Below are 57,671 nucleotides of genomic sequence, written 5' to 3'. Positions count from 1 at the left end.
TACGGATTGGAGCTGAGGGAAATGAACGGTATAAAAGATCGATTGAACCGGCCTTTGCAAGACTTGAGGATATCCGTGACAGATAAATGCAATTTCCGTTGTCAATATTGCATGCCGGCTGACATTTTTGGTCCGGATTTTAAATTTTTGCCAAAGACTGAAATATTGTCATTTGAAGAAATAGAGCGTCTAGCGTCCGCTTTTAGCAAATTGGGTGTGACAAAATTGAGAATCACCGGCGGCGAACCGTTATTGCGAAAAGATGTCGCCAGTTTAATAGGCAGGTTGAAAAAGATTCCTGGTATCAAAGATATCGGACTGACAACGAACGGCGTGCTGCTTCCGAAACTGGCGAAGGATCTTGTGGATGCAGGTCTTCATAGGGTGAATGTCAGCCTTGATGCGATAGATGATGACATTTTTAAAAAAATCAACGGCAGGGGTGTCGGTTCCGATGTTGTATTGAAGGGAATTGAAGCTGCCCTGGATGCCGGTCTTGGCGTGAAGGTAAATATGGTTGTTCAAAAAGGCGTAAATGAAAGCGAAGTCATTCCGATGGCCCGCCATTTTAAAAATATGGGAGTAACTCTCCGCTATATTGAATTTATGGATGTGGGCAATTCGAATGGCTGGGATTTCAGTAAAGTGGTGACAAAAAAGGAAATGTTCGCTATGTTGTCGGACCATTTTGAACTTGAACCTGTGGATCCGAATTATTTTGGGGAAGTGGCCAAGCGCTATAAACATAAGCATACGGAGACAGAAGTTGGTTTCATTACTTCGGTTTCAGAATCGTTTTGTTCCAGTTGTACAAGGGCGCGCATTTCCGCAGACGGGAAATTTTACACTTGCCTGTTCGCTTCAAAAGGCTATGACCTGCGTGAATTAGTCCGCACATATAAGGAAGAGGAACCTTTGATCAACGAGATCAGTTCCATTTGGAATCAGCGGAGGGACCGCTATTCCGATGAGCGGACAGAAGAAAGCGCCAAGGCCAAAGAAAAAATAGAAATGTCCTATATTGGCGGATAATTTTTGGAAGGAGCCTGATGAAGCAGTGGTAGAGAGAAGGAAGCCGATTTGGATCAAGGAAGCAACTGAAAAAGTGATGGAATATAAAAAAAGGGGGGAAGGGGAGACGGTATCCATACATGAGTGTGACGATCGATATCTCTATGCTCCGCTGATAGCAGATCATGACGTGCCGCCGTTTGATCGATCCCCTTATGATGGCTTTGCATTACGGGCGAAGGATACGGAAAATGCATCCCGTGAAAATCCGTTATTGTTTGAAGTCATTGATGAAATTGGAGCGGGACAGGTCAGTCTCCAGAAGGTTGGCCAACTGGAAGCAGTCCGGATCATGACTGGGGCCCAAATTCCTGTCGGAGCGGATTGTGTCATCATGCTTGAATTGGTTAAAGAACTCACGGAAGGCGGCAAAAAATACATTGAAGTAAAAAGAACCCTTCAGGAAGGGGATAATATTTCTTTTCAGGGAGAAGACACTCAGAAGGGCAGCCCGCTGATAGATAAAGGGGAGAGGATCAACCCCGGGATCAAGGCTTTGCTGGCCACATTCGGATATGGCAAAGTGAAAGTTGCCAAAAAGCCGATTGTAGGAATTATCGCAACGGGAAGTGAACTGCTCCGCCCGGAAGATGATCTTGAACCGGGGAAAATAAGAGACAGCAACGGCTATATGATTGAATCCCAAGTCCTCCGAACAGGCGGAATCTATAAAAAATATGACAATTGTGCGGATGATTTAGAAACTCTCTATCAGGCGATGAAGACAGCTTTAGAAGAATGCGACATTGTGATTACAACCGGCGGCGTGTCCGTAGGGGATTTCGATTATTTGCCAGAAATCTATCAAAGGCTCGGGGCAAAGCTTTTATTCAATAAAATTGCCATGCGTCCGGGAAGTGTAACAAGCTGCGCTGAAATTAACGGGCAGCTGTTATTTGGGCTTTCCGGGAATCCATCGGCGTGCTATGTGGGATTTGAATTATTTGTAAAGCCTTATTTACGATATTGGATGCATTCCGACCGTCCGTATACACGGTTCATCACAGGTGTACTGAAATCAGATTTCCCGAAGCCGAATCCATTCACCAGATTTGTGCGGGGAAAGCTAAGCTATGCAGGCGGCACGGTATATGCTGAACCGGTGGGATTGGATAAATCCGGGGTTGTGACCTCTATTGCCTGGGCTGATTGTTTAATTGTGCTGCCGGGAGGAACAAGAGGATATGGAGAAAAAGACGAAGTGGATTTAATCCTTCTTGAAGACCAACAGGGAAGCGAAGTGCCATGGCAGGAAAAAAAATTATCCAAATTGTAGGATTCCAGAACAGCGGAAAAACATCATTGATTGAAAAGCTGATCAAAGCATGCCAAAAGAAGGGCATTGCAGTAGGGACAATTAAACATCACGGCCATGGAGGAACGCCCGATCGCCCGTTTTTAAATAAGGACACCGATCGGCACCGGCAGGCCGGTGCAGCGGTCACGGCAGTTGAAGGAGCGGGTGCCTTACATATAGAGGCCATGAAGGATTATTGGGAATTGGAGGATATTATTCGGATTTACGGGCAGCTGCCTGTTGATATCATCCTTGTTGAGGGATATAAAAAAATGAACAACCCGAAAGTGGTGCTTCTGCGAAATCCACAAGATGAAATCCTATTGCAACAACTGACAAACATCATTGCAGTCATTTCCCATGATCATTTAAGCTGCACACCAGCTTTCCCTATTTTCGGAAGCGATGAGATGGACCGTTTCGTTCATTGGTTCATGAAAAAAATAAATGAGACTGAAGATTAACCTTGTCCTCAGTCTCATTTATTTAAGTTAAAGGTATAAATTTTTCCCGAATTTTCTCGTCAAACAAAGGTTACGTAATGTCCAGCTTCAGCGCCTATCGACGATAAACAGGCGCTTCCGCCTTCAGTCTTAATGCAGTTTTTGCTCTACTTTCTGGCAGACCTCTTCGGCAGAAAGGCCGCTTGCTTCGATGACAGGCACCTGAGTGCTCGTCGTTTCGATTCCCATAATGTTGGAATCCATGCCAGTGACCACGCAGCAGTCCACATTGTTCAAGTCTGAAGCGTTAGAAAGGGGAATAACCTGGTAGCCCTTTTCCATAAGTGCTTGTGAAACATTGGATAAATTTTCTTCTACTCCGATTCTCATTCCCGAAAACACCTCCTTGTCTTTCTTATAATTCCAATTTTAAGCTTTTTTAAACGGTCCATATAAGCATTTTATTGGAGACCCTGACGCCGGAAATGTATAATGTTAAGCGTATTTTAAATATTGGTATTTCGTAATTTTTTAAAGTGTGGAGGAAAAAACATGGTTCAAAACTGGGAAGTTATCGTTACGAAGGGTGAGAGCGAACCGTGGTGGTTTTTCCCTGAATGGAGAAATGACATCATTGAAATGTACACATATACGGATTCAACAGCAGCGACCCAAAAATATCTGTCCCTTTTTCAGCGGTTAAAAAAAGATTTTGAAAATGTTAAAGTCAAAAAAACATCTTTGGCTGCTTTTTGGAACAATGATGATGTCTCGTATTGTGAGCATTGTGATGACGATTTACAAATATATTATGGGCTGCTGATTTTAGCAGATGGAGAGCCTTATCAACTTCCGGAAAGCTCAGAAATGCCGGATATAAAGAAAAGAGAGATAAAATGAGGGCAACTGCGAAAATAAAATCCTCAACAGCACAGAACCAGACGCCGACGGTATATGGAATCCTTTTTGCGATCAGCGCAAGCCACCTTTTGAATGATTCGATTCAATCCGTCGTACCCGCAATGAACCCGATTTTTGAACAGACGCTGAACCTTTCGTTTGCGCAGATTGGATGGATTGCCTTCGTCCTGAATATGACAGCTTCCGTCATGCAGCCTGTTTTCGGGTATTTTGCAGATAAAAGGGCAACACCTTTTATGCTGCCGGTCGGAATGTTCATGAGTATGCTTGGCTTGATCGGCTTCGCCCTTTCTCCAAATTTTTATGTCATACTGATATCTGTCTTTTTTATAGGCATCGGATCGGCCGTCTTTCATCCGGAAGGCTCACGTGTTGCCTATATGGCGGCAGGAACAAAGCGCGGGCTGGCACAGTCCATTTACCAGGTTGGCGGAAACTTCGGGCAATCGCTGGCTCCGGTTTTTACTGCATTCATTTTTGTTTCTCTTGGACAAAAAGGAGCGCTCCTGTTTACGCTGGTGACCATCACAGGAATCATGATATTGCTGTACGTCTCAAAATGGTATAAAGGACAGATCCAGGACGGAATGAAGTTCAGCCGAAAAAACAGGGTGAAGTCCCAGCAGTCCGCCGCCCCCGTACACTCAAAAATAAAGATAGCGATGGGACTGCTCGTATTTCTCGTATTCGCAAGATCATTCTATGTGGCTGGCATCAATAATTTTTATCAGTTTTATTTAATGGAAGATTACGGACTGACTGTAAGGCACGCGCAATTATATGTATTTATTTTCATGTTTGCAGGCGTTCTGGGAACGTTTTTCGGAGGCCCGCTGGCCGACCGGTTTGGGAGAAGGAACATGATCTTTCTGTCAATGGCAGGCGCCGCCCCGCTTACAATCATTTTGCCGTTTGTTCCGCTTCCATTGATTATCCCTATTTTCTTCATCATTGGTTTTATTATTTTATCAAGTTTCAGTGTGGCAGTTGTATATGCACAGGAATTGCTGCCATCCAAAGTGGGCATGGTATCCGGCTTGATTGTCGGCCTTGCATTTGGCATGGGCGCGGTGGGGGCCGTGCTGCTGGGAACATTGGCAGATATGTACAGTATCCGCTTTGTTATGATATTATGCGGTCTATTGCCTCTTGTGGGCATTTTGACATGGCTGCTTCCAAGTGATGAAAAAGTCCGGGAATTGACATCTGCAGGTAAATAGGCACTCTATACCCCGGCTGCCCCGGGGTTTTTTCATTATAAACGGAGTTCTCTATACTATTATGAAGCCCGTTTTGCTTTTGATGCGGAAGGAATTAAATAGGAGTTTAGCGAATAAGGAATGGAAAGAGGATAAGATAGGGGGGAGTGGAGTGGCGGTTCAATCAGATCCCCGCCAGCAAATGAAGCGGCGGGACGTTTTATACATGGATGTAAACGATTTGTTGCAGGAGTTGTCCGAAGGCAATCTCACTTCAGTAGAAATAACAAAAATGTATATTGACCATCTGAAGCGCGTAAACCCAAAAGTGAATTGTCTTGTGGAAGACCGTTTTTCAGAAGCATTGAAGGAGGCGGAAGAAGCTGACAGCATAATCCAAAGCGGTAAAACGAAAGGAAAACTGACAGGGATACCGATCAGCATGAAAGAATCCTTCCATGTAAAAGGAATGAAGACAACTGGCGGATTAAAACATCGCGCTGACAAGACGGAAACAGATGATGCCTGGGTGGTAGGAGCCCTGAAAAAAGAAGGTGCAATCATACTGGGGAAGAGCAATACACCAACGCTTTGCTTCTGTCAGGAAACGGATAATAAATTATATGGGAAGACAAATAACCCTTGGGATTTAAACAGGACGGCAGGGGGATCTTCCGGCGGTGAAGGAGCATTGATTGCATTAGGAGGTGCTGCAGCGGGAATTGGCTCAGATATTGGCGGCTCCATCCGCTTCCCGGCCCATTTTAATGGTGTAATCGGTTTCAAATCGGGAAATGACCGAGTTTCCGACGACGGCAGCTATCCTGAAGTAGTCCATTCTCTTCAAAAAAGAATGCTGGGAATTGGTCCGATGGTGAAATCTGTAAGGGATGCGAGGCTCATCTATCAGATAATAGCTAATCAAACTTCTGACAGCCCGTTGAATATAAATGACTTTGTCATACAAAAGCTTCCAAAAGGATCTTATTTCTTAAGTGAGGAGATGGAGCAAAAACTTCAGGAAGTTATTGACCACTTGAACAAAAGGCTGCAGGTCGAAATTGAAATTCCTCCCTTTTTTGATGAGAGTGCATTAATGTGGCAGGAAATCATGTCGTTGGACGGGGGCAAGTCAACCGCAGACGCCGCGGGATTTTCCGGAACTGGGTCAGTTGTCCGAAATTATTTGAAAGAGAAATTAACCGGGGGATCCGACTATCATTCCTATCTGACATGGGCCTTGATTGGAGCAGGTCTATTTAAGCCTGGCGCAAGGCGCATGGAGGAAATTAATCGGCTTATCGAAGAAGGAGATCATAGGATAACGGAACATTTTCATCGTAAAATCATTATATTGCCGGTTTACCACCGAACGGCTCCGTTCCATGGAGAGCTGTATGGCGAGATTTTTTCCATTAAAAAAACTTTTAAAACATACATGCCATTTGTAGCATATGCCAATGTATGGGGACTGCCGTCCCTGACCGTTCCAGCCGGAAAAGATGAAAAAGGTCTCCCGATGGGCATACAGCTTATCAGCAAAAATGGAAACGAAGAGGCACTCTTTCAACTGGGCGAGATGATTGAACAGGAGTTTGGCGGGTATGAGCGCTGCGTTTTACATGATTAGTGCATTTCAACATTTTTTTTGAAAGAAATCCATGGTAAAATGAGCATCAGAACGAGGAAAAGGAGAAAGCAACGGGGGAGTAATGATCAACAAACAAATAGAAATTAAAGAGTTGATTCAATCAACATTGACAAAAGCGGGTATGGATTTGGATGTTAAGGAAGAGCGTTGCGGAATCAACATGAGCTATAATTTTATTCTTCATTATGTAGGTTTCGATGTAGAACGGATCAAATCAGCCATAAAAGAAGTTCCAGCGGCTATTTCCCTTGAAGACTATATCAAAACGTTCTCTCTTCATGAAGGAGGGCATGCAGTTGACCGCAAAGCTTTGCTTGCGTCATTGGACAGAACAATTGAAATTCATGAAATGAAACAAAAACACCCGATTGGAGACCAGTATAACAATCCGCATCTGCTGTGTATGCTGATCGAGGAGCATCAAATGAATATCGGTTTTGAGGAAACGGCATGGAAAAATGCTGAAAAGTTGAACAGAAAATATAGAATCGTTGATTCGATGGTTTTTGAATTTCTTAAAAACCAGAGTTTAAAAACATACATTGATTCCTATGAAAAAGATTTAAATATATTTGAAAGGCTTGTGAACAGCAAGAGTGAACAAATCGCATAAAATAAGCTTCAGCAAGCAACAGCGGCTGAAGCTTTTTTTATGCAGTTCCCGTTTCTTAAATGGGACAAATTTCAAAAAAATAAAGGGTTTAAAAACCTGATTTGCCAAGCACTATAAACGGTAGTATAATCTTTACGCAACCTACTTTTGTATCTTGCAAATATAAATAATAGGTGGTAGTAAAAAATGACAACAAGCAAAGAGTACAGAGTTTTATTGTATTATCATTACGTAACGATTGATGATCCGGAGGAGTTCGCAAAACAGCACCTGAAATTCTGCAAAGAGACGGGGCTGAAAGGCAGGATCCTTGTAGCAAATGAAGGGATCAACGGCACTGTTTCCGGAACCGTTGAACAAACTGACCGGTATATGGAAATGATGAAGGCGGATCCGCGCTTTGCGGATATGGCTTTTAAAATAGACGAAGCAGACAAGCATGCGTTTAAAAAGATGCATGTCCGTCCGCGCAAAGAATTGGTCACCCTCCGCTTGGAGGATGACATCGATCCAAGACAACTGACAGGCAAATATTTAAGCCCGCAGGAATTCTATGAAGCGATGCAGGAAGAGGATACTGTCGTCCTTGACGCACGCAATGATTATGAATATGATCTCGGACATTTCAGGGGGGCTATCCGCCCTGATATAAAAGCATTCAGGGAGCTGCCGGACTGGGTCCGTAAAAATAAAGATAAATTAGAAGGAAAGAAAATCTTGACCTACTGCACGGGCGGCATCCGCTGTGAGAAGTTCTCAGGCTGGCTCGTAAAGGAAGGTTTCGAAGATGTATCCCAGCTTCACGGCGGAATCGTCACATACGGAAAAGACCCTGAAGTCCAAGGAGAGCTTTGGGACGGAAAATGTTATGTCTTTGACGAAAGGATTTCTGTTCCTGTCAACCGCAAGGAACATGTTATTGTGGGCAGGGACTATTTTGACGGAGAGCCTTGTGAAAGATACGTAAACTGTGCGAATCCAGAGTGCAACAGGCAATTCCTTTGCTCGGAGGAGAACGAGCATAAATATTTGCGCAGCTGTTCTGACGAGTGCCGGGTGCATCCTCGAAATCTTTATGTCAAGGAGCACAACCTGACCGAAGAAGAGGTCAATGACCGGATTAAAAAGCTGGAAGAAGAAAAAGCATTGAACGTTTAAAGATGGGACCCGTTCATCGATAAGATGGCGGGTTCTTCTTTTTTTAAAGGAAAGCGGGAAGTATAAATTTTTTCAAAGAAATTCGTATAAAATTATTGGCTTTGTCCAGCTCCAGCGCCCAGCGACTAGCAAACTTCGCCCTCCTTTCCTCGAAAAAGCTTCGCTTTTTCTGCGTGGATGTTTATTCGAGGAAGAGGGCTCAGAGCACTACGATAAGTCAACATCGGCTCCGACGGACAGGACGTCCTAGTGCAGGCGAAGCTACAGGATGTCGCGTCCTCAGCCTGCCTTCGTCGCCGTGTTGTCCGGCTGCGAGTGCCATCGGCTCGAGGTCATAAGCCAATCGCTGCTGAAGGCAAACTACGCCTTCTTCAGCGCTCGTCTTATGCTTGTCGCCGTTAAGCAGGCACTCTCCGCCTTTCCTTATCCTTTATCTCATTGCGGAGTGCTCCAGTGTCTAGCTTCAGACGGCAGGGGCTCGAGGTCGCTTCGGTCAATCCAATGAAGTCAAAGAACGACTTCACTGGATTGCCCTTCAGCGCTTGTCGCCCCTAAACAGCCGTCTTCCGCATTTCCGTTTGTACGTCGCTAAAAGGGCGCTTGCGCTTTTCTTACATCATGTGTGTATGCGATAATGGACATATTGTTACATAGAAAGAAGAGAGGGGAAGTTATGGTAAAAGAGAAATGGTTCAAGATAGGAACCGGCATTATTATGGCTTTTTTGATCATTTATCTGGGAACAAAGGTCAGTTTTATCTTTACCCCGTTGGTGATCATTATACAAACGTTATTTCCTCCCATTGTCATCAGCGGAATCCTTTATTATTTGCTGCGCCCCGTTGTCAATCTGCTGGCAAAGAAAATACCGCGGACTTTGGCAATCATCCTTGTTTTTGTCGGGATTGCCGGCGTGATGACAGCGGCGGTCTTCGTGATTGGCCCTGAACTGCAAAGACAGTATAATCTTTTTGTGAAAAATCTTCCTGCTTATTCAAAGAACATTCAGGAGTGGGCTTTGTCCATCATGGATAAAGACTGGTTCCAACGCTTCCAGGAGAATAATTATCTCTCCGTGGAAAAAATTACGGCCTATTTGGAAAATAATGCAAAAAACATGCTCCAGGATGCCGGAATAAAAATTGCCAGCACTGTCGGCTTTGTTGCCAATATTATCATGGTGCTCGTACTTGTGCCGTTTGTTTTATTTTTTATCCTAAAGGACGGAAAACAAGCGCCGACTTTTTTATTGAAGATTCTTCCCAAAAAACATCAAAATGAAGCCGTTAATATTTTGAAAGATATGGACGAAGCTTTGAGCGCATACATACAAGGGCAATTGATCGTAAGCTTTTGCGTGGGATTGACCGCCTATATCGGCTATGTAATCATCGGGCTTGATTATTCCCTTGTTCTTGGCGTTGTAGCTATGGTTACGAATGTGATTCCGTTTATCGGGCCATGGATCGGAACATTTCCGGCAGTGATTGTCGGATTGCTGGACAGCCCTTTCAAGGCACTGCTTGTCATCATTGTGGTGGTCATTGTCCAACAACTTGACAGCAATATAACCTCTCCGCTTGTTATGGGGAAAAAGCTGAACATCCACCCATTGACCATCATTTTTGTCTTGTTGGTAGCAGGAAAATTCGGAGGACTGCTTGGTTTGATATTTGCCGTTCCCGTATATGCACTTTTGAAGGTCATTGTCAGTCATATGTACCAATACGTCAGACTTGATTGAACCCGGAATTTTTTTCATCTAATAATTGAGGCGTTTACTCATAAAATAGAAACGTTCTCAGGAACAATGATCAATGGAGGGATCGTTCATGACTGTTATCAATAACGTAAAACAGACACTTACAGGCTTGAAAAGCGCCCAGGCAAGCCTGGAAGGATTTGCACTTCAGACGGATAACAAGCAAGCCAAGCAATTGTATCAGATGGCTGCACAGCAAACGCAGGCCGTCGTTGATGCCCTCGAACCGCGAGTTCAGGAAATCATGCAGGAAGAGCCGCAATATAACGAATAATCTTTTAAAAAAGGAACAGAACAAAGCTGCTTCTGTTCCTTTTTTCAAAGTAAGGAGGTAAGTGGTTTGACTGTCATTTCCGATGTGAAAACAACGCTTGCGACGATGAAAGGAATACAGGCTTCATTCAGCAAGTTAGCCATGACAAGTACGGATCAGGAAGCCAAAAAAATTTTTCACGAGTGCATGATGGAAACAGAGCCCATTATCTCTGATTTGCAAAAGCGGGTGGAATATATGATGGCAGAAGAGCTGCAATACAAAAACTCCTGAGAGGAGGCTAGAGTTTGGATATTCCCCAATGGCTGAATATTATAATCCGATCAGTTATTTTGGTGATCGTTTTATTTTTACTGACAAAATGGCTGGGAAAGAAGCAGCTGTCGCAATTATCCTTCTTTGAGTATGTAGCCGGCATTACAATAGGCAGTATTGCAGCTGAAATCTCGACAGGGTTGGAAACAAACTTTTTCCACGGCATATATAGTATGATTGTATGGACAGCCATCCCATTCTTCGCCGGTTTGCTTGCGATCAAAAGTAAAAAGGCAAGGGATTTTATTGAAGGCCGGGAAACAGTTGTAATCAAAGATGGAAAAATTCAAGAGGAAAATTTGACAAAGCAGAAGTACACTGTAGATGAGTTGCTTCACCTTTTAAGAAAAAAGAATGCTTTTCAAGTTTCCGATGTTGAATTTGCAGTTCTTGAAGCAAACGGCGATTTGAACATATTGCTTAAAAAAGAAAAACAGCCGGTGACTCCCCAGGATTTGGGACTGGAGACAGCCCCTGTAAAAGTCCCGGAAACAGTCATATTGGAAGGACAGATTATAGATTCCGGCCTTGCAGCATGCGGATTAACGAGGGAATGGCTGGATGCAGAGCTGCAAAAGCTTGGTATCGTTCTCGACAACGTCTTCATAGGACAGGTGGATGCCTATGGCCAGTTCACAGCAGATTTGTATGACGATAAAATCCAATTGCCGAAGCCCCAGGAAAAACCATTGCTGCTGAGCTCATTAAAAAAATGCCAGGCCGATTTTGAAAGCTTTGCGTTGGCAACGGAAAATGAAGAGGCCAAACAAATGTATAAAAAGCACTCGGAGAAATTGGCAGACATGATCAAAAAATCGGAATATCTGCTTGTAAATTAGAAAGGGTCATCCGCTATGGACGACCCTTTGATTTATGCATACATCTCTTCAATCAGATTTTGCAGTTGTTCGCTTTCCAAATATTCATTGTAGGTCATGTATTTATCGACAATCCCCGACGGTGTCAATTCGATAATCCGGTTGGCGATCGTTTCGATGAACTGATGATCATGTGAAGTGAATATCAATGACCCTTTAAAGTTGATCAATCCGTTGTTCAACGCTGTGATGGATTCCAGGTCCAAATGGTTTGTCGGTTCATCCAGCAGGAGTACGTTGGCTCCGCTCAGCATCATTTTTGACAGCATGCACCGCACTTTTTCTCCACCGGAAAGAACCGAAGCTTTTTTCAATGCTTCTTCACCCGAAAAAAGCATCCGTCCGAGGAAACCCCGCAAGAAGCTTTCAGTTTCATCCTGTGGTGAATATTGTCTGAGCCAGTCAATGAGGTTCAGCTCGACACCTTCGAAGAATTCTGTATTGTCTTTCGGGAAATAAGATTGGGAAGTAGTGACACCCCATTTATAGCTCCCGCTATCAGGCTCCATTTCTCCGGAAAGAATTTGCAGCAAGGCGGTTTTGGCGATCTCATTTTTTCCGAGAAGAACAACCTTGTCATCTTTATTCAAAGTAAAACTGATATTGTCCAAAACCTTTACGCCGTCAACCGTTTTTGACAGATTGCTCACTGTAAGCAAATCGTTCCCGATTTCCCTTTCGGGTGTAAATGCCACATATGGATAGCGTCTGGAAGATGGCTTTATATCATCAAGGGTGATTTTTTCAAGAAGTTTTTTCCTGGACGTCGCCTGTTTGGACTTTGAAGCATTGGCGCTGAATCTGGCAATAAATGTCTGGAGCTCTTTGATTTTTTCTTCCTTCTTTTTATTGGCTTCCTGAGCCATTTTCTGCGCCAATTGGCTTGATTCATACCAAAAATCATAGTTTCCGACATAAATTTGGATGTTGCTGAAGTCAAGGTCCGCTATATGGGTGCAAACCTTGTTAAGGAAATGCCGGTCGTGGGATACAACAATGACTGTATTCTCGAAGTTGATCAAAAACTCTTCCAGCCATTGGATCGCCTTGATGTCCAAATGGTTTGTCGGCTCGTCAAGCAGTAGAATATCTGGCTTCCCGAATAATGCTTGTGCAAGGAGAACTTTTACTTTTTCGGCCCCTGACAGTTCGCCCATCTTTTTATTGTGAAGCTCTTCACCTATTCCAAGGCCTTTTAGTAAAATAGCTGCTTCGGATTCCGCTTCCCATCCGTTCAGCTCCGCAAATTCCCCTTCAAGCTCCGCAGCACGCATTCCGTCTTCCTCTGTAAAATCTGGTTTCATATAGATGGCGTCTTTTTCCTGCATGATTTCATACAGACGGGTGTGTCCCATTATGACAACTTGAAGCACTTCCACTTCTTCATATTCGAAATGATCCTGTTTCAAGACGGCGAGACGATCATTTGGAGAAATGGAAACAGTGCCGGTCTGCGCTTCAATTTCACCTGCAAGAATTTTAAGAAACGTTGATTTGCCGGCCCCGTTTGCACCAATCAGGCCATAGCAATTGCCGGGGGTGAACTTGACATTTATATTTTCAAACAGCTTCCGGTCTCCAAAACGAAGACCAATATTATTTACGGTAATCAAATTATCATAACCTCCACAAGAAATTCCTGTTTATTATAACATTTTTCATCAGCGGCTGGTATGGGGTCTGACCCATTGTCGAGTTTCCCCGAACACTCGCTTCTTCCATTTATTTTTTTTATTCCATAAATGGGGTATAATAGGAAGGATAACAAGAAAGGGGATCTTAAATTCATGGCTTATAGAAGAGGGCCTCAGGAGCCTGTTCCTGAAGAGGAAACAATCGTTTGGTCATGTACGAATGAACAATGTTCTTGTTGGATGAGGGATGCCTTTTCTACAGAAAATAAAACGACTTGTCCGATTTGTAAATCGGAAATGGCACAGGAAACCAGAGTTTTGCCTGTCATCTCGTAATTTCACAATGCAGCTGTTCCGCTCTTTTGCCGGAGCGGCCTTTTTTATATTGTCTAGCTCCAGCGCCTATCGACTAGCAGACTTCGCACCTCCTCCTACGATAAGTCAACATCGGCTCGTTCCTCGCCGTGTTTCCTTTATCTCGTCGGAGACACTCCAGTCTGTACGTCGATGGGCAAGGCGCTTGCGCTTTTCTTATGTTCTGCACATTTTTCAGCCAAAATGGGGAAACTGAAATATAGAAAGATTTATTAGGAGGGTAAATCCATGACTAGTGAGCATGCAAATAACAATTCCCTGCCCCATGATCCGAGATCCTATTGGATAGATTCAATAGAAACACCGGCTTTTCCGGCGCTTGAAAAAGACATCGAGACAGAGGTGGCCATCGTTGGCGGAGGAATATCAGGCATTACAACCGCATTTTTGCTTGCAAAGGAAGGTTTAAAAGTAACGATTTTGGAGTCAACCCGGTTATTAAAGGGAACGACGGGGCATACGACAGCAAAAGTTACAGCGCAGCACGGCCTTATATATGATGAACTGATCGGCCACCTCGGGGTGGACAGTACGAAGCTCTATTATTCGGCAAACGAGGATGCGGCTGCTTTTATTGAAAATTATATCAGGGAGCATGGCATCGACTGTGACTATCAAAAGGAAAGCGCTTATATATTCTCCACCACCGAAAGTGACAGGCAGAGCCTTGAGAATGAAGCGAAAGCCTATGAAAAACTAGGGATTGACGGGGGATTCATTGACAATATCTCGTTACCGGTTACTGCGATTGGTGCAGTGGAGATGAAAAATCAGGCACAGTTTCACCCGCTGAAGTATTTGGCTCATATGGTAAAGGAAATCACCGAACAGGGCGTTCAGATTTTTGAAGGAACAACGGCAGTCAATATGGAGCATGGGGATCCGGCGGTCATTCATATGAGAAACGGCATAAAAGTAAAGGCTAAGTATGTTGTTTCGGCCTCCCATTTTCCGTTCCATGACGGGAAGGGATATTTTGCACGCCTGTATCCAAAACGATCCTATGTGATAGCTGTAAAACCGGAGAAAAGCTTTCCGGGCGGCATGTATATTTCGGCGGACAAGCCTACCAGGTCATTCAGAAGTGTCAAAATCAACGGGGAAGACATGCTCCTCGTCATTGGAGACAGCCATAAAACCGGCCAGGGTGTTCCCGAAATAGAACATTATGAAGCCTTGGAAAAAGAGGCCCTGAAAACTTTTGGTGCACAACAAGTTTTATACAGATGGTCCGCCCAGGATCTTGTAACACCTGATAAGGTCCCTTATATTGGACGCATTTCAGAAAGCCACGATAATGTCTTTGTGGCAACCGGCTTCAGAAAATGGGGAATGGCACACGGAACCCTGTCCGGGATGTTGATCAGGGATTTGATAACCGGCAGGGACAACCCATATGAAAAGCTCTATGCTCCTTCAAGATTTCCCTTGGATCCAAGTATTAAAACTATGGTGAAAGAAAATATGAATGTGGCCGCCCAGTTAATCAGCGGAAAATTCGAGCGTCCCGACAAAGAAATAAAAGATATCCAGCAGGATGAAGGTGCAGTGATTACAATCAAGGGAAAAAGGGCAGGGGCTTATAAAGACAACAGCGGGGAACTGTTTGTTGTGGATACGACCTGCACCCATATGGGATGTGAAGTCAATTGGAACAGCGGTGATAAAACTTGGGACTGCCCTTGCCATGGTTCAAGGTTCGCTTATGATGGCGAAGTGATTGAAGGGCCTGCGGATCAGCCATTAAAAAGGATTGATCCTGAAAAGATTGATTATTCCACATCGACATAATAGATGCAGCCTCCTTCAATTGGCTTTTATTCATATTTCCTGAATAAGAAGCCAAAGCGGGACCCACAATAAGAACAGTTCAAAGCAGGGCTTTGAACAAATTGGGATGAACAGGAGGCTGTAAAATGAGAAAGTTTTGGTCAACAATGCTCGCAGCGGCCGGAATCAGTGCTGCGGCCTACGGCTTGAGCAAATATCGGAATGGAAAATATATGAAGCCTGTTAAAAACATGCTGAACAGTGCTAAGGACATGTTCCAGAATTCCGGGGGTGCAGCCAATAATCCATTGATGGAAATATCAAAAGAACTTGCTCCAAGCGAGCTGATGAACAATCAAAGAAAAAAACGAGGCAAAACATCCCATTAATCCCAAGCTAAAAGTCATCCCGGCTCCCTGTCAAGACGCAGGGAGCTTCGTTTATTTATCCCGGATGAAATTTCGCAATTCATTATTATGTGAAATTTTGATAGAATGAGATAAAAATAGAGATGCATTTCAGAAGGCAGGTGCACAAAACATGAAAGAGGCTGTGCTTTTTCAGCAGCTATTAAAGCGTAAAAAAAAGCTTATTATGCCAATGATGATTTTCTTTGTCCTGTTTTATTTTGCCCTGCCTGTTCTCATATGGTTTTTTCCAGAGTGGGTATATAGTGAAAGAAATTCTTTTTTTATTCCGTGGTGGTGGCTCTTTGCTTTTTTCCAGTTGATAGTAACATGGATATTGGGTTGGATTTATTGGTGCAAGGCGAAAAAGCACGATGAATTGATTGAAGATCTGAAGCAGGGGAAAGACATATGAATTATACATATTTCTTCTTTTTTCTTTGCATTATCGTTTGTACTCTGATTATTACACACTGGGCTGCGAAACGCGATCGCACCGCTTCCCAATTTTATGCTGCATCAGGCCATCTGACCGGCTTTCAAAACGGTCTGGCCATAGCAGGTGATTATATCAGCGCCGCATCTTTCCTTGGGATTACAGGGGCCATCTCACTCCATGGCTATGATGGTTTCTTATATTCAATCGGTTTTTTGGTTTCTTACTTGATCGTTTTGTTTTTGATAGCGGAACCCGTTAAGAACCTAGGAAAATATTCCTTGGCGGATGTCATCTGCGCCCGGTTTCCAAGCAATAGGATCAGATTGCTCATGGCATGCGGCACCTTTTTTATTTCCATCTTCTATATGATTCCCCAATTGGTTGCGTCCGGCCTTCTCATAAGGCTGCTTTTGGGTATTGACTATTCCATATCTGTATTGGTGATAGGGAGTTTGATGACTGTTTATGTCGTTCTCGGGGGAATGGTTGCGACCTCATGGGTACAGATTGTGAAAACTGTATTGCTCATGTCGGGTACTTTTCTCGTATCACTGATGGTTTTGGCGCATTTTGATTGGAAGGTCATACAATTAGTAGATTATGTAAAACAAGGAACTCCCCTTGGAGACCTATTTTTCTATCCCGGAAATCTATTTAATGATTTTTTGGAAATGTTTTCGTTGAAACTTGCACTGCTGCTGGGTACAGCAGGTTTGCCTCATATATTGATCAGATTTTACACTGTAAAAAACACGTTGGAAGTCCGTCGTTCCGTTATTACAGCCACGTGGATCATCGGTTTGTTTTATGTCATGACACTTGTATTGGGCCTGGGAACGATTGCGCTGATAGGAATGGAACGGCTGGCCGCTGCCGACCCTACCGGCAATTTGGCGGCACCGCTATTGGCGAAGGAATTAGGCGGGGATTTCCTGCTTGCGTTCATTTCAGCGCTTGCTTTTACGACAATCGTCGCCGTTGTTACGGGATTGGTCATATCCGCTACTATTTCGCTTTCGCATGATGTGTATCATCATATTTATAAAAAAGGCAAAGCGACCGACAAAGAACAGCTTCGTGTTGCGAAATGGACGGCTGTCGGGATCGGATTGATTGCAACGTTGTTTTCATTGGGATTGGAAAATATCAATGTCACTTTCCTTGTTTCGTTAACCTTTGTCATTGCTGCCTCCACAAACCTTCCGGTCATTCTTTTGACACTGTATTGGGAGCGCTTTAACGAAAGGGGCGTCATGACAGGGATGCTCAGCGGATTTTTATCATCAGTTATACTCGTGCTTTTCGGTCCGCATATCATGAATATCGAAAATGGCTGGATTGCCCGGGAAGCTTTGATTCCACTTTACAATCCCGGCGTTATAGCGATCCCTATCGGGTTTATCGGGGCAATTATTGGAACATTGTTGTCCCGCAAGGCCTCTGATGAAAAAGCTTTTCTTCGTTCGCTTGTTAAAGCCCAGACGGGAATCGATACAAGGGGGCGCGGCTGGTGGAGTTCATGACGTATATATTGGTACAGAGGCTTGGACTTTTATTGATCTTGGCCTTTTTAATGACAAGGATTCCAAGCTTTAGAAGCCTGCTTGACAGAGAAATGGATACAAGAACTGTCATACTGCATGCCGTAATCTATGGTCTGTTTGGCATTGCAGGTACGATATCAGGGATTGTAATAGAGAACGGGAACATCGTTTCTCAATTTATACTTTTCCCGGTGCAGGATCATCAATTGGTGGTCAGCTCGAGCCTTGTGGCCATTGTCATAGCAGGTTTGCTGGGCGGCCCGGTTGTTGGAATGGGAGCCGGTCTCATTGGTGGCATTCATCTTTTTTATCTTGGGGGCCTGGGAAACACAGCAGGGTGTATTGTAAATATCCTTACGGGATTGCTTGTCGGCATGACAGCGCGCTTCTTTTCAAATGACAGGGTCATTTCACCATTAAAGGCCTTGTTTATCGGTATATTTCCGCCGATTCTGCAAATGGGAATCCTATTAATCTTTCACCCCCATGATGATTTTATAAAGGAGGCAGTTGACCAAATCAGTTTGCCCCTTGTCTTTTCAAACAGCGTTGCCATCGCTATCTTTACTGCCATGATTGCTGCAGCTATCAATGAACAGGAACGGGAAGCGGCTTTGGAAACAAGGAGGGCTTTGATGATAGCCGAGGACGCTCTGCCTCACCTGAAAAAAGAATCCCAATTTGAAATGGCGCAGGGTATTGCCGAATTGCTTTTTAAGCGGTTGAAAGTGGCCGCTGTTTCCGTGTCAAACCGGGAACAGGTACTGGCATATGTTGGCCTCGGTGCAGATCATCATAAACCGGGTGACCCTTTGCAGACAAGGCTTTCACATGAGGTCATACAAACGGGGGCTTTGAAAGTGGCCTATTCCCAGGATCAAATATATTGTAAGCATGAAAAATGCCCGCTGCAGGCCGCGATCATTGTTCCGATATTGGAATCAAATGAAACAAGCAAATTAATTAAATTGTATTTTCGGAAGTCACAGCATATTCGTTCAGTCGAAATTGTGCTTGCCCAAGGATTGGGCAAGCTTTTAACCAACCAATTGGCGGTTGTTCAATCAGAGAAACTGCAAACACTTATCCGTGATGCGGAGCTGAGAAACCTTGAGGCTCAGATCAACCCGCATTTCCTTTTTAATACGCTTCATCTTATCGCTACCCTTTTTCGGACCGACCCTGAAAAAGCCAGGCGCATTACTGTACAATTGGGAAGTTTTATGAGGTTTAATCTTCGCTTGGCTTCTACTTCTCTCGTAGAACTAGAAAAAGAATGTGAACATTTACAATCATATATTGAAATTATCCAAACCCGTTTTTTTGGACGGCTGACTATTTGTTTTTCACCTATTGATGAATGCAAAGAAGCATTGATTCCGCCATCGACGCTTCAGCCGTTAGTGGAAAACAGTGTCCAGCATGGACTGGAGAATGTCATGGAAGGCGGAAAGATTGATATCGAAATCAAGCGGAAGGCAGATTCAGTTTATATTGCCGTCCGTGATAACGGACGCGGATTTTCGAAGAAGAGCATCTCACTTGCAGGACGCTTTCCAATAGAAAGTGAGAGGGGCGGAGGTACAGGCCTATATAATGTAAATCAGCGATTAATAGGAATGCTTGGTGAACAATCACGGCTGCATATCCGCAATCTCCCTTCGGGAGGCAGTGAAGTGCATTTTGAAATTCCAAATATTCATGCAGGGAGGAAAGCGACATGACGATCCGAGTGATGGTTGCCGAAGATGAGCGTCTCGTCAGGGAAGAGTTGATCTATATGCTTCAGCAGGAAAAAGATTTCCTTCTGTGTCCCAGTGCTGAATCAGGGGAGCAATTGCTCGAGCTGTATGAAAAATATTCTCCGGACGTCATATTTTTGGACATTCACATGCCAAGGCTCTCCGGGGTGGATGTTGCTAAAAAATTGACAAAGGATAAAGAAAAGCCCCCGCTATTTGTGTTTATAACCGCATATGACGATTATGCCCTTGAAGCATTTAAAGTCGAGGCGGTGGACTATCTGTTAAAACCATATGATGAATCACGTTTGAGGGAGGCTTCCGACAGGATCAGAAGGCGGCTCTCTGGTTCTGCAGCGCCCGGCTCTTTAAATAATAGAATTAAAGGGAGTTCTCCCGGTTCGATTCCAGCCTCTTCCAAGCTGCTGATTGATGATGGTGAAAAAGTTGTGGTTTTATCACCCGAGTCGATATATTATGCTACACGTGTAGACAGGTATGTAGAAATCCACACTGAAGATGAGTTTGTCCAAGGGAAAATGACGTTGCAGGAACTGGAAGAGAAGCTGAAGGGTTTTCGGTTTTTTCGGACGCACCGAAGCTATTTGGTCAACTTGGATTTCATCCAGGAAATAACCCCATGGTTTAATGGGGCATATAATCTCATTTTAAAGGGAGAAAAGAGAACGCGGATACCGGTAAGCCGCAGTGCGCAGAAAAAGCTGTTTCAGCTGCTGGGACAGTGATTGGAACCGTTTACATGCGGATTATTGCCGTTCAGGCAAAGTATCAGACAATTCGCGGATTTATTCACTTTTTGCCGCACCTCTGTTTTATAGTAAATAAAATCGGCTTTTTGCAGCCGGTTTCATTCCAAACCGGGAGGTGCAATGAAATGGAAAACTATGAGCGTATTGCCAATTCAAAGGAGTTTTTGGAACTGAAAAGAAGCAAATTACTCTTTATTTGGCCCGTGGTTATATTATTTTTCTGCCTTTATCTCTCGTTCCCGCTGATGGCTGCTTACGCAAAGCCGCTTATGGGAAAATTTGTTGCAGGAAATATAACCTTCGGATACCTGTATGGTGTATCCCTCTATTTCGTCGCCTGGGCCCTTGCATTTGTATATTTTGTCAAAGCGAAAGGTTTTGATCAAAAGGCAAAGGCTGCGGTAGATAAATACAGGCAGGAGAAGGGGGCATAAGTATGGGGGCTCATGCATTTGGAATATTTCTATTTATAGCAATAGTCGCGGCTACCATTTACATTACGCTATGGGCTGCCAAAAGAAACAAAAGCACAGCGGACTTCTACACTGCGGGCCGCTCTTTGACGGGCTGGCAAAACGGATTGGCGATATCCGGGGACTATTTAAGTGCTGCCTCTTTCCTGGGGATTGCCGGGTTGGTTGCTTTAAATGGCTATGATGGATTTATGTATGCCGTCGGCTGGATGGTCGGCTATGTAATCGTTCTTTATATCGTCGCTGAGCCGCTTAGAAACTCCGGTAAATTTACGGTCGCAGATGTTTTGGCTTCACGATTGAAAGAAAGGCCTATCCGAATGATGACCGCCATCGTTACTTTGGTTGTTACAACGTTTTATATGGTGGCCCAAATGGTGGGCGCAGGTGCCATTATCAATCTGCTCGTCGGTATCCCCTATGAACTGGCCGTCATTATCATCGGAGCATTGATGATCATGTACGTCATGCTTGGCGGGATGCTGGCAACAAGCTGGGTTCAGATCATTAAAGCCGTATTGCTCATGTTTGCCACTCTCATCCTTGTCTTGCTGGTCGCATTTATCTTCAAGTTCAGCATCTCCGGTTTATTTGGCGAAGTAGTTGCAACAAATGGGAAGGAATTCCTGTCGCCCGGAATATTGTATAAAAATCCGGTTGACCTGTTATCCCTTGGAATGGCATTGATCTTGGGGACTGCAGGCCTGCCCCATATTCTGATCAGGTTCTATACAGTGCCGTCTGCCCAGGAAGCAAGGAAATCGGTTATATGGGCAATGATTTTGATTGGTATTTTTTACATCATGATCGCCTTGGTCGGTTTTGCAGCATCAGTCCTTGTCGGTTCCGATGCCATTCGGGCTGCTGACAAAGGCGGAAATATGGCTGCACCGTTATTGGCTCAATATATTGGAGGCGGAGCAGGAACGATCGGCGGAGAAATTTTTATGTCGCTTATATCAGCAGTCTCCTTTGCGACCATTGTTGCCGTTGTTGCCGGTCTGGTTATTGCAGGGTCTGGGGCATTCGCACATGATATTTACACAAATGTCATCAAGCGCGGAAAAGTGGACAGCAAGAAGCAATTCAAGGTTGCCAGAAATACAGCTTTAGTAATCGGGGCATTGTCCATCACGCTTGGAATTTTAGCGAAGGGGATGAATGTGGCCTATTTGGTTGTATTGGCATTTGCCGTCGGAGCAAGCGCCAACCTGCCAGTAATCATCTTCTCGCTCTATTGGAAGCGCTTCAATACAGCCGGAGCCATCGGTGGCATGCTTGCCGGGATGCTGAGTGCTGTCATCCTGGTCATTATCGGGCCAAGCGTCATGGGAGAGAACGCCATTTTCCCGCTTGCCAACCCGGGCATCATCAGTATTCCATTAGGGTTCCTGACATCGATCGTGGTGTCCCTTATTACAAAGCCGGAAAACAATACGGAAAAGTACAACGAAATGGAGGTCAAGTCCAATACGGGGCTGGGCGCCGAACTATGACATGCCGCTTGTAGGCATGTCTTTTTTTTGCTGAATAAGAAAGCATAAGATCTTTAGCTTTAAAATTTTAAACAAAGCCTTTTGTTGTCTAGCTCCAGCGCCTATCGACTAGCAGACTTCGCACCTCCTCCTACGATAAGTCAACATCGGCTCGTTCCTCGCCGTGTTTCCTTTATCTCGTCGGAGGCACTCCAGTCTGTACGTCGATGGGCAAGGCGCTTGCACTTTTCTTTATGAAAAAATCAAAAAATTAATATTAGCCGTTGATGAAATGTGGCTTCCCGCTTATAATAGGTGTTATTAGCTTTTTCAAGCAGGAGGGATTTCATTGCCAATTAACATTCCTAAACAAATGCCGGCGCGGGAAGTTCTCGAAAAAGAAAAGATATTTGTAATGGATGAAGAAAGAGCAAGCACGCAAGATATCCGTCCATTGAATATATTAATTTTAAATTTGATGCCTGAAAAAGAAAAGACGGAAGTGCAATTGCTGAGACTCCTTGGAAATACGCCTTTACAAGTGAATATTACATTTTTGCATATGGAAACCCATCATTCCAAAAATGTAAGCAAATGGCACCTGGAGCAATTTTACAAAACATTCTCATCCGTGAAAAAATATTATTTTGACGGCATGATCATTACGGGAGCACCGATTGAACATCTCCCTTTTGAAAAGGTCAATTACTGGGACGAACTGAAGGAAATCATGGACTGGTCCAAAGATCACGTCACTTCAGTTATGCACATTTGCTGGGGCGCCCAGGCTGCATTGTACCATCATTACGGAATAGGCAAGTTTGAGCTTCCATCCAAATGCTCCGGTATATATAAGCACACTATTGCCGACCAGACTGTTAAACTTGTCCGGGGCTTTGATGAAGTATATTTTGCCCCGCATTCACGGTACACGAGCGTCAGCCGGGAAAAAATCATGGAGCATCCCGAACTGAAGCTTTTATCTGAAGGGGAAGCCGGACCATTTATGATTATGTCTAAAGACGAGAAGCATATCATGGTTACAGGCCATCTGGAGTATGATACGGACACACTGGCTATCGAATACGAGCGGGATCTGAAAAAAGGGCTGGATATTCAAATGCCGGAAAACTATTTTCCGAATAATGATGTGAACGAGCAGCCGCTAAACACATGGCGGTCGCACAGCCATCTCCTATTTTCCAACTGGCTGAATTATTACGTTTATCAGGAAACTCCTTATGAGCAGGACCGGAAAGTGAAAGTGGATGTCCCGGTCCCGAATGAGTTTTAACAGAAATCAAATAAGAAAAGCGCAAGCGCCTTGCTCATCGACGTACAGACTGGAGTGCTTCTGACGAGATAAAGGTAACACGGCGACGATAGGAGCNAGATAAAGGAAACACGGCGACGATAGGAGCCGATGTTGACTTATCGGAGGAAGAAGCGCGAAGTCTGCTAGTCGATAGGCGCTGGAGCTGGACACTACGAAACCCCTGTTTGAAAAGAGCATTCGGCTAAAATTTTATGCTCACTTTAATTTAATGTAAAGGACATTACAAATTCACATGATGAATGCCTAATGTCCTTTCTTATTTGGCTGACGCCTCAAGCAATTCCCGCAGCTTTTGAAGTAATGATTACATATTTGCCAATTCAATAGGTGACAAATTCGCATAATATTTTTGTATGATCCATATGTCCTCAATCGTTTGATTAATCTGCTCCGCTATATTTTTATTTTTCATCCTTTTGCCTCTCACCTTTTTTTCGCCAATTCTTGGGATTTAGGTAGCTTTTAAATTTGGCTGCTGCTTCTTTTCCAACAAGTAAAGCACCTATCCAGAACATGATTTCCGCAATGATTATACTTCCTGTAATGATAGCTGCCTTTATCTTAGTTGTAAGTGGTGTAAATGGCGTAATAACTGGAATCAGGTAAACTATAAGAGAGAGGATCAACAGCCCTATTCCAAGTTTATACACAATTCGTTTTTGTTGCTTCTTTTTGATCGAAGCCACCTCTCTTTCCAATTTTGATTCACCCCCTAATTTATTCGAGGCCTGATTACAAGGATTTTTTAAAGAACATATAAAGGAAGGCGATGGTCTACACAGCTTACTATAGAATAAACAGACTTTCATATAAAGAAATGATATATTGATAAGTAAGAGGAGGGGTTAAATTGGCCATCAAGTTCAGGAAAAAAACGGAATTATTTACTTTTTATGATTCGAAAGGTAAGAAAATCGAACGCGAAACAGAGGTTCGCTTCGATCCGCTGACAGGGGAGACGTCCAGGCTTGTATATGATGCGGGCCTTGCGATTACTCCCCCGGATTATACGGAAGAGGCGGATAAAACGAAAGGGGCGAATTGTCCATTTTGTCCGGAAAATATTGATACAATGACGCCTGTTTTTCCAAATATGATTGCTGAGGAAGGCCGAATCACCGAAGGTGGTGCAGTTGTGTTCCCTAATCTTTTTCCTTACAGCAAGCATAATGGTGTGGCTGTTTTCTCCGGTGACCATTATGTCCGTTTAAGTGAATTTACACCGCAATTGATTGTAAACGCTTTTAAGGCAGCGCAAAAGTACATTCATAAGGTGAACATTACGGATACACACGCTAAGTTTTCTTCCATTAACTGGAATTATTTGCCTCTTTCAGGAGGGAGCATCATCCATCCTCATCTACATATTATTGTTTCGGACAGCGGTACGAATTACCAAACAGCGGTGTATGAAAAAGCAAGACAGTTTGAGATGGAAACAGGAACAAAATATTTTGCGGCCCTTTATGAAACTGAAAAATCCCTTGGGGAAAGATGGATTGCGGACACAGGGACGGTATCCTGGCTGCATACATTTGCGCCAAAAAGCCATAATGATTATATTGGAATTTTCAATCATGCTTTTTCAATTGTGGATATTCAGGAAACGGATTGGAAGCATTTTGCAAAAGGTCTTCAAAGTATTTTTGCCTCTCTTACGGAACAGGGTTTTGCAAGTTTTAATTTCATTTTGTCCGTGGACCCGGAAGGGAAAGAGCCTGTTCACGTCCGGCTGATTCCACGGCTGGCTTTAGGAGCGCTAGATACAAGTGATATTAACTTTTTTCAGGCGCTGCATCAGGAGCCTCTTACTTACAAGGTTCCGGAGGAAATTACAGCTATGGCCCGCCTCCACTTTGAAAACTGATTTCTAAGTCTTTGCCTTCAGTCAACAATTTCCCTGCCATGCAATAGAATAAAGGTGTAGATACATGGAGGTGGCAGTATGGCTGTTGTAAAAGCGAGGACATCCGATATTGACTTGTTGGCAAGGCTGCTGAGGGCTGAAGCGGAGGGAGAAGGGACACAGGGTATGCTGTTGGTTGGCAACGTAGGGATCAATAGAATCAGGGCAAACTGCTCCGATTTTGTCGGTCTCCGAACCATCCCGCAGATGGTTTACCAGCCGCATGCATTTGAAGCCGTGACCCATGGTTATTTTTATCAAAGGGCAAGGGATACCGAAAGAAGGCTGGCGAGACGGACGGTGCAAGGAGAAAGAGTTTGTCCCGCCAAATACAGCCTGTGGTATTTCAGGCCGCCGGGAGATTGTCCCGCCACATGGTACGATCAGCCGTTTGTCGGCAGGTATAAACTGCACTGCTTTTATGAGCCGACCGGCGAGGAATGCGAAAATGTCTATACAACGTTTTGATGGTTAGGAGCAAACAAGCATAGAAGTGGTGCTTGTTTGTTTTTTATTTTTGTCAACAGCTCATGATTTCTTGCAACCTTATTGCTCATCATTCGCCAACCTAAAAAATCCGGAACTCTCGTTCTGGATTCCGGATTTTTATAAATATTATTTTTTTGTAACCGCCCGGTCTTTTGGAGCTGCCCAAAATGCAATCGCGACTGAAACTCCCAGGACGATAAAAGGGGCGTAAAAAACGAAGAAATTGTGCATATGAAATCTCCCTTTCTTAATATGGATCCGATTTTCCTGTGACATAATCCTTATTGAAAAGAAACAGCCGCAACAGTAAATAAAGAGAGGGGATCAATAAACCCAATCCCGCAATAAAGGCGACGATCAAGGATATCGCCATGGCTTCGTTTGTAAAACTGTCATAGATCGTCAAATGCGGATAAAGCAAATAGGGGTAGTGGGAGATGCCGTATGCGAAAAACGCAAGGGCAAACTGACCCGCCAACAATCCGAATGCTCTTCCGTAATGTTTTCTTTTCCATATAAGCCAAACAGTGCCGATAAATAAAAGGAATGATAAAACAAACATCCACCACAAATTCAGCAAATTAGCAAAGTGTTCCGGATTATGGGCACGAAGTTCAACAATGATCCCTGAAGCCGTGATGATCAGCGGGAGGGACCAGGTGAGCGCGTATTTCCGCATTAATTCTGCAGCATCTTTATCCTTTGCCTTGTGGGCGTACCAAGTCAGGAAAACAGCGGATATATATAGTACGGCCGCAATACTCAATACCACAATGCTCCACGTAAGGGGGCTGGTAAACAGCGCCCAGTAATCCAGCACCGGCTTTCCGTTCTCGATAAAAACGAATCCGCCCTCTGAAATCGTCAGAACAATCGATAAAGAGGCAGGAAGGAACAGCCCTGACAGACCGTACATGAACGAATATCCCTTATGGCCCCTTGATCCGTAAGTTTCAAAAGCATAGTAGGATCCCCGGATGGCTAATAGCAAAATCGCAATGCTGACAGGGACAAGGAGAATGGTTCCATAATAAAATGCCGTTTTTGGAAAAAACCCGACGATTCCTACGAAAAAGAATACAAGAAAAACATTCGTTACTTCCCAGACAGGAGACAGATAACGCTGAATGATGTTCGTCAAAATGTGCTGCTTGCCGGCATACAAACTGTATGCGTTAAAAAATCCTGCGCCAAAGTCAACGGAAGCGACAATAACGTAGCCAAATAAAAATGTCCATAACACCATGATTCCCAATATTTCCAAATTCATCGAACGACACCGCCTTTTTCCGCATGACGCTCTTCAAGCTCGCGTTCAACAGGGTTGTTCCGGAACATCCTGCTTAATACAACGACACTTCCGATGGCAAGGATGATATACAACCCGGCAAACAGAATGAGCATGGTATCAACGTGATTGCTTGATGTTGCAGCATCTGATGTCTTCATCAGCCCGCGAAGGACCCAAGGCTGCCTCCCGACTTCCGCCAGCCACCATCCCATCTCGATAGCCAGGATGGATAACGGGCCGCCGAGAACAATCAGCCAGCGAAACCATTTTGTTTGAATTAAGGCCCAGCTTCTTTTTGACCCCAGCCAAAACACTAGTGACAATAAAGTCATCCATACGCCAATGGATACCATGATATCAAAGAGATAGTGGATATATAGAGGAGGAATTTCATCCTCTTTAAACTGATCCAGCCCGATAACCTCCGCTGATGGATCGCTGTATGCCAAAATACTGAGAGCCTTTGGAATTTCAATGGCATATTTTACTTCTCCATTATCCAGTTTTCCAAATAGCACGAGCGGTGCATCTCCGGATGTTTCAAAATGCCATTCAGCAGCCGCAAGCTTTTCCGGCTGGTAATCCGCCAGGTATTTTCCTGAAAAATCTCCGATTACCGCTGTGGCGATGGAGAAAATGAGGCCAATTTTCATGGTCAAATACAAAGCTTTTTTATGGTAAATATGATCTGATCCTTTTAAAAGCCTGAAACCGGCAATGGAAGCCAAAACAAAAGCGGAAGTCATAAATGCACTGGCAACGACGTGTGCCACTTTTGTAGGCATGGCCGGATTGAACATGGCAATAAGCGGGTTGATATTCACGAGCTCCCCATTCACAATGTCGAAGCCTTGCGGTGCATTCATAAAAGCATTGACGATTGTAATAAAAACAGCCGAGAAGGCCGCTCCTGCCGCAACCGGTATCAGAAGCATAAGGTGTTTGCGCTGATCCTTGAACCGGTCCCATGTGTATAAATAAATTCCCAGAAAAATCGCTTCGAAAAAGAAAGCGAAAGTCTCCATGAAAAGCGGCAAAGCTATGACATTTCCCGCCAATTCCATAAAATTAGGCCATAAAAGCGAGAGCTGCAATCCGATGGCTGTTCCGGTTACAACCCCGACTGCAACGGTAATGACGAAGCCGCGGGTCCACCGTCTCGCCAATAAAATATAGTGCTCGTCATTCTTCCTGATGCCGACCCACTGTGCAATCATGATCATCAGCGGAACGCCGACTCCGATTGTGGCATATATGATATGGAAAGAGAGGGTCAGTTCCGTCAACAGCCGGCTGTAAAACAAGGAATCTCCGTTAAACATACAACTTTCACCCTTTCATCAACTGCCAAAAATCCGTCCAAGAATGGATAAAAGCATAATGGCTGCTGCGCCAAATGCAAGTCCTACCAAGATCCGTTCATGTTTTTTATACATCATTTAAACACCCCTAAATTTATCATACCCTGTATTGCCCTTGCTGAACGTTATTATGTGTCAAATTGTTAGCTTCTTTATGATAAAGTTGTGAAATGCTGAAAAATTAGTTGTTTTGCGTTGCAAGTTCTTTTTTTATGGTGTGATAACTTCGATGGTATATTGATATAATTTCCAGGTGAATAGCTGCCAATACTAATATTGGGTTAACCTGTTGCAATCGGCTTTGCCGCTGGTATTGGTTATATGACGACACCGGAGGCACTTGTCTTAACATCAGTTATTAACATCTGGTCCTATTGCAGTTTTTTGGTATTATGACTTGGTCATATTATCAGCTTATGAATAAACGGTTTTAAAATTCCCGGCCGCTCCACTTTTTACAGAAAAACGATGGTATAATATTAGTTATATAAGGTCGTGAATTGGCGGAAGTATTGAATCCAAAACCGGCTATTTTCTTTTGGCTTTCCTTCCTCAGTTTATCCATCCTGAAAAGGGGCCTGCCATTGTTCAGTTCCTATTACTGGGTTTGATTTTTGTAATCATGAGCTGTCTTTACACTTCCATGATAGCCATCAGCATTCGCCCTATCGGCCGTTTGATGAAGCGTACTGCCAATATTGGACAGTGGAGCGGAAAAGTTGCAGGGTTGATCTATATTTGGCTTGGTGTAAAAGTAGCGTTTCAACAACGATAAAAAAACACGAGGGGAGAATCATACCATTATAAAATCATTGAATGTAGGCCGGCCGCAGCTGATCGGAAACCCATTTGGACGGGTAATCAATTCCGGCATAAGAAAAAAGCCGGTTTCTTCGGCATACCTCTATAAAACAGGCTTTGAAAATGATGACGTGGCAGATCATGACAGCCATGGAGGCGATGATAGGGCCGTCTGTTTTTACCCTTTTGAACATTATGCGGAGTGGAACGCCCTCTCCGGCACAGAGCTGAACATACCAGCTTTCGGTGAGAATATCACCGTCGCCGACCATACTGAAGATAGTGTATATGTTGGCGACATATACCAAATAGGCGATGCAAAGGTTCAAATCACCCAAAGCAGGATACCATGTGCAAAAGTTGATATTGCCAACCGGATCAGAGGCTTTTTCGAACAATTTATCCAAACAGGAAAAACCGGCTATTTTGCCCGGGTGTTGGAAGAGGGCTTGGTGGAGGAAAGTTCGGCCATCACATTGATCGACCGCCCTCAAGACACTATTTCCATCAACGGGTTGCATCACTTATTTTTTCATGACCGAAAAAATATGAAAGAGATTGAAAGAGTAATAGCTATGGAAGGACTTGCAGAAGATATGCGGGAAAGGCTTAAAAAACTCCTATAAAATAGTCAACGAAAAGCACTTAAACATAAATATTCCAGGCTCTATGAATAAAATTTGTGGCACCCGAAATACATGGACAATCACGATTAAATATACTACATAATTTGAAGAATGAGTGAAAGGGTCATGGTGGAAAAGGCAGCAGGAAGAGTGGGTTTGCTATAATTGTTGTGCTGTTTATTTTATTAAATTATAATGGGTGCCTCCTATGTAGGTGGTGCAGGGGGCGGTAACCCTGTATTTATCGGGTTCTATCCGTTTTTTCCGTTCCTTTGGTGGTAGTCTTCCGTTTGGATACAGATCTTGGGGCAACTTCCTTTTGGACGTTGCTTTTTCTTTGTCCAGCTTCAGCGCCTATCGATTAGCAGACTTCGCACCTCCTCCTACGATAAGTCAACATCGGCTCGTTCCTCGCCGTGTTTTCTTTATCTCGTCGGAGGCACTCCAGTCTGTACGTCGATGGGCAAGGCGCTTGCGCTTTTCTTATTATGCACAGGATCTATTGTCAGCATCTTGACAAACCTGCTTTTTTTAAGCATAATTAAGTCAAATTATGAACGATGAACGCAGACGAAGGACTAGTAAACGGATGTGTCCGTGACAAGAGAGCGAAATTTACAAGCTGAGAGATTTCGCCACTGGAAAGCCGTTGAACCTGCCTTCTGAGTCCTGTGCAAAAAACATGGGCGTTTCCTGGCGTTATCAGGCAAAGTGGGGTGCTGAGGCACCCAATAATGGTGGTACCGCGGAAGCAGAGCTCTTTCGTCCTTTATATCGAGGATGGGAGAGCTATTTTATTTTCTAAGAATGATTATTGTAATAGGAGATAGACCGATGAGAAAAAAAAGGATCGTTGTCAAAATCGGAAGCAGTTCCCTGACGAATGACAGAGGGGAAATCGATCAGGATAGGTTTGCTGATCACGTTCATGCATTGGCAGCTCTAAAAGGCGCCAATCATGAAGTGATTCTTGTTTCTTCAGGTGCTGTAGCCGCCGGCTTCAGAAGCCTGGGATACCCCGCCCGCCCTGTAACGGTAAAAGGAAGACAGGCAGCCGCGGCAGTCGGCCAAAGCCTGCTCGTCCAGTCTTATACTGAAAAATTGAGTGAATTTAACATTGTTCCAGCACAAATTTTGCTCACACGCGGTGATTTTTCAGACAGATCCCGCTATAGAAATGCGTTTGCAACTATCGGTGAGCTTTTGGACCGCGGACTTTTGCCGATTATCAACGAAAATGATACCGTTGCAGTCGATGAATTGACATTTGGCGACAATGACATGCTCTCTGCCCTCGTCAGCGGATTTATACACGCCGACATGCTGATCATCTTAACGGATATTAATGGTTTATATGATTCCAATCCGAGGACGAATCCTGACGCGAAGAAGTTTGATTATTTGGAGGATATCACAAAGGATTTGCTGAAATCTGCCGATGAGACAGGCTCCAAAGTTGGAACAGGCGGCATGAAATCCAAATTGTTGGCGGCAAAAACGGCCGTCTCCCTTGGTGTTCCGGTCTTCATCGGTAAAGGAACCGGCAAGGATAAGCTGCTTGAAATCATACGCGGAAACGGGGACGGCACATACATCGCGAACGGCACTCTTGATCCTATAAATACAAACAGGCAATGGATTGCCTTCCATTCCGAAACATCAGGAAAAGTATATGTTGACCAGGGAGCGGAGGAAGCGATTCTTTATAGAGGCAAAAGCTTGCTTCCCGCCGGTGTCTTCAAGGTGAAAGGGAATTTCCAAAAAGGTGATGTTGTTGAAGTTTACGGTGTGAACGGACTGTTGGGAAGAGGAGAAGTCACATATTCATCCCAGGAACTTAGGGATTTGATTGATAAAAGAAACGATGATGAAAAGAGATACATGTTGATCCCGACTCTCGAAGTCATCCATCGCAATAGATGGGTCAAGGTCTGATCAATAAAGCAATACGAATGAACAGGAGAGGAAAACTTATGGAACTGAAAGAAAAAGCCCCAGTAAGTGAAGTGGAAGCCAAAGGAATAGCGGCATTAAAAGCAAGCAGGGTACTCGTCAACCGTTCAACAGGGGAAAAAAACAAGGCGCTTGACTTGATTTCCGAACAGTTATTGAAGGATAAAGATTACATTCTTCAAGAGAATGAGAAAGATTTGCAGGCGGGAAAAGAAAGAGGGCTGACTGATGCAATCCTGGACCGGATCATGCTCAACGAAAAACGTATTGAAGATATGGCACATGCCATTAAACTTTTAATAGACTTGAAAGATCCGATAGGTGAAACATTGGAGACCATTGAAAAAGAAAACGGCATGACGATCGTGAAAAAAAGGGTGCCGATCGGCGTAGTCGGCATGATTTATGAAGCAAGGCCTAATGTGACGATTGATGCAGCCACCCTTTCGTTAAAAACTGGAAATGCGGTTATATTAAGAGGAAGCTCTTCAGCTAAATATTCCAATTTGGCCCTCGTACGATCAATTCATGAAGCGCTGGAAAAAAGTACGGTTCCGGCAGATGCTGTACAACTCATAGAAGATACCAGCAGGGAAACGGCCAAGGAACTTTTCCAATTGAACGATTATTTGGATGTACTGATTCCGCGTGGAGGTAAACAGCTCATTGAAACGGTCATCCGCGAATCGACTGTGCCAGTTATTGAAACCGGAGCCGGAAACTGCCATGTCTACATTGATCAATTTGCAGATCAAGAAATGGCTGAAAACATCGTGCTGAATGCCAAGCTGCAGCGTCCATCTGTCTGCAATGCCATTGAAACGATTCTCGTACAATCAGATTGGTTCGAAAAATACGGAAAAGAATTGCTCGAAAAGCTTGATCAAAACAATGTGGCAATCCATGGGGACAACGCAGTTTGCGATGTTTTCCTTAAGGCTAAAGAAGCCGGCGAGGATGATTGGGGGGCCGAATATCTTGGTCTGGCTGTAAGTGTAAAAGTCGTAAAAGACGTTGACGAAGCCATTCAGCATATCAATGAATATGGAACAAAGCACTCCGAAGCCATTGTGACCGCGAATAGAGAAAATGCACGGAAATTCCAGACAGAAGTCGATGCATCAACTGTCTATCATAATGTTTCCACAAGATTCACCGACGGGTTTGAGTTTGGTTATGGAGCGGAAATTGGCATCAGCACCCAAAAATTGCATGCACGCGGACCGATGGGGCTCAACGCCCTTACATCCAGCAAGTTTTTCGTGTCCGGCGATGGACAGATCCGTGAGTAAAGTGTTTAAATATAAAAAAAGATTAAGAGAGAGAAGGGGAGCAAGTGTTGAATAAACAAATAGACATCCAACTTAGTGCCAATCGCAAAGAGAAGCCGTCTTTTTCCAGCTTGAAATTTGGAAAAACTTATACCGACCATATGTTTATCATGGATTATTCGAGGGAAAATGGGTGGCATGATCCGAGAATTGTTCCATATCAGCCGATTACACTGGATCCTGCTGCGACGATTTTCCATTATGGGCAAACCGTATTCGAAGGCCTAAAAGCGTATATTTCAGAAAATGAGGAAGTTTTTCTTTTCAGGCCTGATGAAAATATCAAAAGGCTGAACAGGTCAAGTGTCCGTATGTGTATTCCCGAGGTGGAAGAAGAGCTTGCGCTTGAAGCATTGAAAAAGCTTGTTTCCATTGACCGCGACTGGATTCCCAATCAGGAAGGCATGTCATTATATATACGGCCATTTATCATTTCAACTGAAGCGAATCTGGATGTTACACCGTCGCAAACGTACAAATTCATGATCATCATGTCACCGGTCGGCAGTTTTTACAAGGAAGGGATGAGCCCGGTCAAAATTGCGGTGGAAAGCGAATATGTACGAGCAGTCCGGGGCGGAACAGGAAATGCTAAAACAGCCGGCAACTATGCAGGTGCCATGATTGTGCAGGAAATAGCAAATGCTGAAGGCTATTCCCAAGTCCTGTGGCTTGATGGGAAAGAGAATAAATACATTGAAGAAGTCGGAAGTATGAATGTGTTCTTTAAAATCAACGGTGAAGTAGTAACACCTGGATTGAGCGGAAGCATTCTGGAAGGGATAACCAGAAAGTCCGTTATTGAGCTTCTTCAGCATTGGGGCGTGCCTGTATCCGAGAGAAAAATCTCCATTGAGGAGCTATATGACGCACACCAAAACGGCCAACTGGAGGAAGCGTTCGGCTCCGGAACGGCCGCTGTCATTTCACCTATCGGGGAATTATCCTGGAAGAATGAAAAGATGGTCATCAATGACGGAAAAACAGGCGAGTTGACAATGAAAGTATATAAAGCTTTGACGGGCATTCAAACGGGTAAGGAAGAAGATCCGTTTGGCTGGCGGGTAAAAGTGGACTAATTTAGAATAAAACTTACAGGAGCCGTCCGCGTGGGCGGCTCCTGCTTTTTATAAGAAAGGAGCAGCAATGAGACCAATACCTGACCATTTGAAAAAGGACCTGCGTATCCTGTTCATTGGCTTCAATCCAAGCATCCGCTCAAGCGAAACAGGCCATCATTATGCCAATCCGACCAACCGCTTCTGGTCTATTTTGCATCAGTCCGGGTTCACTGACAGAAAGTTTTCCCCTGATGAAGATGCTTCATTGCTCGAGTATGGGTACGGATTCACAAATATCGTAGCGAGGCCGACCCGAAACGCTGAGGAAATCTCTTCTGCAGAATACAAGCAAGGCAGGGAAGAACTGATCAGGAAAATATCTTACTATCGCCCAAAGGTTGCCTGTTTTGTTGGAAAAGGAGTTTATCAACAATACAGCCAAAGGAAAAATGTTTCCTGGGGTGCGCAAGAAAACTCCGTCGTCTCAGGGGTTGCTGAATTTGTCGCCCCATCTTCCAGTGGGCTTGTCCGAATGAAAATGGATGAAATTGTTGCCATTTATAAACAGTTGAGGGATTATTTTTAGTACAGAGACACTCCTTAAACCGGATATGGTAAAATGTATGGGATAGATTTTTGTAAAAGGCGGTTTTAGAATTGACGGAAAGAAACAACGTAAACTTACCTCCAAAAACCTGTACAATTGAACGGCTGGTAACTGTACCGAAAGATGTTGAAAAGGTCATCAGGGGACAAAAGACAGCCACAAGAAGAAATGGACGCTATGCTGATATCGGAGAAATTATGGAATTGCAGGGCAAAGAATTTATCGTTGAAAATGTCTATTCCCAAAGTCTTGGAGAAATGACTGACGAGCACGCAAGGCAGGAGGGTTATGAAAGCCTGGAAGATTATAAGAAAGCCATTTTGGGGATGCATCCCGGTATGAAGTGGATGCCCAAAATGAAAGTATGGGTTCATGAATTTTCGCTGTTGCAAAAACAAGCACAGTAGGTCGGCTCAATTTTATCAATTGGGCCCTTTTTCTATTATTTGTTTTATTTTTCCAAACTGAGATTCCGATAAACTGGAATAAAAAATGATAAAATGCGAAAGTTAACCGAAAATAAAGGAGAAAAGTTTGAAAGGCGGCGGATCAAGTGCAGAAAGGCCAAATGAACCAAAGAACGACGGAGGAAATCCCTCAAACAAAGAGAAAACCGGATAAGGACCATAAAAAACCAATCCATTCTGAAAAATTAAGATATAAAAACGCAGATAACGTTTACGAATAATGAACCTTTGCACAGCTTGGAAAATCTTCCTACATATTATGGTTTTATACTCATAAAATGGACAAGGAGGGGATACAGGTGAATGCAAAATTTAAAGGCAGACTATATTTTCCATGAAGAAATTATTACTGACCTACATTTGTTTATTTACAGGGGCTTTCCTGCAGGGAATGTCCATGTCTTTGTTTTTGTTTCCGCATTCCATCCCTTCCGGTGGTGCAGCAGGCATCGCCCTCCTTATCAACCATTGGTTTGATTTATCATTAGGTTTTTCCTTATGGCTTGCGAATGCAGTTTTTTTATTGTTCGCTTTGAATTTCTTTGGATATACATGGACCTTCAGGACGGTGCTTTCGGTTGCAACCACGTCTGCTACCATCAGCTTTTTTACCATGCAGGTGCCTGTGCAGCCCGGATTCCTATTATTGGATATGGCTGCGGGAAGTTTGTTTTTCGGCCTGGGTGTCGGGCTGCTTATTCGTGCTGGAGCTTCAAGCGGCGGGATGGTGATTCCGGCGCTGATGATTGCGTTTCATAAAAACTGGAGTCCGGGAAAAGTCATGATGGGGATTAACCTATTTATCTTTCTTTTAACTTCCCTTGTCATCGATTATAAAATTGTCATTTTCGCCATTGTCTGCCAGTTTATGTCAACGAATGTAATTGATTTTATTTATCATTTAAAAATCCATAAAATCACTTCAATGACTGTAAGTTGGAGAAGAAGATAAAAAGATCCCATTATCCAGGGATCTTCTTTTAAGTAATATGGATGGTCAGGCAATCGTTATTTTTAACCCGGATTTTATTCATTTGATTTATGTCTCCGTAATTTACATATGATAAAGCTCCCCTAATCCAAGCACCATGCCCAAAAGCCAAAATTTTTTTGCGGCTTTTGTATTTTTGTATGAAGGAGATAATTCTTTTTTCCAAGTTGCTGACAGGTTCGCCAAGCGTAATATCAAGGGGATGATCCACCCATTTGCTTCCCAATTCTTCTATTAGTTTTTTCTTTGGAAGCCCTTCAAACGTACCGAAATCCAATTCGTCAAGCAAGTGCTCAATTTCCGGTTCATATCCGTACAGCCGGGCCGTTTCTTGTGTTCTTTTCAACGTGCTGGCCAAAATTAGATCAAAGGGTGCCAGGCTCTCCAAGTGCTCCTTATTTTTCTTGATCTTATGCAAATCATTTTCAGTAATAGAGGAAATCCTTATATCGCGCCTGCCCTGCAGCCACGTTTTTTTATTCCATTCCGTAGACAGGTGCCTTATAAAGGTAACTTGCATTCAGCTTCCTCCAGGAAAAAAGTCTCGCATCTTAACCCGCATCTTTGAGCCTCTAAAATTAAAACGTCAGACAGCCTCACATTCCCCAAATTGACGTTTGGCCCAATCTCGTTGATGAAATACATTTGATGCTTCGGAAGGGGCGCTTCAAATATGATTTTATTGCAGTCAATCTCTTTTCGTAATTCCTCTACCAATTCAGACTTGATTAACCCGCTTTTATCGTAAATACCTGAAGTGCCGGAATCCCTTCCTTCCGTGATGACATATTGGCAGCCGGCTTCCAGCAGGATTTTGACTTCGTCTACCCAATCGGAAGTGGACATATGCTTGTTTGCATCCTTGGACCCGACTTCTGCTATCACATGGAAATCGTCTTTGAGCTGTAAAACAAGATTAAGCCGCTCGTTTAGAGGGATATCGATTGTCCCGTTGGATATCTCTATCCATTCGATTTCTAATTTCCTTAGGTAATCGGTATATTCCGTCAGTTTGTTTTGATAATAGCCTTTTTCAAACAGGGTGCCCCCGCAATATGGTTCGATGTCATATTTTTTATAGAGTGCAATTTTTTTTTCAACGTTCGGCGTGACATAGGCTGATCCGATTCCCAACTTGGCAATATCGATAATATGCCCGTAATCGGATAAAATATATTCCAGTTCTTGTAAAGGAACGCCAAAGTCAGCAATTGAAGTAATGCCATAAGTTCTCGTTCCAGAAGTTCTCATTGGCAAATCCAAAAATTCCATAAGGAAAACGCCTCCTCCAGTTTCTACGATAGACTATTCAAAAGCTGGGCAAGAGTGCAATTTTATTGTTGAATTAATTTATTGTAATTGCATAAAAAGCAAGTATGCCGCCAAAATAAAAAGGATCATAATTCAGGGCGATGGGAGGGAATATGTTGCCGAAGCAAAAAAATAAGGGGATGGCCATCGCGGCAATTGCATCCATTCCCCTAATTTTGGTTTTGGGAAATTCCATGCTCATTCCGATTTTGCCGAAAATGAAAAGTGAGTTTGATGTTTCCCAGTTTAAAATCAGTTTAATCATTACGGTATTTTCTATGGCTGCGGCTGTATCCATCCCGATTTTAGGCTATTTATCCGACCGTTTTTCCCGGAAAGCGGTCATTATCCCGGCACTGATTTTATATGGTAGCGGAGGGATATTGGCCGGTGCAGCCTCGGCATGGTTTTCCAATGCATACACATGGGTATTGGCAGGAAGAATCATGCAGGGAATTGGTGCAGCCGGCACTGCTCCGATTGCCATGGCTTTGACAGGGGACCTTTTTAAAGGCGGAGAACAAAGCAAAGTGCTTGGTCTGGTTGAGGCTTCAAACGGTTTTGGGAAAGTCATCAGCCCGATTCTTGGTTCATTGCTTGCACTGATTATATGGTATGCCGTGTTTTTTGCTTTTCCGATTTTTTGTCTTATATCCATTCTTTTAACCATATTTTTTGTGAAGGAAAAGAAAAAGGATGAAGAACCGCCGAGCGTCGGCAATTACATCAAGGGACTGGGTTCTGTTTTTAAAACGGAAGGACGATGGCTTTTTGTTGCCTATTTTACGGGAGCGGCATGTTTGTTTACGCTGTTTGGGATATTGTTCTATATATCCGATATTCTCGAAAAGGACCATCATATTGACGGTATTCTAAAAGGCGGCATCTTGGCTATCCCGCTTTTATTCATGACTTTGACTTCATATATAACCGGAAGCAAGATTGGAAAGAACATGAAATTAATGAAAAAGCTGATTGTCATTGGATTAATATTAATGACAGCGTCTTTTTCAATATTGGTCTTTTTTAAAGGGTTGATCCCTTTCATCTCTATTCTTGTTTTCAGCAGCATAGGGACCGGACTCGTACTACCTTGCATTAACAGTTTCATTACCGGATCAGTATCAGCAGAGCGCAGAGGTTTTGTCACGTCTTTATATGGGTCAGTCAGATTTTTGGGTGTCGCTGTCGGTCCGCCAGTTTTTAGCGCGCTCATGGATTGGTCAAGATCTGGGATGTTCTTGACTACAGCCGGCATTGTGTTTCTGGCTATGCTATTATGCCTGTTTTTCATCCGTGTCAAGAAAGAGGAACCTTCGACAGGCAGCGGGACGCTATTCGAGCAATTAAAGTTCACATAAAGGAGCAAAACAAATTGGAAATTTATTTTTCGCCTGAAGTAATAAACCCGCATTTTCAATTGTTGAACATTGTGGATGCAAATGGAAAAGCGGTTGGAAACGTAGCTTTTTTATTCGATGAAAAAAAATTATATGTACATGGGCTTCTGGAGGAAAAAGGGGTTGAAGCGGATTTCAAGGATTTGGTCACTCCATATTTAAAAGGACTGGCAAAAGCGAAAGAGGGCTTGGATATATTCTCCTGTCTGTATTCCGGATGCGAAAAAATTGATCTGAACGGGGATAAAGAAAGCGGAAATCAATAGTTTAATCAGAAAAGGCTTTGATGTCAGTGAAACGCTGATTATCAAGGCTTTTTTATTTTTAAGGAAATTTGAAATTATAAACTGGTTTGGTTGTGGATAGCATACTTTTCACGTTAATCTACGTCCAGCTCCAGCGCCTATCGACTAGCAGACTTCGCGCCTGGTGTGCTCCTGCGGCGTTGCTTATTCGAGGATGTTTGGCGAACATCATAGCAAAGCTGCACGACGCCAACTCAAGGAAGCATCACACGAGGCCATTTCAAGTAGTAGCTTTCCTACGATAAGTCAACATCGGCTCCGACGCACAGGACGTCGCTGCTTGAGCCTGCGTTTCTCGCCGTGTTGTCCGGCTGCGAGTGCCATCGGTGCAAGGGTTAAGCCAATCGCTGCTGAAGGCAAACTACGCCTTCGCAAGCGTAGTCTAGCTTTGCGCCGATAAGCAGGCACTCTCGCACTTCCTTATCCTTTATCTCGTCGAAGGCACTCCAGTCTGTACGTCGATGAACAGGCGCTTCCACTTTTGTTCTTATAAATTGAGACGCTTGTATAATAATTTGGATGGATGGAAAGTATTGGAACAAAGTCAAAAATTAATATTAATCCTTTTAAAGGAGGGAAAAAGGGTGACAGACCAGCACTCAGATAAAGATGATAAAAAAGGATTGAGCCGGCGCCAGTTTCTTAAAAACACTGGCATGGTTGCGGGAGGTGTTGTCGGAGGTTCTTTGTTAGGGGGATTGCTGACAAATGAATATCAAAAAAAGCAAGAAGCCCAAATCAAAGATGAGGCTGTAAAGGGTGCAGCACTCCAGGAAGCGCGAATGTTTTTCAGCCGTAAGGAAGATTTCGATATATTGGGAGCTGCAACAGAGCGTATATTTCCGAAGGATGATATTGGCCCGGGGGCCATTGAGCTCGGAGTCCCTTACTTTATTGATAAGCAGCTGGCCAGTTATTGGGGGACAAATGCAAAGGAATATATGAAAGATCCGTTTAGACAAAATAGCGAAGAGCATGATTACCAGCACAAGGACAGCCAGAAAGATAAAACAGGTCCTGATACGGATACCCAAACACCGGTACCAACGCCAAGATACCAATCGCGGTTGACAAGGGCCGAAATTTTTCTAGCCGGACTCCGGAAGATGGAAAAAGTGAGCCAAGATAAATTTAAAAAGAAGTTCGTTGATGCCAGTCCTGATCAGCAGGACCAAGTGCTCAAAATGTTTGATAACGGCGAGGTAGAGATGCAGGGCGTTGATTCTGTCACTTTTTTCAATCTGCTTCTTAAAACCACCATAGAGGGTGTGTATTCGGATCCGTTATATGGCGGCAATAAAAATATGCAGGGGTGGAAGATGAAAGAGTACCCGGGACCGCGCGCATCTTTTGCGGACGTCATTGAGGCTGAAAAATTTGTGAAAATGGATCTCCAAAGTCTGAAAGATTATCAAAAATATGCATAATGGGAGGAATCAGTCATGGCAAAAAGACTGAAACCAGTAGATGTTGTCGTTGTCGGATCCAGCTGGTCAGGCGGGGTTGTATCAGCTGAACTATCCAAAGCGGGCTATAAGGTCGTTTGTTTGGAGCGCGGTCCTAAAAGAGTGCTCGATGATTTTACCGGAGTGAAAGATGAGCTGCGGTTTACCAACAGGTTTGAGCTAATGCAGAACCTGTCACATGAAACGATTACCTCAAGAACTGATATTGATGAAGTGGCACTTCCCGTAAGGACACGGGAAGAAATGATGGCAGGAACGGGTTCCGGCGCCGGCAGTGTTCACTGGGCGGGTGCCACTTACCGTTATTGGCCGTATGACTTTGAAATTTATAGCCAGACGGTCCAGCGTTATGGAAAGAAAAAGATTCCCGAAGGGATGATGCTCCAGGACTGGGGGATCACCTACAAGGAGATGGAACCGTATTATGAGCGATGGGAAAAGACTGCAGGAATATCAGGCGAACGAGATCCTTTGGGTGAACGGAAAAGCGATTATCCGAACCCTCCGTTGAAAGAGTCGCCTCCCATCAAGTTGTTCAAACAAGCGGCGAAAAATCTGGGATACCACCCGTATCAGGTTCCGTCTGCAAATGTATCCCAAAGATATGAAAACCCTGACGGAGAAGTGATTAACGCATGTATGTACTGTGCGTTTTGTACACAATATGGCTGTGATTTCGGAGCCAAGTCCGACTCTCTTGTAACAGTGATTCCAACAGCGCAGAAAACGGGAAATTTTGAACTAAGAACTGAAAGCTATGTCCGCCGTGTACTGCATAAAGGCGGCAAGGCAACGGGAGTCATGTATGTAGATACGAAAACTGGCCAGGAGTACGAACAGCCTGCAAAAGTGGTCGTTTTAGGCGCTTTTACTTTCACAAACAACCGTCTTTTGCTGTTGTCGGGAATAGGACAGCCTTATGACCCGAAAACCAGGCAGGGAGTCATTGGAAGAAATTATCATGGCCAGTTCAATATTACCTTCAGAGGTGCAAGAGGCTTTTTCAATGATAAAAAATTCAATCTATATGCCGGAGCCGGCGCCCTAGGGGGAACATTCAACGATTTGAATGCAGATAACTTCGATCACTCGAATCTTAATTTCATTCATGGGGGTGCGGTAGAGCTCAGGCAGTATGGAGACGGGGCAATCGCAAGCAACCATGTGCCGGCCGGAACGCCAGCCTGGGGACCGGAATTCAAGAAAAAGTCTATTCACTATGCCCACCGCAATATGGTCGTATGGTATACACCAGCCATCATGTCTTGGTGGCATAACTACGTGGATTTAGACCCCACATATAAGGATGATTTTGGCGATCCGCTTCTGCGCGTAACCTACAAATATACCGACCAGGATCGAGCCATTGCAAAGTTTGGCGTTGAGAAATGTGCGGAAGTAGTAAAGGAAATGGGCGCCGACATTATTGACAAGGATGATATTCCGCAAGAGTTTGATCATATATATCAAGGAGGACACTACGCAGGCGGTGTCATCATGGGAAGCGATCCATCGACTTCTGCGCTGAACAACTACCTGCAAATGTGGGACATGGAAAACCTTTTTGTTGTCGGTGCTTCTGCCTTTCCTCATTTTGGGGGGCATCATCCAACCGCTACTGTAGGAGCATTGGCATATCGTGCTTCAGAAGGTGTTGAAAAGTATCTTAAAGAGGGCGGCATCCTGGCAGAAGTAAGGGAAAGTAATACTGCCTGATCATTAGAGGATCAATGAAAGTCTTCAAAATTAAGAGAAGATGTAATCGAAAAGGTTCCTGATAAATCAGGGACCTTTTTTGGTGGAACGTATGCTATTATTTTGGAGAGCGGACGATAACTTTTGCTCAATCATGCATGATTCCCTTTGTATCTATTTCAATAGAGCATTTCCACTCTTTAAAGGTGAATTCCCGTGTTTTGTTTAGGGCAGCCGGATCTTGGCCGGCTATTTGCTGCGCTTCCTCCATTGTTTTAACACCAAAGATAATAAAACCTCCCGAATGATCGGTGAAAGGCCCTTTTGCCAGGATATTTCCTTTCTCGATTTGCCTGTTAAGATATTCGATGTGCTCTTCAAGTATTTCATTATCTTTAGCTTTATCGACCGTCTTCATCAATGCGACAATGTAATTCATAACTAAATCTCCTTTTTGTTTATAATAGTAACATAAATCAAAAAAATTTGTACTAGAGGTGAGAACTTGACATTGTATTTTGAGGAACATGGCTGCAGCGAAGGGCCATTGATTGTATTTTTGCATGGGGGTGGCGTAAGCGGCTGGATGTGGGACCAACAGTTATCATATTTTCGCGACTATCAGTGCATTGTCCCAGATTTGCCTGAACATGGAAGAAGCAAAGGTGAGGACCATTTCTCTATTCTATCTAGTGCGGAAAAGGTCATTGAATTGATTAGGGATAAAGGAAAAGGTAAGCAAGTTGTGCTGATTGGGTTTTCATTGGGTGCCCAAATCACGATACAAATCCTTTCCATGAGGCCAGAATTGATAGACCACGCTGTAATTAACAGTGCGCTGGCAAAGCCAATGCCGCATGGCTGGAAATTCTTGAAACCTTTTATCAAAATTTCTCATCCTCTGATTAAATGGAGGCCATTTTCAAAACTCCAAGCGAAAGTTTTATATATACAAGAAGATGATTTTGAGAAATATTATAAGGAAAATTGCGCCATGGAACAGGAAACTCTCATCAGGATATTGGAAGAAAACATGTCGTTTAAGGTCCCTTCCGAATTCAAGCTAGCCTCTTCAAACATATTGGTAACAGTCGGGGAAAATGAAAACAGCCTGATGAAAAAATCTGCAAAAGAAATTGTAAACAGCAATCCAAATTGCCACGGGGTGCTTGTATCAGGAGTGGGACATGGTTTCCCATTGGCAAAGCCGGAACTGTTTAGCAAAATGGTGAAGGATTGGATAGAAGGGAATGTAATTTAATTACCTGTAATTAAATTATGTAAACCAAGAGTTGCTCTGTTTGAATTTATCTAAGCAATCTTTGCAAATGCATGTTTGATATAAATGCTCACGAGGCACTTTATGAAATATCCCTTTCGGAAATGATTCCTGGCTGCACCAGCAAATTCCTAGTTTTTTATCGAGGGAGCAGCAACAGTTATTATCGTTACCGCATATAGGGCATTTTTTACCTCTATTTTTCAAAGCTTTCACCACCAGTATTAGTTTTTGGCATGTCAATTTTATTATAGTTGAAACAAAGCTGTTCTGCAGGCGTATATAAAATAAAAGGGGGAGAGGCATTGAAATATTTCTTGATGGGGATTCTCTTGTCCGCGGTTTCGGCTTTGTTCAGTTTGGCACTATGGGGGATAGATACGGCTGTCAAAGTTACTGGAGGGATTGGGCTGCTTTTCCTTGTCCTAAGCATGATTTCACTGGGAACGATGGTGAGCGGTGACCGGGCAAGGGCCAACTTTGCTTCTGAATCAATGGCGGAAAGGCATGAAAGAACGATTGTCAGTGCGAGATTGTTTTTCATTGGACTGCCTAATCTAATAGTGGCTGGATGCTTCCTCTATTTTTTTAACTAACCCCGTTTGGAGTCAGACCCCAAAAATAGGTTGTTTCCTTGTTTCTATGCTAGTATTATAATAACAGCATGGATCTATTTGAAATGAGGGTTTTCAATTGAAGAAATCAATTTATGGCTTAACGATAGACCAATTGACAGACTGGCTTGTAGAGCACGGACAGAAAAAATTCCGTGCACAGCAAGTCTGGGACTGGTTATATACAAAGAGGGTAGACAGTTTTTCAGAGATGAAAAATGTCAATAAAGACTGTCTGGAATTATTGGATGAACATTTCGCCATTCAAACACTGAAGCAGGCGGTAAAACAGGAATCCGAGGATGGGACCATCAAATTTTTATTTGAGCTGGAAGACGGCAACCTCATTGAGACCGTCTTAATGAGCTTCCATTACGGACTATCTGTATGTGTGACAACGCAGGTCGGCTGCAATATCGGCTGCAGCTTCTGTGCCAGCGGATTGTTGAAGAAGAACCGCGACTTAAACAGCGGAGAAATTGTCGGCCAAATTATGCAGGTGCAAAAATTTCTGGATGGGCGCGGCCAAGACGAACGGGTGAGCCATATTGTAGTCATGGGAATCGGAGAACCGTTTGACAATTACACAAACTTGATGAATTTCCTAAGAGTCGTCAACGATCCGAAAGGATTGGCAATCGGCGCAAGGCATATTACAGTATCAACAAGCGGCCTTGCCCATAAAATTTATGACTTCGCAGATGAAAATTTGCAAGTCAATCTTGCCTTATCACTGCATGCTCCTAACGATGAACTGCGTACGCAGATTATGAAAATCAACAGGGCTTTTCCGATAGCCAAGCTGATGGAGGCACTTGATTATTATTTGGATAAAACGAATCGACGGGTTACGATAGAGTATATCTTATTAAAAGACGTCAACGACCATCAGAAAGAAGCCTTGGAGTTGGCCAGACTCCTTGAAAAGAGAAGGCATCTTACGTACGTAAACCTGATACCGTACAACCCGGTCGATGAGCACGGACAGTATCAGCGAAGTGAACCGGAGGCCATTCGTACATTCTTTGATACGTTAAAGAAAAAAGGGATCCATTGCGGTGTCAGAATGGAGCTGGGAACCGATATAGATGCGGCGTGCGGGCAATTAAGAAGCAAGCAGATCAAAAAAAGAAAATCGGCAGTTTAACATTTGAAAAGAGCGGATGATCACAGGATCATTCCTTTTTTTATGGTTGAATATTGAAGCACTCTGCATCCTAAAATACTTCTCCCATAGAGGATCATGCGTTTATTCTGGAATTTCATCCCCAAGATTGTTAAATTAATGATAATCCATTACGTTACGGGGGAATGCCTATGTTTGCAGCCGACCGGAAAGATATGCAGCAAATGGACCAATATACAATAGAGACAATTGGCCTTCCCGGTGTTGTACTGATGGAAAATGCCGGCGCCAAAGTGGTGCATGAGATAACAGGTCATCTAACTTCTGAAAAACCTAAAATAATTGTAGTGGCCGGTTCCGGGAATAACGGAGGCGATGGATTTGTCATCGCCAGGCGCCTTCATGATGAAGGATATGAATGTCTCCTTTGCCTCGCGGCTGATCCGGAGCGCATAAAAGGAGATGCCAAGATTCATTTCGATGTTTATCTTAACCGCGGCCTTCCCATTCGGTACATTCATCAAAACCCAAAAAGGGATCTTCCCAAAATAATGGAACAGGCAGATGTTATTGTTGACGCCATTTTGGGGACGGGGGCAAATGGACCGGTTAGGCAGCCCTTTAATGAAATCATTTCAATGATAAACGAAATCGGCAAAGATAAAATGATTATTTCGGTAGATATTCCCTCAGGTTTAAACAGTGACAGCGGCAAAGTGGACGATCTTGCAATCAAGGCCGATAAAACAATCACGTTTGTTTGCCCCAAAAAAGGTTTCTTCTTACAGGACGGCCCCAAATACGTTGGAAGCTGGAAGACAGTCGATATTTCTGTTCCTTCTTCTATCGTCAGGGACCTTAATTTGAACATGCCGACAGTTGTGACGGAAAGGCTTGTAAACGATTTGGTACCGAAAAGGCCCATCGACGGGCATAAGGGAACGTTTGGACATGTTCTCGTACTGGGAGGATCGCGCCAATATGTCGGTGCTCCGCTGTTTACGGCAAAAAGCGCACTGTTTTCCGGGGCTGGGCTTGTTACGCTGGCTGTTCCAGTAAATATTTATCCGATGGCCGCAGCACAGGTGCCAGCAGCCTTATTTTCCCCTCTTTCCGAAACAGATGGCCATTTTTCAGACCACTCAGTTCATGAGATTGCCTCGAGGTTTAATGAGTTTGATGTGGTCGCTGTCGGTCCGGGGATGAGCAGATTTCCGAAAGGGGAAAAATGGATGGAAACCTTATTTCAATCCCTTTCGGGCCAAACGGTCGTAGTCGATGCGGATGCTCTGTATTTGTCCCGGAACCATTTGGAATTACTTAAAAAGTATAAAGGAGATATCATTTTTACACCCCATCCGGGAGAGATGGCAGGTTTATTGAACTCGGATGTCAGGGATGTGGAGTCGGACCGAATTGAACATGCCCAAGAATTTGCAAAAAAATATGGGATTCATTTATTGTTAAAAGGCCATCGCTCCATCATCGCGTCTCCGCAAGGAGAAATCTTTATTAACCCTGCCGGCCATGATGCCCTCGGCAAAGGAGGCAGCGGGGATGTCCTGACGGGATTGATCGCATCATTCGTTGCCCAGGGAGCCCAACCTTTGGACGCAATGACGGCAGCAAGTTATTTACATGCGAGAGCTGGAGAAGAAATGGCGAAAAAATATTCCCGTTATGGGGTTGCCGCACCCGATTTGATCCAAGGAGTGCGTGAATATTTGAATCGTCTCGGATAGATATGGTGGATTGCGGGCAATTGAACCTTTAAGTGGGTGATTTCCATTTTAATATATCATATAATAATAGGGTGCCGAATATCCGGCACCTATTCGACAAAAATCCGGCACATCTTTTAGAGTAATAGGCCTACGGTAAAGGAGCCGATTTCCGTGCTATTGAATTTGACAGACACGAAAGATAAGGAAATTCTCCATGCGATTTTAAGTACGATTGATGAAGGGATCCATGCGGTCGATGCACACGGTGTAACTATTTTTTATAACCATGTGGCAGCGAAGCTTGATGGTGTGGAAGGGGAAGAGGTGCTCGGAAAACATGTGCTCGATGTATTTCCTTCCTTGACAGTCGAAACCAGTACATTATTAAAGGTCGTCCATACAGGAAAGCCCATCCATAACGAGCATCAATCATACTATAATATACGTGGAATGTTGATTGATACGGTCAATACTACGCTTCCCATCATCGTAGATGGAGAAATAGTCGGAGCTGTTGAAATTGCCAAAGACGTGACAAGAATCAAGCAGTTGTCAGAAAAGCTGCTTGATCTGCAGGCTAAGGTGAAACCCGCCGACGGCAGGCCACGATCTGCAAAAGGCGAGTCAGGAGCCAAGTATCAGTTAATGGACATTATCACAAATGATCTTTCTTTCAAACAATTAAAAGAAAAAGCGGCTAAAGTCGCCCAAACATCATCACCCATATTAATATATGGAGAAACGGGAACCGGGAAGGAATTGTTTGTTCAGGCAATCCATAATGCATCACCCCGCAAATCCGCTCCATTCATTGCGCAAAATTGTGCGGCTATCCCGTCATCACTTTTGGAAGGCATCCTGTTCGGAACATCAAAAGGCAGCTATACGGGTGCCACAGACCGTCCTGGATTGTTTGAAATTGCAAATGGGGGAACATTGTTCCTTGATGAAATCAATTCCATGCCGCTCGATATTCAGGCAAAACTGTTAAGGGTGCTTGAAAACGGACTCATACGCAGGGTGGGAGGTACGAAAGAGAATCCCGTCAATGTCCGGATCATCGCCGCCATGAATGAGCCGGCAGAAAAATGCATAGAGGAAAAAACATTGCGCCCAGACCTGTATTACCGCTTAAATGTGGTCAATTTGAATATTCCGCCTCTTCGGGAAAGAAAAGGTGATATTGCATTGCTGGCGGAACATTTTGTCCGTAAATATAATTTTCAATTCGGCAAGCTGGTTACACAAATCAATGAAGATGTGTTGGATTTGCTTCATGCCTATGCCTGGCCGGGCAATGTCCGCGAGCTGGAGCATGCCATCGAATCTGCCATGAACATCATGGATGGACATACAATCACCAAAGAACATATTCCACAGCATATCGCAGCTTTTGACGGTGCATCCTATAACGTAATGAACAGCACTCAACTTATTCCGCTGAGGGAAGCTTTGATGGAGACAGAAAAAAATTTGATCACAGAAGCGTTAAGAAAAACCGGCGGGAATATACAGCAAGCTGCAAAATTATTGAATATTCCCCGTCAAACACTGCAATATAAGCTGACAAAAATAAATGACGACAAATGAACCGCCGAATATTCGGCGGTTTTATATTTTGCAGGAAGATAGTTCCCTGTCATAAAAGTTTGTTTTTTAATGATAAACCTATGATCTGAAAGGGTTTCCAAGTATTTCATTTAAAAAGATATTGCGCTGGCACAAAAATTGCAATATATTTAACTGAGCTCCACGAAAGAAGCGAAACCTTTAAATGGCATCATTTGCAAACGGTGTCAATTTTCTTCTTTTTAACATGGATTCTCTTAACTAAAAACAGATAGAAAAGATTGGGAGGAGAAGCTGTTATGAGTATAGACATTTCGCAAGTTGAAAAATTGATGAACAAAAAATCAAACCATTCCAAAGCCCCGCTTTATGAGGCACTTTGCCAATATGAAGAAAGCAAAAGAACGTCCATGCACGTTCCCGGCCACAAAGATGGAAGGGTTTTCGACCAAAAAGGTTATGATCATTTCTATGATGTATTAAAAATAGATGCTACCGAGTCTGTAGGAATAGACGATCTGCATCATCCGACAGATTTCATTGCCGAGGCGCAGGCTCTCGCAGCAGAGGCATTCGGTTCTGACCATACTTTTTTCCTTGTTGGGGGCAGCACGATTGGAAATATTGGAGCGGCCCTTACATTATGCGGGCCTGGAGACAAGATCCTTGTTCAGCGCAATATGCACAAATCGGTATTCCATGGTTTGCTTCTGGCAGGCGCTCACCCAGTTTACATTGCGCCGGCGATTGAATCCACGACAAAAGCAGCCATGGTTTCAGATATCTTTTATATTGAAGAGGCTTTGAAACAGCATCCGGATGCAAAAGCCGTCTGGATTACGAATCCAAATTACTACGGCATGAGCCAAAATGTTTCGCAATTGGCTGAAACCTGCCATCAAGCAGGTATTCCTTTAATCGTTGATGAAGCCCATGGAGCCCATTTCGGACAGTCTGAATCGGTTCCTCCGTCTGCACTTTCCCAGGGTGCCGATCTCGTTGTTCAATCCACCCATAAAATGCTGACAGCGATGACGATGGCATCTATGCTTCACGTAAAGGGTGATCTGATCAACCGCGAGCGTTTGGCCCAAGTACTCGGCATGATCCAGTCGACCAGCCCGTCTTATCCATTACTTGCATCATTGGACCTTGCCAGAAGGTATTTGGTTGAAAAGGGAAGAGAGGAACTTAAACAAACGGTGGATCGTTTGGAAAAAAGAAGAATCTGTCTTGCCGATGAATTAGAGACACTTGCCATTTGGGAAGGAAGCATCGAAGTTCATAGTAGGGACCCATTAAAATGGATCATTTCCTGCAAAGATGAAACGGTGACAGGATACCAATTGCTCGATTTTTTCTATGAAGAAGGCTGCACCGCAGAAATAAGCGACCCCCGCAATATCGTCTTCTTGTTTTCACTGAATGAAAAGGAAGAGGATATTGAAAAAGTGGTGGATGCAATCAAAGCCATTGACAAGAAATTAAAGCAGATGGAATTCTCTAAGCAGGAGACAAAAGAGATCGTTCTCTTCGCTGAAGAAGGGACACTGCAAAAGCCGGCATTATCCTTGGGGACGGCATTTCACAAGCCGCGTCATCGCATGAAGCTGGAAGAAGCAGTAGGTTCGTACTGTGCAGAGACAGTTCTTCCTTACCCTCCGGGAATTCCGCTTCTGACACCAGGTGAAGAAATAACGCAAACCCACGTGGATACAATCAGGCAGCTCCATGAAATGGGCGCTTACTTCCAAAGTCCGTCAGATGAGACTATGGAAACAATTTATGTGATAAAATAGTGAGGTAACCCAGCCGCGGTTAGGGAAGCGGCTGGTTTCTCTTAAAATTTCGAAACGGGTTTTGAATGAGGGAAGTCAAAGTTACTCCTTCAAACAAACAACAAATAATGGGAGGGTAAACCCATTAGACACCACGTAAAAGGAGGAACTCGTATTTATGCAACATCATGCCGCCGAACAATCTTTTATTGCAAAAAATGAAACAGGCAACGTGGATGCAGGCCAGCCTCCACAAGAATTAAAGAGGAAATTAAAGTCAAGGCATCTAACGATGATCGCTCTTGGCGGCACAATTGGGACCGGTTTATTCCTCGCCAGCGGAACAGCTATTCATACTGCCGGGCCCGGCGGAGCACTTCTTGCCTATGGAGCAATCGGGATTATGGTTTATTTTGTCATGGTCAGTCTTGCGGAAATGTCCGCATTCATGCCTGTAGCCGGTTCGTTCAGCACCTACGGAACCCGTTTTGTCGATCCTGCATTAGGGTTCGCCCTGGGTTGGAACTATTGGTATAACTGGGCCATTACGATAGCTTCCGAATTGGCAGCGGTTACTTTAATCATGAAATTCTGGTTTCCCGACAGTCCTTCCATCCTTTGGAGCGGCCTCTGTTTAGGAATTATTTTTCTATTAAACTATCTTTCTGTCAAAGGCTTCGGAGAATCTGAATATTGGTTTTCCATGATCAAAGTTGTAACAGTTATTGTTTTCTTGATTGTCGGTGTTCTAATGATTTTTGGGATCATGGGCGGAGAGTTCATCGGATTTAAAAACTTCCATGTCGGCGAAGGGCCGTTCAATGGCGGATTCATGACAATTTTGGGGATATTCATGGCAGCGGGATACTCTTTCCAGGGAACTGAACTATTCGGAGTGGCAGCCGGCGAAACGGACAACCCTGCCAAATCCATTCCGAAAGCTGTCCGGTCGGTTTTTTGGCGGATTCTTCTGTTTTATATATTCGCCATCTTAGTCATCAGCTTGATCATTCCGTATACAACAGAAAGTTTGGCAAGCGAAGATGTGACCGTTAGCCCTTTCACGCTTGTATTTGATCAGGCAGGTGTCGCTTTTGCCGCCTCCGTCATGAATGCGATCATTTTAACTTCCGTGATGTCTGCCGGAAGCTCCGGTTTGTACGCTTCTACCCGGATGTTATGGGATTTGGCTAGGGAAGGGAAAGCTCCAAAGTTTTTTGGCCGGCTTGATAAAAGAGGCGTACCTGTCCGGGCGTTGGTTGCCACCTCATTGGTCGGCTGCCTTGCATTCCTTGCTTCCTTCTTTGGCGATGGTGCTGTCTATATTTGGCTTCTGAATGCATCAGGGATGTCCGGGTTTATAGCGTGGGTAGGCATCTCGCTCAGCCATTATCGGTTCCGCCGGGCGTACGTTGCCCAAGGAAGAAGTCTGGATGATCTTCCGTACAAGGCAAAATGGTTCCCATTTGGACCTCTGTTTGCCCTTGCCCTTTGTATCTTTGTCATACTCGGCCAAAACTACAGTGCATTTACAAGCGGTTCGATAGACTGGAACGGCGCGCTAGTCTCCTATATCGGGCTTCCTTTGTTCATCGCTGTATGGCTGGGGTATAAAATTGTTAAGAAAACAAAGGTTGTTCCATTGAAGGAATGTGACTTCAGCACAGCCGAAAGAACCGGCGAAAATCGGCCTGGAGATATGAAGCTAAAATAGGTACAGCCCGGCATTCAAAGCCGCAATCTTGATTTCAATCAAAGATTGCGGCTTTTTTCGTCTAACTACATCTGCGTTGGATCAAATTTCGCTTTTTGCTCCTTAAAATACAGAATAAACAAATGCCTGATCCAATAAAATGAAAACAAAAACGCAGATTAATTGATATGGTGCCAAACAGAAGGAGTGAGAAAATGGGAACCATTGCCGGGAAAGATTTTATCGCCCGTTTAAACAGATTGGACATTGAAATTTGGTTTGATGGCAATAAGATTGAAGGAAATATTTCTGAACACCCTGCTTTCAAGGGAATCATTCAGACAATATCATCACTTTATGATATGCAAAACGACCCTAAGATAAAAGATGAGATGACTTTTTCCATTCAAGATAAAAAAGAATCGGTTGGATTGTCTTACTTGCAGCCAAAGACTAAACAGGATCTAAAAAGAAGGAGAAAAATGATCGAACACTGGGCCCGGCACACTCACGGAATGATCGGAAGAAGCCCGGATTATATGAATACTGCCATTATGAGCTATGCAGCTTCTGCCCCTTTGTTAAAAGGAAGAAATAATTGCTTTCCTGAAAATATCCAGTCATTATATGAAAGAGCCATGAAGAAAGATTTGTCATTTACCCACACTTTTATTACTCCTCAAATCAATCGTTCCCAGCTCAATTTAGGTTTTTCAAAGGATCCCATTTCAGCCAAAGTAATTGAAAAAAATAAAAAGGGGCTTGTCATTAAAGGGGCACGTCTTCTGGCAACGCAGGGAGGAATGACTGACGAGGTATTGGTTTACACCGCTCCCAGATTTTTCTTTGATCCAGATGAAGCCTTTGCCTTTTCCATTCCTTCCGATACAAAAGGCCTTAAATTCATCTGCAGGGAATCATTTGTTGGCGGGGATTCTTTTTTTAACCACCCCCTCAGTTCCCAATATGAAGAAATGGATTCAATCGTTGTATTTGATCACGTATTGGTTCCTTGGGAAAAGGTATTTTTCTACGATAATGTTGATGCTGCAACGGATTTAAAGCTGCGCAGTTCCTTTTACCCTTTTGCCTATCACCAAGTGATTATCAGACAAATAGCAAAAACAGAGTTCATCCTCGGTGTCGCCCAATCAATGGTCGAAACGATCAATGTGGACGAGTATCAGCATATCCAAGATAAACTTTCAGAAATCATTGTCGGGCTTGAGACAATGAAAGCTTTGCTGGAGAAATCGGAAAATGATGCGGAGTTGGACGAATTTGGGATTATGCGTCCAAGTATGATTCCATTGCAGGTTGCCGGAACTGTATTCCCGAAAGTTTACCCCCGTTTTTGTGAGATTATCCAATTGATAGGAGCCAGCGGGATGGTAACGTTGCCTACTGAAAATGACTTTGACAGTAATATTGCTGCGGATCTTGAAAAGTATCTAAGGGGAGAAAGCAGATCCGCTCCGGATAGAGTAAAGCTATTCCGTTTGGCATGGGATCTGACAATGAGCCCGTTTGGAACAAGACAAATTCAGTATGAAAGGTATTTTTTCGGCGATCCTGTACGATTATCGACCTATTTATATAAAAATTACCCAAAAGATTACCCTATTGATATAGTCGACAAATTTCTTAAAAATAAATAGTTTTAGAAATAACCCCAATTGACTATATTGAAAAGTTATAATAATATCGATTTACATTCTTTTGATGAATATTGCGCACTCCTCTTAAAAAGAGGATTTTTATTTTACTGTTATTCAAAGTCAATTTTTAGAAAATGAGCAACCCAAGTGAAAAAAGGGAGGGTAGCATGAGCAGATTGGAAGCCTTACGAACGGCAGATGCATTCAGTATTTTTATAAATATGCTAAAATGCTCCATGTAAGCGAATACATATGACAGGTATTAACAATGAATGGGGGAACGTGTATGAATATGATAAAAACTTCTGTACCGAAATTAAATAAATTGAACCACTCTAAAGCTCCGCTTTATGAGGCGCTTTGTTTATACGAAGAGACAAACCGCACTTCCATGCACGTGCCGGGGCACAAAGACGGGCGTGTTTTTGACAAAGATGCCCAGCATCATTTTTCCAATGTATTAAAAATTGATGCGACTTGTATAAAAGGAATTGATGACCTTCATCAGCCAACTGACTCAATCCTGGAAGCGCAGAACTTAGCAGCCGATGCTTTTGGGGCTGACGATACATTCTTTCTCGTTGGAGGAAGTACAATCGGAAATCTGGGTGTTGCACTGACGATTTGCAGCCCTGGAGACAAAATACTCGTTCAGAGGAATATGCATAAGTCAGTATTTAACGGACTGCTTCTTGCCGGCGCCCATCCGATTTACATAGCTCCCGCCATTGAGTCCGTTACAAAAGCGGCAATGGTACCGGATCTCCATCATTTTGAAGAAGCATTGGCTGAAAATCCCGATGTAAAAGGGATATGGGTGACAAACCCGAATTATTATGGAATGAGCCAGGACATTTCCCGATTGGCGGAGGTTTGCAGGCAGGCTGGAGTTCCGTTAATTGTTGACGAGGCACACGGCGCTCATTTCGGCCAAGCTGATGAAGTTCCCCCTTCAGCCCTTTCAATGGGGGCAAATCTTGTGGTCCAATCCACCCATAAGATGCTGACATCCATGCATATGTCTTCCATGCTTCATGTTAAAGGAGACATTGTAGATCGGGAGCGGTTGGCAAGGGTGCTGGGAATGATCCAGTCAACAAGCCCGTCGTATTTGCTACTTGGCTCACTCGATCTTGCCAGAAGATATTTGGTGGAACGCGGAAGGGACCATTTAAAAGATACGGTTCAAAGATTGGAAAGAAGAAGGGAAGAGCTGACAAAAGAACTTAAGTCACTATCGATTTGGGCAGGAAGCGCAGAGGTCCAACGCAGGGATCCGCTTAAATGGATCATCGCCTCCAAAGATGAATCTGTATCCGGATACCACCTGCTCGACCTTTTTTATGACCAGGGGGCTGTGGCAGAAATCGGCGACCCCCGCAATATCGTCTTTTTATTTTCCTTAAATGAAAAAGAAGAAGATATTGATAAAGTTGTAGAGGCCGTTAAAGCGATTGATCAAAAGTTGCTGGAGCTTTCTGTGACTCCTCATGAAAAAAAGGACATTATTATGTTTGAAGAGGAAGGGACAGTATATGAGCCGAAAATGAGCCTGCAAGATGCCTTTCACAGGCCGCGCCACAAGGTGAAATTGGATGAAGCCATCGGTTCTTTATGTGCTGAAACGGTCCTTCCGTACCCTCCTGGAATTCCATTATTAAACCCGGGTGAGGAAATTACAAAAAGGCATGTAGATTCAATCAAACAACTGCACGAAATGGGCGCATATTTCCAGAGCCCTTCTGATGATTCGATGGAAACTTTGTATATAATTAAATGATACTTTAAAGCCGGGCGACAAAAATGCCCGGCTTTCCTATAACAATGACTTTAAATGCAGGACAGTTTCTTTTGCCGCGGTTAATATCGGGAGCTCAAGATTGATTTGGCTTGCAATATGCTCCATGCTGTATTGGGAAAGCACTATGACATCCACCTGATCGGTTATTTCATTAATCATAGTCAGCACCCGGGAATCATGTTCTGCCAATTTCCCTTTTGAGAGGAGGTGGATTGCCCCATCATCCACCTTTGAAAGTATTTCGATATCAGGGTTCTGTCTCTTTAAATAATTGCTTAAAGCGATGGGTGTCTCCTTAACGGTCGAAATAAGGCCTACCTTTTTATATTTCAGTGCTTTATCGAGCATTGCCTGATCTGAACGGAAAATCGGAACTTGGAAAACCGGCCGCAATACGTCAACCGCATCGTTGAACGCAGAACATGTCAGTTGGATGACATCCACTTTTGATTTGACTGCCAGCCTGCACAAGTCTATGAATCGATCAATCATTTCTTTTGTTAATAATCCGTCTCTTTCCATCATGTTTAACAGATCTGAATCCAATAAATGGACATATTCAATCTCAGGGGCATATTTTTCAAAGGCTTGTTCAATAGGCTTGATAGAATTCTTCGTGGCGGAAATGAGGGCTGCTTTCATCGAATCACCTCTGATTTGTAAACTGCTGTCATTTAATTATAGCTCAACTATTGTATGATAGAGTTATATTTTATCTTTGGATTAAAGGATTGGCGATTTATATGTATAATGGAAAAAAAGTCAAAGGACCACGAAGAAAACGGATGAAACGGACAAGCCGGGTGCAGCATGTCAAAAATACAAAATGGCTGGAAAAATATGAAGGCAAAAACTTAATTAAAGGGTATTGCAAAAGGTTTTGTGTTGATGAGTTATGCGCATTAACCGAAATGGAAATGCTTGGTTATAAGGTTTCTGGGAAAGAGAGACAAAAAGCAATAAAAGCCATGGAAGCCAGAAAAATGCAAAAGCTTAAAAAGAAAGAAAAACGAGAGAGAAAACAGAAGCAATATGAGGAAATATACAGTGATGAGCCATTCTATTTCATAGCAGGTTATACAGAAAATGGTGTGCCGTTTGGAATTACCCACAAGGAGATGGAAACGGACCTCTCTGAAACTGCTCAAAAAAATAACGAAAAATGGAATGTCTTTGATGAAGATTCCGTTTTATAATAAAAGTAACATTTAAATAAAATGTGGAAAAAAGAACAGAACGATAGCGGGGTGCAAGAAAATAAAAGCAAAAGTTAAATTAAGTGATGTTATTGATGGAATGGAAATGCAGTCTTATGAAAGCAATACCTTTTTTAATCTGAAGACAGGAGATATCATAGCGGTTGATAATACGGCACTCCGAAAAGCTGAAGACGATGAACCTTATGACCATTTACCGGATTGGCAGCAAGAGGAAATGAAAATGGCTATAGATATTTTGGAGAATGAAGAAAACTATATTTCACTTCCTACCCAATTTGATATCCATGAGTATAGTATGATGGAAAATTTTTGTTACTCTCTGCCAGATGAGGACATTGGAAACGAACTGCTTTCCTCTATAAGGGGAAAGGGTGCGTTCAGAAGGTTTAAGGAAAAAATTTTTTATTTAGGTTTGGAAGACAAATGGTATCAGTTCCGTGATAAATGTTATAAAGACATTGCAATTGAATGGTGCGAGAATCATGACATCGAATATTTTTAGCTAAAAATGAAAACTTAAAGGACTGCTCATGGAATTTTCCCGCAGTCCTGAAGATTAATCTAAAGAAAATGGAGGGAGTATAAATTATTTTGTGTAATT

Annotated in this window: 58 protein-coding genes, 1 pseudogene and 1 other annotated feature; of the genes and pseudogenes, 48 read left to right on the top strand and 11 right to left on the bottom strand. The window is 43.5% G+C overall.

Annotation, left to right across the window (positions count from 1 at the left end; translation table 11 throughout):
- Window positions 1-21 precede the first annotated feature (21 nt).
- From moaA to mobB, 3 genes are read left to right on the top strand one after another with little or no spacing between them, the layout of a single operon-like run.
- Entirely contained in the window at window positions 22-1,032 is a 1,011-nt protein-coding gene (moaA, locus tag D4N35_RS11855) for a GTP 3',8-cyclase MoaA (RefSeq protein WP_120073840.1), read from the top strand.
- 25 nt (window positions 1,033-1,057) lie between these two features.
- The gene (locus D4N35_RS11850) at window positions 1,058-2,347 is read left to right on the top strand and encodes a molybdopterin molybdotransferase MoeA (RefSeq protein ID WP_120073856.1); all 1,290 of its coding nucleotides are present in this window, start codon (window positions 1,058-1,060) and stop codon (window positions 2,345-2,347) included.
- Window positions 2,317-2,832, top strand: coding sequence for a molybdopterin-guanine dinucleotide biosynthesis protein B (gene mobB / locus D4N35_RS11845; protein WP_120073838.1), 516 nt, complete (start codon window positions 2,317-2,319; stop codon window positions 2,830-2,832). Before D4N35_RS11850 ends, mobB begins: the two co-directional genes overlap by 31 nt.
- 129 nt (window positions 2,833-2,961) lie before the next feature.
- Here the strand turns inward: mobB and D4N35_RS11840 are convergent, their stop codons facing one another.
- Window positions 2,962-3,201: a YkuS family protein gene (locus D4N35_RS11840; protein ID WP_120073836.1), complete on the bottom strand. Its 240-nt coding sequence runs from the start codon at window positions 3,199-3,201 to the stop codon at window positions 2,962-2,964.
- Between the two features lie 162 nt (window positions 3,202-3,363).
- Here D4N35_RS11840 and D4N35_RS11835 point away from each other — a divergent pair, with 162 nt between their 5' ends.
- From D4N35_RS11835 to D4N35_RS11795, 9 genes are all read left to right on the top strand, one after another.
- A complete protein-coding gene (locus tag D4N35_RS11835; protein ID WP_120073834.1) occupies window positions 3,364-3,711 on the top strand; it encodes a DUF1033 family protein in 348 nt (115 codons plus the stop codon).
- A complete protein-coding gene (locus D4N35_RS11830) occupies window positions 3,708-4,952 on the top strand; it encodes an MFS transporter (protein ID WP_120073832.1) in 1,245 nt (414 codons plus the stop codon). The genes D4N35_RS11835 and D4N35_RS11830 overlap by 4 nt, the downstream gene beginning before the upstream one ends.
- 151 nt (window positions 4,953-5,103) lie before the next feature.
- The gene (locus D4N35_RS11825; protein ID WP_235870376.1) at window positions 5,104-6,561 is read left to right on the top strand and encodes an amidase; all 1,458 of its coding nucleotides are present in this window, start codon (window positions 5,104-5,106) and stop codon (window positions 6,559-6,561) included.
- 82 nt (window positions 6,562-6,643) lie between these two features.
- Window positions 6,644-7,195 carry an integrase gene (locus D4N35_RS11820; protein ID WP_120073829.1) on the top strand — a complete coding sequence of 184 codons (552 nt, stop codon included), beginning with the start codon at window positions 6,644-6,646 and terminating at the stop codon, window positions 7,193-7,195.
- Window positions 7,196-7,381: 186 nt separating this feature from the next.
- The gene (gene trhO / locus D4N35_RS11815; RefSeq protein ID WP_120073827.1) at window positions 7,382-8,353 is read left to right on the top strand and encodes an oxygen-dependent tRNA uridine(34) hydroxylase TrhO; all 972 of its coding nucleotides are present in this window, start codon (window positions 7,382-7,384) and stop codon (window positions 8,351-8,353) included.
- A gap of 673 nt (window positions 8,354-9,026) precedes the next feature.
- Window positions 9,027-10,097, top strand: coding sequence for an AI-2E family transporter (locus tag D4N35_RS11810; protein WP_120073825.1), 1,071 nt, complete (start codon window positions 9,027-9,029; stop codon window positions 10,095-10,097).
- An 88-nt stretch (window positions 10,098-10,185) separates the two neighbouring features.
- Window positions 10,186-10,389, top strand: coding sequence for a DUF1657 domain-containing protein (locus D4N35_RS11805; protein ID WP_120073823.1), 204 nt, complete (start codon window positions 10,186-10,188; stop codon window positions 10,387-10,389).
- A gap of 66 nt (window positions 10,390-10,455) precedes the next feature.
- The gene (locus D4N35_RS11800) at window positions 10,456-10,662 is read left to right on the top strand and encodes a DUF1657 domain-containing protein (RefSeq protein ID WP_120073821.1); all 207 of its coding nucleotides are present in this window, start codon (window positions 10,456-10,458) and stop codon (window positions 10,660-10,662) included.
- 20 nt (window positions 10,663-10,682) lie between these two features.
- Complete coding sequence (locus D4N35_RS11795; RefSeq protein WP_120073852.1) at window positions 10,683-11,543, top strand: DUF421 domain-containing protein; 861 nt, start codon at window positions 10,683-10,685, stop codon at window positions 11,541-11,543.
- Window positions 11,544-11,575: 32 nt separating this feature from the next.
- Here D4N35_RS11795 and D4N35_RS11790 read toward each other — a convergent pair whose 3' ends face one another.
- Entirely contained in the window at window positions 11,576-13,195 is a 1,620-nt protein-coding gene (locus tag D4N35_RS11790) for an ABC-F family ATP-binding cassette domain-containing protein (protein ID WP_120073819.1), read from the bottom strand.
- A gap of 129 nt (window positions 13,196-13,324) precedes the next feature.
- On the opposite strand from D4N35_RS11790, the gene D4N35_RS11785 reads away from it, so the two are divergent.
- The 10 genes from D4N35_RS11785 to metA all read left to right on the top strand — a co-directional run bounded on the left by D4N35_RS11785 (window position 13,325) and on the right by metA (window position 23,505).
- Window positions 13,325-13,552 (top strand): cold-shock protein, encoded by a 228-nt coding sequence (locus tag D4N35_RS11785; RefSeq protein ID WP_328591083.1) that lies wholly within the window; start codon window positions 13,325-13,327, stop codon window positions 13,550-13,552.
- A gap of 267 nt (window positions 13,553-13,819) precedes the next feature.
- Window positions 13,820-15,382, top strand: coding sequence for an FAD-dependent oxidoreductase (locus D4N35_RS11780; protein WP_120073815.1), 1,563 nt, complete (start codon window positions 13,820-13,822; stop codon window positions 15,380-15,382).
- 125 nt (window positions 15,383-15,507) lie between these two features.
- The gene (locus D4N35_RS11775; RefSeq protein ID WP_120073813.1) at window positions 15,508-15,750 is read left to right on the top strand and encodes a hypothetical protein; all 243 of its coding nucleotides are present in this window, start codon (window positions 15,508-15,510) and stop codon (window positions 15,748-15,750) included.
- Between the two features lie 151 nt (window positions 15,751-15,901).
- Window positions 15,902-16,183 carry a DUF485 domain-containing protein gene (locus D4N35_RS11770; protein ID WP_120073810.1) on the top strand — a complete coding sequence of 94 codons (282 nt, stop codon included), beginning with the start codon at window positions 15,902-15,904 and terminating at the stop codon, window positions 16,181-16,183.
- On the top strand, window positions 16,180-17,730 hold the full coding sequence (locus tag D4N35_RS11765; RefSeq protein WP_120073808.1) for a solute symporter family protein: 1,551 nt from the start codon (window positions 16,180-16,182) through the stop codon (window positions 17,728-17,730). Before D4N35_RS11770 ends, D4N35_RS11765 begins: the two co-directional genes overlap by 4 nt.
- Window positions 17,727-19,475, top strand: coding sequence for a LytS/YhcK type 5TM receptor domain-containing protein (locus tag D4N35_RS11760; protein ID WP_328591084.1), 1,749 nt, complete (start codon window positions 17,727-17,729; stop codon window positions 19,473-19,475). Before D4N35_RS11765 ends, D4N35_RS11760 begins: the two co-directional genes overlap by 4 nt.
- Window positions 19,472-20,239: a LytR/AlgR family response regulator transcription factor gene (locus D4N35_RS11755; RefSeq protein WP_120073804.1), complete on the top strand. Its 768-nt coding sequence runs from the start codon at window positions 19,472-19,474 to the stop codon at window positions 20,237-20,239. Before D4N35_RS11760 ends, D4N35_RS11755 begins: the two co-directional genes overlap by 4 nt.
- A 149-nt stretch (window positions 20,240-20,388) precedes the next feature.
- Window positions 20,389-20,697, top strand: a complete 309-nt coding sequence (locus D4N35_RS11750; protein WP_120073850.1) for a DUF485 domain-containing protein — start codon at window positions 20,389-20,391, stop codon at window positions 20,695-20,697.
- A gap of 2 nt (window positions 20,698-20,699) precedes the next feature.
- Window positions 20,700-22,232 carry a solute symporter family protein gene (locus tag D4N35_RS11745; protein WP_120073802.1) on the top strand — a complete coding sequence of 511 codons (1,533 nt, stop codon included), beginning with the start codon at window positions 20,700-20,702 and terminating at the stop codon, window positions 22,230-22,232.
- 328 nt (window positions 22,233-22,560) lie between these two features.
- Entirely contained in the window at window positions 22,561-23,505 is a 945-nt protein-coding gene (gene metA, locus D4N35_RS11740; protein WP_120073799.1) for a homoserine O-acetyltransferase MetA, read from the top strand.
- Between the two features lie 443 nt (window positions 23,506-23,948).
- Here the strand turns inward: metA and D4N35_RS11735 are convergent, their stop codons facing one another.
- Entirely contained in the window at window positions 23,949-24,245 is a 297-nt protein-coding gene (locus tag D4N35_RS11735; RefSeq protein WP_235870375.1) for a transporter suffix domain-containing protein, read from the bottom strand.
- Window positions 24,246-24,397: 152 nt separating this feature from the next.
- On the opposite strand from D4N35_RS11735, the gene D4N35_RS11730 reads away from it, so the two are divergent.
- Together D4N35_RS11730 and D4N35_RS11725 are read left to right on the top strand one after the other, a co-directional pair.
- Complete coding sequence (locus D4N35_RS11730) at window positions 24,398-25,414, top strand: hypothetical protein (protein WP_120073794.1); 1,017 nt, start codon at window positions 24,398-24,400, stop codon at window positions 25,412-25,414.
- A gap of 78 nt (window positions 25,415-25,492) precedes the next feature.
- Window positions 25,493-25,921 carry a cell wall hydrolase gene (locus D4N35_RS11725; protein WP_120073792.1) on the top strand — a complete coding sequence of 143 codons (429 nt, stop codon included), beginning with the start codon at window positions 25,493-25,495 and terminating at the stop codon, window positions 25,919-25,921.
- A 147-nt stretch (window positions 25,922-26,068) separates the two neighbouring features.
- Here the strand turns inward: D4N35_RS11725 and cydS are convergent, their stop codons facing one another.
- The 3 genes from cydS to D4N35_RS11715 are packed head-to-tail and all read right to left on the bottom strand — an operon-like array spanning window position 26,069 to window position 28,555.
- Complete coding sequence (gene cydS / locus D4N35_RS18690) at window positions 26,069-26,173, bottom strand: cytochrome bd oxidase small subunit CydS family protein (protein ID WP_391564075.1); 105 nt, start codon at window positions 26,171-26,173, stop codon at window positions 26,069-26,071.
- 16 nt (window positions 26,174-26,189) lie between these two features.
- On the bottom strand, window positions 26,190-27,212 hold the full coding sequence (locus tag D4N35_RS11720; RefSeq protein ID WP_120073790.1) for a cytochrome d ubiquinol oxidase subunit II: 1,023 nt from the start codon (window positions 27,210-27,212) through the stop codon (window positions 26,190-26,192).
- Complete coding sequence (locus tag D4N35_RS11715; RefSeq protein WP_120073788.1) at window positions 27,209-28,555, bottom strand: cytochrome ubiquinol oxidase subunit I; 1,347 nt, start codon at window positions 28,553-28,555, stop codon at window positions 27,209-27,211. Before D4N35_RS11715 ends, D4N35_RS11720 begins: the two co-directional genes overlap by 4 nt.
- 851 nt (window positions 28,556-29,406) lie before the next feature.
- Between D4N35_RS11715 and D4N35_RS11710 the strand changes: the two genes are divergently transcribed.
- The 9 genes and pseudogenes from D4N35_RS11710 to D4N35_RS11675 all read left to right on the top strand — a co-directional run bounded on the left by D4N35_RS11710 (window position 29,407) and on the right by D4N35_RS11675 (window position 36,392).
- On the top strand, window positions 29,407-30,021 hold the full coding sequence (locus D4N35_RS11710; protein ID WP_164876356.1) for an MOSC domain-containing protein: 615 nt from the start codon (window positions 29,407-29,409) through the stop codon (window positions 30,019-30,021).
- A gap of 146 nt (window positions 30,022-30,167) precedes the next feature.
- Window positions 30,168-30,254, top strand: a pseudogene (locus D4N35_RS18430) (YjcZ family sporulation protein); the annotation flags it as partial.
- A 325-nt stretch (window positions 30,255-30,579) separates the two neighbouring features.
- Window positions 30,580-30,794 (top strand) — a binding site (T-box leader).
- Between the two features lie 61 nt (window positions 30,795-30,855).
- Window positions 30,856-31,956 (top strand): glutamate 5-kinase, encoded by a 1,101-nt coding sequence (gene proB / locus D4N35_RS11700; protein ID WP_120073782.1) that lies wholly within the window; start codon window positions 30,856-30,858, stop codon window positions 31,954-31,956.
- 38 nt (window positions 31,957-31,994) lie between these two features.
- Entirely contained in the window at window positions 31,995-33,266 is a 1,272-nt protein-coding gene (locus tag D4N35_RS11695) for a glutamate-5-semialdehyde dehydrogenase (protein WP_120073780.1), read from the top strand.
- Window positions 33,267-33,310: 44 nt separating this feature from the next.
- On the top strand, window positions 33,311-34,384 hold the full coding sequence (locus D4N35_RS11690; protein WP_164876355.1) for a branched-chain amino acid aminotransferase: 1,074 nt from the start codon (window positions 33,311-33,313) through the stop codon (window positions 34,382-34,384).
- A 67-nt stretch (window positions 34,385-34,451) separates the two neighbouring features.
- Window positions 34,452-34,952, top strand: coding sequence for a G/U mismatch-specific DNA glycosylase (gene mug, locus D4N35_RS11685; protein WP_120073776.1), 501 nt, complete (start codon window positions 34,452-34,454; stop codon window positions 34,950-34,952).
- A gap of 71 nt (window positions 34,953-35,023) precedes the next feature.
- Window positions 35,024-35,380: an ASCH domain-containing protein gene (locus D4N35_RS11680; protein WP_120073774.1), complete on the top strand. Its 357-nt coding sequence runs from the start codon at window positions 35,024-35,026 to the stop codon at window positions 35,378-35,380.
- Between the two features lie 146 nt (window positions 35,381-35,526).
- Window positions 35,527-35,661: a hypothetical protein gene (locus tag D4N35_RS18530; protein ID WP_268920378.1), complete on the top strand. Its 135-nt coding sequence runs from the start codon at window positions 35,527-35,529 to the stop codon at window positions 35,659-35,661.
- Window positions 35,662-35,774: 113 nt separating this feature from the next.
- Complete coding sequence (locus D4N35_RS11675; protein ID WP_120073772.1) at window positions 35,775-36,392, top strand: YitT family protein; 618 nt, start codon at window positions 35,775-35,777, stop codon at window positions 36,390-36,392.
- Between the two features lie 28 nt (window positions 36,393-36,420).
- Here D4N35_RS11675 and D4N35_RS11670 read toward each other — a convergent pair whose 3' ends face one another.
- Both D4N35_RS11670 and D4N35_RS11665 read right to left on the bottom strand, forming a co-directional pair.
- Window positions 36,421-36,951: a histidine phosphatase family protein gene (locus D4N35_RS11670; protein WP_120073769.1), complete on the bottom strand. Its 531-nt coding sequence runs from the start codon at window positions 36,949-36,951 to the stop codon at window positions 36,421-36,423.
- On the bottom strand, window positions 36,933-37,703 hold the full coding sequence (locus D4N35_RS11665; RefSeq protein ID WP_120073766.1) for a phosphosulfolactate synthase: 771 nt from the start codon (window positions 37,701-37,703) through the stop codon (window positions 36,933-36,935). Before D4N35_RS11665 ends, D4N35_RS11670 begins: the two co-directional genes overlap by 19 nt.
- A 152-nt stretch (window positions 37,704-37,855) precedes the next feature.
- Here D4N35_RS11665 and D4N35_RS11660 point away from each other — a divergent pair, with 152 nt between their 5' ends.
- From D4N35_RS11660 to D4N35_RS11645, 4 genes are all read left to right on the top strand, one after another.
- Complete coding sequence (locus D4N35_RS11660) at window positions 37,856-39,103, top strand: MFS transporter (protein WP_186306570.1); 1,248 nt, start codon at window positions 37,856-37,858, stop codon at window positions 39,101-39,103.
- 14 nt (window positions 39,104-39,117) lie between these two features.
- Complete coding sequence (locus tag D4N35_RS11655; RefSeq protein WP_120073762.1) at window positions 39,118-39,408, top strand: hypothetical protein; 291 nt, start codon at window positions 39,118-39,120, stop codon at window positions 39,406-39,408.
- Window positions 39,409-40,031: 623 nt separating this feature from the next.
- The gene (locus tag D4N35_RS11650) at window positions 40,032-40,874 is read left to right on the top strand and encodes a gluconate 2-dehydrogenase subunit 3 family protein (protein WP_283903067.1); all 843 of its coding nucleotides are present in this window, start codon (window positions 40,032-40,034) and stop codon (window positions 40,872-40,874) included.
- A 15-nt stretch (window positions 40,875-40,889) separates the two neighbouring features.
- Window positions 40,890-42,629 (top strand): GMC family oxidoreductase, encoded by a 1,740-nt coding sequence (locus D4N35_RS11645; protein ID WP_120073755.1) that lies wholly within the window; start codon window positions 40,890-40,892, stop codon window positions 42,627-42,629.
- A 127-nt stretch (window positions 42,630-42,756) separates the two neighbouring features.
- Here D4N35_RS11645 and D4N35_RS11640 read toward each other — a convergent pair whose 3' ends face one another.
- Window positions 42,757-43,047, bottom strand: coding sequence for a YciI family protein (locus D4N35_RS11640; RefSeq protein ID WP_120073753.1), 291 nt, complete (start codon window positions 43,045-43,047; stop codon window positions 42,757-42,759).
- Window positions 43,048-43,113: 66 nt separating this feature from the next.
- Here D4N35_RS11640 and D4N35_RS11635 point away from each other — a divergent pair, with 66 nt between their 5' ends.
- On the top strand, window positions 43,114-43,869 hold the full coding sequence (locus D4N35_RS11635; protein WP_120073751.1) for an alpha/beta fold hydrolase: 756 nt from the start codon (window positions 43,114-43,116) through the stop codon (window positions 43,867-43,869).
- A 15-nt stretch (window positions 43,870-43,884) separates the two neighbouring features.
- Here D4N35_RS11635 and D4N35_RS11630 read toward each other — a convergent pair whose 3' ends face one another.
- Window positions 43,885-44,193, bottom strand: a complete 309-nt coding sequence (locus D4N35_RS11630) for a cysteine-rich CWC family protein (RefSeq protein WP_120073749.1) — start codon at window positions 44,191-44,193, stop codon at window positions 43,885-43,887.
- On the opposite strand from D4N35_RS11630, the gene D4N35_RS11625 reads away from it, so the two are divergent.
- The 8 genes from D4N35_RS11625 to D4N35_RS11590 all read left to right on the top strand — a co-directional run bounded on the left by D4N35_RS11625 (window position 44,193) and on the right by D4N35_RS11590 (window position 55,829).
- The gene (locus D4N35_RS11625; protein ID WP_120073747.1) at window positions 44,193-44,483 is read left to right on the top strand and encodes a DUF5316 domain-containing protein; all 291 of its coding nucleotides are present in this window, start codon (window positions 44,193-44,195) and stop codon (window positions 44,481-44,483) included. The genes D4N35_RS11630 and D4N35_RS11625 overlap by 1 nt on opposite strands.
- A gap of 97 nt (window positions 44,484-44,580) precedes the next feature.
- Window positions 44,581-45,648: a dual-specificity RNA methyltransferase RlmN gene (rlmN, locus tag D4N35_RS11620; protein ID WP_120073745.1), complete on the top strand. Its 1,068-nt coding sequence runs from the start codon at window positions 44,581-44,583 to the stop codon at window positions 45,646-45,648.
- Between the two features lie 170 nt (window positions 45,649-45,818).
- Window positions 45,819-47,369 carry an NAD(P)H-hydrate dehydratase gene (locus D4N35_RS11615; protein ID WP_164876354.1) on the top strand — a complete coding sequence of 517 codons (1,551 nt, stop codon included), beginning with the start codon at window positions 45,819-45,821 and terminating at the stop codon, window positions 47,367-47,369.
- 159 nt (window positions 47,370-47,528) lie between these two features.
- The gene (locus tag D4N35_RS11610; RefSeq protein WP_120073848.1) at window positions 47,529-48,941 is read left to right on the top strand and encodes a sigma-54 interaction domain-containing protein; all 1,413 of its coding nucleotides are present in this window, start codon (window positions 47,529-47,531) and stop codon (window positions 48,939-48,941) included.
- A gap of 278 nt (window positions 48,942-49,219) precedes the next feature.
- The gene (locus D4N35_RS11605; RefSeq protein ID WP_120073741.1) at window positions 49,220-50,719 is read left to right on the top strand and encodes an aminotransferase class I/II-fold pyridoxal phosphate-dependent enzyme; all 1,500 of its coding nucleotides are present in this window, start codon (window positions 49,220-49,222) and stop codon (window positions 50,717-50,719) included.
- A gap of 157 nt (window positions 50,720-50,876) precedes the next feature.
- Complete coding sequence (locus D4N35_RS11600) at window positions 50,877-52,412, top strand: amino acid permease (protein WP_235870374.1); 1,536 nt, start codon at window positions 50,877-50,879, stop codon at window positions 52,410-52,412.
- A 194-nt stretch (window positions 52,413-52,606) separates the two neighbouring features.
- Window positions 52,607-54,049, top strand: coding sequence for a 4-hydroxyphenylacetate 3-monooxygenase, oxygenase component (hpaB, locus tag D4N35_RS11595; protein ID WP_120073738.1), 1,443 nt, complete (start codon window positions 52,607-52,609; stop codon window positions 54,047-54,049).
- A 286-nt stretch (window positions 54,050-54,335) separates the two neighbouring features.
- Entirely contained in the window at window positions 54,336-55,829 is a 1,494-nt protein-coding gene (locus tag D4N35_RS11590) for an aminotransferase class I/II-fold pyridoxal phosphate-dependent enzyme (RefSeq protein WP_120073736.1), read from the top strand.
- Window positions 55,830-55,865: 36 nt separating this feature from the next.
- On the opposite strand, the gene D4N35_RS11585 is transcribed toward D4N35_RS11590, so the two are convergent.
- Window positions 55,866-56,492 (bottom strand): aspartate/glutamate racemase family protein, encoded by a 627-nt coding sequence (locus D4N35_RS11585; RefSeq protein ID WP_120073734.1) that lies wholly within the window; start codon window positions 56,490-56,492, stop codon window positions 55,866-55,868.
- A gap of 101 nt (window positions 56,493-56,593) precedes the next feature.
- On the opposite strand from D4N35_RS11585, the gene D4N35_RS11580 reads away from it, so the two are divergent.
- Both D4N35_RS11580 and D4N35_RS11575 read left to right on the top strand, forming a co-directional pair.
- A complete protein-coding gene (locus D4N35_RS11580; RefSeq protein WP_120073732.1) occupies window positions 56,594-57,046 on the top strand; it encodes a hypothetical protein in 453 nt (150 codons plus the stop codon).
- A 106-nt stretch (window positions 57,047-57,152) separates the two neighbouring features.
- A complete protein-coding gene (locus tag D4N35_RS11575) occupies window positions 57,153-57,572 on the top strand; it encodes a UPF0158 family protein (RefSeq protein ID WP_235870373.1) in 420 nt (139 codons plus the stop codon).
- Window positions 57,573-57,671 lie beyond the last annotated feature (99 nt).

Source organism: Siminovitchia fortis (assembly GCF_003605365.2).
GTDB classification, from domain to species: domain Bacteria; phylum Bacillota; class Bacilli; order Bacillales; family Bacillaceae_C; genus Siminovitchia; species Siminovitchia fortis.
The sequence above is the reverse complement of the archived record's forward strand: the minus strand, read 5'-3'. Positions and strand labels throughout refer to the sequence as shown.

Bases quoted from the DNA above. Each gene is read 5' to 3' on its own strand.
- D4N35_RS11835 (WP_120073834.1), top strand. From the start codon at position 3,364: ATGGTTCAAAACTGGGAAGTTATCGTTACGAAGGGTGAGAGCGAACCG.
- D4N35_RS11715 (WP_120073788.1), bottom strand. From the start codon at position 28,555: ATGTTTAACGGAGATTCCTTGTTTTACAGCCGGCTGTTGACGGAACTG.
- D4N35_RS11785 (WP_328591083.1), top strand. From the start codon at position 13,325: ATGGGGTATAATAGGAAGGATAACAAGAAAGGGGATCTTAAATTCATG.
- D4N35_RS11670 (WP_120073769.1), bottom strand. From the start codon at position 36,951: ATGCAAGTTACCTTTATAAGGCACCTGTCTACGGAATGGAATAAAAAA.
- D4N35_RS11810 (WP_120073825.1), top strand. From the start codon at position 9,027: ATGGTAAAAGAGAAATGGTTCAAGATAGGAACCGGCATTATTATGGCT.
- D4N35_RS11605 (WP_120073741.1), top strand. From the start codon at position 49,220: ATGAGTATAGACATTTCGCAAGTTGAAAAATTGATGAACAAAAAATCA.
- D4N35_RS11840 (WP_120073836.1), bottom strand. From the start codon at position 3,201: ATGAGAATCGGAGTAGAAGAAAATTTATCCAATGTTTCACAAGCACTT.
- D4N35_RS11660 (WP_186306570.1), top strand. From the start codon at position 37,856: ATGTTGCCGAAGCAAAAAAATAAGGGGATGGCCATCGCGGCAATTGCA.
- D4N35_RS11575 (WP_235870373.1), top strand. From the start codon at position 57,153: ATGCAGTCTTATGAAAGCAATACCTTTTTTAATCTGAAGACAGGAGAT.
- cydS (WP_391564075.1), bottom strand. From the start codon at position 26,173: ATGCACAATTTCTTCGTTTTTTACGCCCCTTTTATCGTCCTGGGAGTT.
- D4N35_RS11725 (WP_120073792.1), top strand. From the start codon at position 25,493: ATGGCTGTTGTAAAAGCGAGGACATCCGATATTGACTTGTTGGCAAGG.
- proB (WP_120073782.1), top strand. From the start codon at position 30,856: ATGAGAAAAAAAAGGATCGTTGTCAAAATCGGAAGCAGTTCCCTGACG.
- D4N35_RS11820 (WP_120073829.1), top strand. From the start codon at position 6,644: ATGATCAACAAACAAATAGAAATTAAAGAGTTGATTCAATCAACATTG.
- D4N35_RS11695 (WP_120073780.1), top strand. From the start codon at position 31,995: ATGGAACTGAAAGAAAAAGCCCCAGTAAGTGAAGTGGAAGCCAAAGGA.
- D4N35_RS11590 (WP_120073736.1), top strand. From the start codon at position 54,336: ATGAATATGATAAAAACTTCTGTACCGAAATTAAATAAATTGAACCAC.
- D4N35_RS11805 (WP_120073823.1), top strand. From the start codon at position 10,186: ATGACTGTTATCAATAACGTAAAACAGACACTTACAGGCTTGAAAAGC.
- D4N35_RS11580 (WP_120073732.1), top strand. From the start codon at position 56,594: ATGTATAATGGAAAAAAAGTCAAAGGACCACGAAGAAAACGGATGAAA.
- D4N35_RS11600 (WP_235870374.1), top strand. From the start codon at position 50,877: ATGCAACATCATGCCGCCGAACAATCTTTTATTGCAAAAAATGAAACA.
- mug (WP_120073776.1), top strand. From the start codon at position 34,452: ATGAGACCAATACCTGACCATTTGAAAAAGGACCTGCGTATCCTGTTC.
- D4N35_RS11640 (WP_120073753.1), bottom strand. From the start codon at position 43,047: ATGAATTACATTGTCGCATTGATGAAGACGGTCGATAAAGCTAAAGAT.
- D4N35_RS11745 (WP_120073802.1), top strand. From the start codon at position 20,700: ATGGGGGCTCATGCATTTGGAATATTTCTATTTATAGCAATAGTCGCG.
- trhO (WP_120073827.1), top strand. From the start codon at position 7,382: ATGACAACAAGCAAAGAGTACAGAGTTTTATTGTATTATCATTACGTA.
- D4N35_RS11770 (WP_120073810.1), top strand. From the start codon at position 15,902: ATGAAAGAGGCTGTGCTTTTTCAGCAGCTATTAAAGCGTAAAAAAAAG.
- D4N35_RS11765 (WP_120073808.1), top strand. From the start codon at position 16,180: ATGAATTATACATATTTCTTCTTTTTTCTTTGCATTATCGTTTGTACT.
- D4N35_RS11775 (WP_120073813.1), top strand. From the start codon at position 15,508: ATGAGAAAGTTTTGGTCAACAATGCTCGCAGCGGCCGGAATCAGTGCT.
- mobB (WP_120073838.1), top strand. From the start codon at position 2,317: ATGGCAGGAAAAAAAATTATCCAAATTGTAGGATTCCAGAACAGCGGA.
- D4N35_RS11720 (WP_120073790.1), bottom strand. From the start codon at position 27,212: ATGAATTTGGAAATATTGGGAATCATGGTGTTATGGACATTTTTATTT.
- D4N35_RS11630 (WP_120073749.1), bottom strand. From the start codon at position 44,193: ATGCCTCTCCCCCTTTTATTTTATATACGCCTGCAGAACAGCTTTGTT.
- D4N35_RS11675 (WP_120073772.1), top strand. From the start codon at position 35,775: ATGAAGAAATTATTACTGACCTACATTTGTTTATTTACAGGGGCTTTC.
- D4N35_RS11665 (WP_120073766.1), bottom strand. From the start codon at position 37,703: ATGGAATTTTTGGATTTGCCAATGAGAACTTCTGGAACGAGAACTTAT.
- moaA (WP_120073840.1), top strand. From the start codon at position 22: ATGAACGGTATAAAAGATCGATTGAACCGGCCTTTGCAAGACTTGAGG.
- D4N35_RS11750 (WP_120073850.1), top strand. From the start codon at position 20,389: ATGGAAAACTATGAGCGTATTGCCAATTCAAAGGAGTTTTTGGAACTG.
- D4N35_RS11755 (WP_120073804.1), top strand. From the start codon at position 19,472: ATGACGATCCGAGTGATGGTTGCCGAAGATGAGCGTCTCGTCAGGGAA.
- D4N35_RS11760 (WP_328591084.1), top strand. From the start codon at position 17,727: ATGACGTATATATTGGTACAGAGGCTTGGACTTTTATTGATCTTGGCC.
- D4N35_RS11780 (WP_120073815.1), top strand. From the start codon at position 13,820: ATGACTAGTGAGCATGCAAATAACAATTCCCTGCCCCATGATCCGAGA.
- D4N35_RS11615 (WP_164876354.1), top strand. From the start codon at position 45,819: ATGTTTGCAGCCGACCGGAAAGATATGCAGCAAATGGACCAATATACA.
- D4N35_RS11645 (WP_120073755.1), top strand. From the start codon at position 40,890: ATGGCAAAAAGACTGAAACCAGTAGATGTTGTCGTTGTCGGATCCAGC.
- D4N35_RS11585 (WP_120073734.1), bottom strand. From the start codon at position 56,492: ATGAAAGCAGCCCTCATTTCCGCCACGAAGAATTCTATCAAGCCTATT.
- D4N35_RS11830 (WP_120073832.1), top strand. From the start codon at position 3,708: ATGAGGGCAACTGCGAAAATAAAATCCTCAACAGCACAGAACCAGACG.
- hpaB (WP_120073738.1), top strand. From the start codon at position 52,607: ATGGGAACCATTGCCGGGAAAGATTTTATCGCCCGTTTAAACAGATTG.